We start from the raw sequence: 57,671 nt of genomic DNA, 5'->3' as shown, positions 1-57,671 counted from the left end.
TGCTTTACGGTGTATTCCAGGTCCGATCGCCAGCGCCGCCGGTTATCGCGCTTGTGGGTCTGCTAGGCATGCTCATCGGCGAGCAGATCACCCCCATAGCGATGAAGTTCATGCGAGGGGAAGGCGTGACAGAATTCGTCCAGGAAGACTGCGTCCGGCACGTATTCGGGCGACTCCCAAGCCATGATAAAATTTATCCCGATTGTCCGGAAAGCAAAAGTTGACGGGCACCACCCGACGACGGCTCGGTTGTCGGAGCCGTCACGATTGCAGCCCCTTGCCACTCGCTACTCACCAGCCATTGGAGGCACGCCATGCCCAAATCTGATCTCATCATTTACAATGCTCGCATATCTACGTTGGATCGGGAGAATCCGCTGGCAGAAGCAGTTGCGATTCGCGACGGACACTTCCTCGTCGTTGGCTCGGAACAGGAAGTGCGCGAAGCTTCTCCAGATGCCCAAGAACTCGACGCGGGCGGACGCCGTTTGATTCCTGGGCTGATCGACAGTCACACCCATGTGATCCGCGGCGGGTTAAATTATAATATGGAACTTCGCTGGGATGGCGTCCCCAGTCTATCGGAAGCGATGACGATGTTGCGCCGCCAAGTCCAGAATACACCACCTCCACAATGGGTTCGAGTCATTGGCGGTTTTACGGAACATCAATTTGCTGAAAAACGGCTCCCTACCATCGCAGAGATCAACGCTGCCGCTCCGGACACACCGGTATTCATTTTGCACCTATATGACCGCGCTTTGCTGAACGCTGCAGCCCTGCGCGCGGTAGGATATACGAAAGACACACCCAACCCGCCCGGAGGCGAGATCGTCCGCGATGCATCAGGGGAACCTACCGGCCTGCTAATAGCGCAACCCAATGCGACGATCCTCTATGCGACACTGGCTCGAGGGCCAAAACTTCCGCCCGAATACCAGCTCAATTCATCACGCCATTTTATGCGCGAACTTAACGCGCTTGGAATCACTAGCGTGATTGACGCCGGCGGCGGGTTCCAAAATTATCCCGACGATTACGAAATAATTGAAAAGCTGCATGCGGACGGCCAACTTTCCGTTCGAATTAGTTACAATCTATTCACTCAAAAACCCAAGGAGGAGATGGCCGATTTTTCTGGATGGGTAAAACAGGTGTCACCCGGGCGAGGCGATGATACTTACCGGCACAATGGCGCGGGTGAGATGTTAGTCTATTCCGCCGCCGATTTTGAAGACTTCCGTCAGCCGCGACCCGATATGCCGCCGGGCATGGAGGAAGATTTGGAACCAGTCATTCGTCTACTGGCAGAGAACCGTTGGCCATGGCGTCTACACGCAACATATGACCAGACAATCGATCGGGCCCTTGATGTTTATGAAAAGGTCAATCGAGACATTCCCCTGACCGGAATTAACTGGTTTTTTGACCATGCCGAAACGATCAGCGATCGCAACATTGACCGGATTGCAGCGCTTGGCGGTGGAATTGCGGTTCAGCATCGGATGGCATTTCAGGGCGAAGATTTTACCACGCGCTATGGTGCGCGTGCCGCCGAACGAACGCCGCCAATTGCGCGGATGATCGCGGCGGGAATTCCTGTAGGCGCGGGTACGGATGCCACTCGTGTCGCCAGTTATAACCCTTGGGTATCGCTATCCTGGTTAGTGACTGGAAAAACCGTGGGTGGATTGCGAATATATCCCGGTGCCAACCGCGTTAGCCGCGAAAAGGCACTGCGTATGTGGACACACGAAAATACCTGGTTTTCAAGCGAAGTGGGTAAGAAGGGCCAGATTCGTGCAGGCCAACTCGCCGACCTGTCGCTTCTTTCCGACGATTATTTTTCCGTCCCCGAAGACGAGATTGTCCATTTGCGCTCGGTTCTGACTATGTTGGGTGGTGCAGTGGTACACGGCGAAGGCAATTATTCTCGGCTGGCTCCGGACTTGCCGCCAGCGATGCCAGACTGGTCGCCCGTCGCCCATTTCGGCGGTCATTACCGCAAGTCAGAGGTCTCGGAAAAACTTGCATCTGCATGTGGTTGCTCTGCAGCATGCGGCGTACATGGCCACGATCATGCCGCTGCATTGGGCAGATCTGTTCCAACGGCAGATGTTCAGACATTTTGGGGCGCATTAGGTTGCGGCTGTTGGGCCGTGTGACCATGACTGGCAAAGACACTCATGGAGGAATCTGGTCTGATCCGGTTATCGTCTCCGCAATATTAAACCAGCCGATAACATTGTTTCTTGCGAGACTGCTTTTGGTTGGCGCATATTTGATCGGCGGATTTACAAATTTGATGGATTGGCCAACTGCGGTGGCCGAGCAGGCACATTTTGGGATCCCTCTTCCTGCTATAGCGGCAGCATTGACCATCTTTATCGAATTGGCTGGATCGACAATGGTGCTGACCAATCGTCTAGCATGGCTGGGAGCGGCCATGCTCGGGACTTTTACGGTGCTTGCAGCCTTTATCGCCAATCCGTTCTGGATGTTGCACGGACAGGAACAATTTGCTGCGAGCAATGCCTTCTTTGAACATATTGGCTTAGCCGGCGCATTCTTACTGGCCGCCATCCTGGCTGCGCGTCTTGATCATGCGGCTACGTAGCTCACGCATGTTCTCGGCTTTATAAGTTTTGTCTCAAGGTTGCGGAGAAAGACCTGTGCGCTTTTTTTCCTATCGGCTCGGCCCTTTTAGAAACCGATTTCCGCACCGAAACAAGGTGATCTAATGAAGAATGCTGCTCAAACTACTCCGCCATTGGCGCAACTGCTCTTGATTCTGTCGTTCACGACCGGACTCGTGGATGCGATCAGCGTGCTTGGGCTTGGGAAGGTGTTTACGGCCAATATGACCGGGAATATCGTCTTTCTGGGCTTCGCCGTTGCTGATGCGCCGGGATTTTCTGTTGCCCCTTATCTGTTGGCAATTGCCTGCTTCCTGATTGGCGCGGTTGCTGCTGGTCTTGCCGGTTCGCGGCTGAAGCCCGGTCCCTTACGCCGCTGGTTGAACCTCTCTGCGGTTATAGAAGCAGCGCTGCTATGGATAGCAGCAGCTGTCGCGATCGGCTTCGATGTTGCTGCGCAAGAAACCAAAATCCAACTTTATGCAATTATAGCTTTGACTGCTATCGCTATGGGTTATCGCAATGGTACGATCCGGCAACTCAAAATCCCCGACCTTACAACAACAGTATTAACGCTGACGCTGACCGGGCTTGCCGCAGATTCTAGGATCGCCGGCGGATCAAACCCGAACTGGTTACGCCGTTGCGCGGCTGTCCTGTGCATTTTTGCTGGGGCTGCAACTGGCGCAACTCTGGTTCTAATATACGGCCTAGCGATACCGTTGGCGCTGACTGGTATGATTATTTTGTGCAGTACGCTGCTGTTTTCGGTCCATCCTAAAAGCGGGCAAAGCGGGTTCACCGAACCCCGTGGCTGAAACCGCGCTACTCAAGCATCAAACAGATCAAAATTACCGAGTTCGCTGACCATAAGTCCATCGCGGAAAGACACAGGCTGCGATTATGTTTGGTCTCGACTAAAAATATCTGGATTAAACAATAGCTGTGCACGGGACTGAGGCATCTTGGCTTAGAAATTAATTCCAAGGCGCAGGAGTTCCCGCAGATGTCCCAGACCCTCTCTCGTCCCGAACAAGATATGTCGTCTTCCAAACCACCTGAATATGGACGCAGAAAGGTCCTCGTTGGGGTTGGTCGCATTACGGCCTTGGTCGCAGCAACAGCAGCTTTTCAACCCACCGAACTATTCTCCAACACCCTCTCGCCCAGCCCAGCAAAAGGAGCATTTCGCATGACAAACCAGTCTATTGTAACCACCGACGGCGTCTCGATTTTTTATAAAGATTGGGGCCCAACAAATGCGCAGCCAATTGTGTTTCATCACGGCTGGCCATTATCAGCCGATGATTGGGACGCTCAGATGCTCTATTTCTTAGGCAAAGGATATCGTGTGATTGCCCACGATCGTCGCGGACATGGTCGTTCCACTCAAACATGGGAGGGAAATGATATGGATCATTATGCGGCGGATACGGCTGCATTGACCGATCATTTGCGATTGAAAAACGCAATTCATGTAGGGCATTCTACCGGAGGTGGAGAAGTTATCCGCTACGTAGCCCAAGCAAAGCCCGGCCGTGTTGCCAAAGCAGCATTATTGGGCGCTGTCCCCCCAATAATGTTGAAAACAGCTGTAAATCCAGGTGGATTGCCGATGGAGCTATTCGATGGCTTTAGAAGCGCTTTGGCGGAGAACCGCGCTCAGTTCTTTATGGATATACCCAGCGGTCCGTTTTACGGATTCAACCGGCCAAACGCAAAAATATCGCAAGGCCTTATTGAAAATTGGTGGCGCCAAGGCATGATGGGCGGATCAAAAGCCCACTATGATTGCATCAAGGCGTTTTCAGAAACTGATTTCACCGAAGATTTGAAAGCGGTCAAAGTTCCCGTTTTAATCATGCATGGCGAAGATGATCAGATTGTCCCGATTGCCAACTCTGCTCTACTCGCGATTAAATTAGTCTCCGACGGCACATTGAAGACGTACCCCGACTTCCCGCATGGAATGGCCTCGACAAATCCGGATGTGATTAACCGCGATCTGCTCGCGTTTTTCAGAAAGTGACCATTGCGTATGTTGCCCGTCAGCAAGCAATAAGGAGATTGCGTTTTAAAGATTGGTCGGATTGAACGGCAGGTTTTTGCAGCTTATTTCACTCACCGGATCGACCGACATGGGAGACGGCTCACAGTTGATCCCGTCTGATCCGGAACGGAATCTTTTCAGCATTTCAAACGCCCCGGCCAATGCCGAGCAATTGATTGCATCATATTCCCCCTGCCCGCATTATCGTTCTTGCCAACGACCAACCCGAGCAAAGCGGTCATTTTTCACAAAACCTGTGGGAAAGAGGGAAGAATATGCTCCGCAATGAGCTGCAGGAGCGCATCCCGCTTATCAACAGCAACATAGTGTATTGCAAAGCGATAATGTCGACAGAACTATTAGCGGGAAGCGAAGATGACTATCCAGGCCGCACCTTGTCGCGATTTTTGCGGCCCTGACGAACAGGCCTCGATATTCATTGCTCACCCGCACGTTTGCGCTTGGCCGATCGAGCGTAGAGATGCTCGAACTTCCCTATATATAGGCACAGGCCGTTCAACGCCCCATCGCAACCCTCATAATTCTTCCACAGTTCGGATCAATGACGCGTGCTGAAACCCCCATTCAACACGACATCAGGATTGATCCCATTATGCGCATTATCAGGAATACGACTTGTGCTTTTGCCATTGCAACATCGTTGGCCAGCGTTCCCGCTTATGCCGACACGACCATCAACAGCGAAACGACCGACCCGATATTGACGTCGATAGATGGCGATATCATCATAACCGACGGCGGCGTTATCGCGATCGATTCAGGCGTGGCCATTACGGTGGACAGCGACAATGACGTCACCATCGAAGGGCTGGATGAAGATGATTCAAGCGTCGTTGTGGGCGAAATCAACGTCGGAGATGCGGATGATGCGATAGGAATTTTGGTCCAGACCGGTACCGATGCCAATATCTCGAATGTCGGAACGATCACGGTACTGGAAGATTTCGTATCCGAAGATGACGATGCCAACGCGATTGCCGACGGCCCGATTGCCTCTGCCAGCAATCGCTATGGCATCTACGTCGCTGGCGGCGGAACCGCGAGCGGATCGCTGGACAACAGCGGGACCATTACCGTGGAAGGCCTGAATTCCGGGGGAATCGTGGTCGATTCCAGCTATGATGGTTCGATTATCAACACCGGTACGATCACGGTAATCGGCGATAACGGCTATGGCATCAAAGTGAACGACGTTTCGGAGGATGTTACCGTTCGCGGCAGTGTCCAGGTTGTCGGCGACGGGTCGGTAGCCTTTTCTTCGCAGGGAGATATTGACGGCACACTGACCTTTCAGGGAACAGTTCGGCAATTGAGCAGCTATACAAACGACGATAGCGTGACGACGTCGCTGTCCCGGACCGATCTCCGATCCGGTGCAGCTGCGGTCGAGATTACCGGCAATGTGGGTGGCGGTATTCTAGTCGCTGTCGCGCCCGATGACGATGATGACGACAATGATGACGAGGATAATGACGGCATCGAAGACACGCTGGAAGGCACCGGTTACATCGCGTCCACCGGCAATGGTCCGGCGATGCTGATCGGCGGGGCGAGTGATAGTGTTATAGGGAGCGTCGCTGACAATGCTGACGGCTATTCCCTTGTGATCGACGGATCGATTGTCAGCACGGCAAATTACAGTTCCACCGATTCCTTCGGCCTGGTCATTGGCGGGCAAGGTGGCGCTGTTGACGTCACCGGCGGCATCGAACTGGCCGGAACGTTAAAGGCTACAAGTTACGATTCGACCGCAACCGCTCTTCTGATCAATGAAGACTCTACCGTTGATCGCATCGCCGTCTCCGGCACCCTGTCAGCAACGCTCACTTCTACCGGAGAAGGAGAGGTCTATGCGATCAGGGACTTGTCCGGATCGCTGACATCGATCGAAAACTCCGGTTTCATAACGACTTCGGCGTCCAGCGAAGACATTCAGCAAGCGATCGCCGCATCCAGCAACACAACCGGCCTGACGATCATCCAGTATCTCAACGACGAGGACGCGGAAACCAAAGCGGACATCGAAGCGGATCTCGACGACGACGAAACGGATGACACGATTTATACCGCGATCATCGGCGATATCGTGACCGGATCGGGTAATGACCTGATCAGTGCCAGCGCCGGCGTGATTATCGGCGACACCTATTTTAACGCAGGCAATGATACGCTCACCCTGTCGGATGATGCAGCCTATACGGGCGATGTATATTTCGGCACCGGCACCGGGCTAATGACCTTATCCGATGAAGCAACTTTTGTCGGCGACATCGACGGAGCCGGCCAATCCGTTCTTGTGACCCTGAACGACAGCGCAGTTTATACCGGAACCGTCCAGAACGGATCGGGCGTATCTGTCGTCGTCGATGGAGGAACATTCCGTGTCGGCGATGCAAAAACATCCACATTCGACAGCCTGACCGTGGGCTCCGGCGGTACGCTTGGCGTCTATATTGACGGCGAAGAGGGCACCAGTTCGCTATATGAAGTGAACAGCGCGACATTTGAAACGGGAGCGAAAATTGCCACGACAATTTCCTCGCTCGAAAATGCCGACGGAACCTATGTCGTGTTGACCGCATCGCAGATTAACGGCACCCCCGACTTCGATTCCGCGACAACAGAACTGCCCTTCATCTTTGCTGGCGAGACCAGCCTGTCCGGCAATGATCTGGTTCTGGAAATCCGCAGAAAGGCAGCGGAAGAACTGGGGCTGACCGGTACCGGGACCTCCGCATATGACGCGATCCTCACCGCCAGTGCGACAGACGACACGCTGGCGACAAGCTTTCTGCAAATCGAGGATGCCGCGACATTGCAAAGCCAGGTGGATCAGTTTTTACCGGACCACTCCGGCGGCATCTTTGACTTTGCCACCCGCGGGTCGCGGCTGGCCGCCCTGCATATCATGGACGATTCCTCAATCTATGACGTAAGCAATGTTGGCGCATGGATAGAGCCGATCTATTGGGGAAATAAAAAAGATGCCGGCGATGCCGCTTCCTATAAAACCAGCGGCTGGGGCGTATCCATGGGTCTCGAGCGTTGGTCGAAAATAGGAAATCTCGGACTGTCCTATGCCTATACCAGCGGTGATATCGAAAATAACGGCGGTACCGGCATCGTTGACGCTTCGCAGCATGAACTTGGCGCGTTCTGGAGGATGGATAGCGGTCCGCTTTATGCCTTCGGCCGGATATCAGCCTCCTATCTTTCGCTATCCAGCACCCGCTCAATAACCGCAACCGCGGATGACACCGACTATACCGGCACCACAACGGCTGACTGGAATGGCTGGATGGTTTCCGGAACCAGCGGTGTTTCCTATGATCTGGATGTCGGAAGTCGTCTGACCTTCCGCCCCAAGGCTACGCTCGACTATTATCGGTTGCATGAAAGCGGATATGACGAAACCGGCGGTGGCGATGCACTGAACCTCTATGTGGACGGCCGGACCAGCGACTCGGTTACAGCCGCCACGACAGTCGCCGCTGTCTATCGACTGGGCCGTAAACGAAAAGATTCCACGCCCCTGACGTTTGAACTGGAAGGGGGACGCCGGCACCATCTGGCCGGATCGCTCGGCACGACCACCGCCAGTTTCCTCGATGGTGAGGATTTCACCCTGACGCCGGACGGTCTCGACAGCAGCTGGCTGGGCGAAGCGCGCATATTGGCGGGCGGGATGGACTTTACCTGGCAATTGTCCGCGAGAGCCGAAAAAACGGCGGAGAGCGTCGGCTATTCCGCCCGCGCCTCGCTGAGCCTGGCGTTTTAGGAGCCCTCGCCTAAATCCTTGCGGTTGCGCATTCGCGACGCTGGATGCCTGCTACTCCACGATGCCTGTCTCTGCCTGATCTTCCGGCATCCGGTCTTCTCGAGGGCCGGAATGTTATGAGGACAGGCCGAGACGGCTCCGGCTTGGCGGGTATATTTTTGGGACATGCCTGTTAGCGGGACGAGCCTTTGGCCCGCACTCCTGTCTCCCCTCCTCTGCCCGGTCTCTCCGAAACAGACCGGATCAATAATCCTTGCTCACCCGCACGTTGGCGCTTTGCCGGCCCAGCGTCGAGATGCTCGACAGGATCGACAGCCAGCGGGTGATCTGGAACTCCAGCTGGGTCGCGCTATAGCCCTTGCCGTCGGTGATCAGCTCGACATAAGCGCGGCGGGTTATATATTTGCCCGCTGCGATCGAGGTGCCCGCGCCGGTGGTGGTATCGGACGGCAATATCCGCAAGCGATCCAGCCCGACCGCCTTGCGCAACTGGTTGATCGGATCGAGGCCGCCGCCGCTGTTGAGCGAGGCCACTGCGGCGGCCAGCTGCACGGCTTCGGGGGCAGACAGGGCGGAAATCGACGCGCCGAAAAGGACCCGCGACAACAGCTCGTCCTGGGGCAAAGCCGGGATGCTGGTAAAGGCGATTTCGGGCTGGTTGCCGGTGCCGGTCACGTTGATCGTAGCATTCAGACCGGTCAGATTGGCTTCCGCCTCGATATCCAATATCGGATTGACCGGCTGGTTGCCGACAAAGCGGATCCGTCCCCGCTCGAGCCGGAAACGCCGGCCGGCGAAGGTATAATTGCCCTGCACCAGATTGGCAGTACCGACGATGGCGAAATTATCGACCGGCCCCGTTATTTTCAGATTGGCACTCCATTCACTATCCAGCCCCAGGCCTTCGACCCGCAGCCGGTTGGGAACATCCGCCGTCAGCGCAAAACGCCACGGACGACTGCGAATTAACACCGGCCGCTCATCGGCACGACGATTGATCTCGCGGGTTTTGATATCCGGCAGGTTGGCGGTTGCGCTCGCCCGACCGAAGCGGAAATAGCTGCGGTTGAGAATTACGTCACCCGAGATCAGACCTCCGTCAACCGAGCTGCGTATCTTGATCGGCCCGGTCACCGTAGCGGCGAAATCGTCCCGTGCGATCAGTGCCGCCTGCTGGGCATTGACGTCCATCACGATGCCGATGCCTTCACCGGGCGCGACGGCAAAATCGAAACTGCCACTGCCACTGACCGTTCCGCCACCGGTGGTAACGCCGGTCAATTCGGGCAGCACCAGACGGGAGCCGTCAAACCGGCCGACTGTCTTGATGTTGGAAATAACCGTACCGGTCAGCGGGCTTTCCAGCCGGGCATTGCTGGTCCGCACCAGTCCCTTGATCTGCGGATTGGCAAGGCTGCCGCTGACATCGGCGCTGGCCGCAACCGGTCCGGTCAGGTCAAAGGTCTCGACGCCGGTCAGCCGCCAGATACTTTCCGCACCGCCGCTGAACCGGGCCTGGGCGAATAGCGGCTTGTTCAACAACTCGCTCTGCCAGTTGCCGCCGCCGAGACCGGTCACCCGTCCCTGGAACCGTCCGATGGTTTTTCCTGCCGGAGACTTGATGATCCCCCGCGCCGCTGCGTTGCGCTGGCTAACCGCGATATTCAGGCCAAGGTCGACCGGTTCGGATGTCAATATAAGGCCCGACCGGGTCAGCCCCTTGATTGTTAGCTTGGCCTCGCCGACCGGCACTTGCGAACCCGACTGGGTCAATTTGACGGTGCCATTGACGGTGCCGCCCAGCCCAAGATCTGCGTAAGCGATATCGACCAGCGACAGCGGCATTTTCGTCAGCGCCATGACCAGATGTGAATTTCCGGTGCCCCATCGTCCGGACATACGGGCGCTGCCGCTACCGTAGCTGATGGTCGTCGGGGAAATCGTCCAGCCGTCGCCGACCCGGCGGAGCTCAAGTTTCTCCGTCAGGCGAAGTCTGCGTCCTTCGAATTTCCCGTCGCCGGTGATCTGGTAACGATCCGGCGTGATATCCGCTTTTGCCTGAAATTCGAACGTGCTGCCCCGGGTCCCGGCCATGGTAAAGGTCGCCGCGCCAATGCCGTCGGTCAGCTTTGCGTTGGCAGCGATGCGGCCGATCATCAGCTCGCCACGGCTGATCCCCTGCGCACGCAAGGTCGCGTCGATATTCGACTTGCCATCGATCAGCACAATATCCGCGTCAAGCACGGCGGTGCGGATGAAAATCGGCGGGTTGCCATCGAACCGGGCATTTTCCGCCTTGAGATTGGCGCGGATCAACTGTCGTCCGTCGCCGGGGCGGAACAGCACATCGCCGTTCACGCCGCCGCCGCTGACGGCGAGCGTTCCGGCGAAGCCCTGGGCGGTGGATCGAATCGTGCCGGTCGCCAGCGTTTCAGACACCAGCAGACGATCAACACGCACTGCCGTATCCTGACCCGCTTTGATCAGGATATTGCCGGTGCTACTAAATGGTCCCAGCGTCGATCCACCGGATGCGACATAGGCAAAGCCGGCGTTCACGGGATCAAGATTAAGGCTGACCTTCGACAGACCGGCGGCGGGCAGCGGGCTGTCGAGCAGCAAGGCGATCTTCGGCCGGGCCAGCGGTCCGTCGAGCTTCAGATCGAAGCGACCATAGCTGTCCTGTTTGCCGGAGCCCTGGAAGGCAAAGGTTGCCGCACTGGTCTGCTTGCCGGAACCCCGGAAAGAAATCTTGGGAGCCTTTACGGCGAGATCGGAAAATCGCAGTCGACCGTCCGCACCGAGGGCAAGGCCAGTTTGCAGCTCCGGCAGTCCGCCCGCCAGTTCGCGGAGGAAGGCAATATCGAAGCGGCGCAGTTTCGCGTTGACCTCGCCATCAAGCGACAAGCCGGATGGCGCGGGCCCCAGATTGATTTGCGCGACGATATCGGCCAGCCCGACCCCCTGTACCGCAAAGCCGGGTGCATTGGCATCTATATTGACCGCGAAATCGCCGGTCGAGGGACGTAGTTCAAGATCCAATGTGCCTTTTGCGACGTTGGTCGCGACACGGGCGCGCTCGGCGAACAGTAAATCTTTTTCATAACGCAGCAATGCGTTCGCGCTAAATCCGGAGAGCAGTTGTTTCAGCAATTCGCCATTGCCGATCACCGTGCCAACGGACAGCTTGACCGGAATGTCCCAGCCGCCGGTATCGCGCTGCCCCTCGCCCTCGCCGCGCACATTGGTCAACAGGGTCTTGCCCAGGGCCAGTTGCGGCGCAGTCAACAGATACTGATACCGCAGTTCGGAAAACTTGCCGTTCAGCAACGCCTTCAGCTCGAAATCCTGCGCTTTCATATTGGCCGCCAGCGCGGAAGGATCGATCAGCCTCGTCTCGAGCCGCATCGCGTCGAGACTGTTCCGCCCGAGATCAATCCCGCCCTTTGCGGTAAAGGACAGAGCGGCGGAGCGAGCATCGAGATCCAGGGTCACGAGACGGTCCGCAAGGCTCGCGCTGCCCTTGATCGCCAGATCGGGCGACGCCAGTTTCTGTGCAATGCCTTCGGGCATGAGCGCGGCGGTCAGCGTGCCATCGTAGGCAAACACGCCTTCCTTGGCTTCAAGCGCGATCTGCGTCAGCGATTCACCATTGCCGAGCGCGTTGAACTCGCCATTCCATTTCTGCCAGCTACCATCGCCTTTCAGGGTAATAGCCAGATCCTGATCCCGTCCAAGAATAGCGGCCAGCACGCCGCCTGACGGCGCGATCACTTCCGCATCGATATCGAGCTTTTTGCGATCCGGTTCCACATTCAGGGCGAGCGCCAATTTGTCACCACTGCGCGTGGTTGCAGCATCCAGATGCACCATCGCGCGACCCGCCCGGATATCGGCCGAACCGGACAGATCAGCATATTGTTCTGACCCGGCTACGGCTTCCCCGATGGCGAGATTGTCGACGCGAAAGGCGCCGACATATATGTCAAAGTCCGGCAGCAGCGGCTGGTCTTCTCCGCTATCGATCAACTTCGGCAAGCGGTCGATCCTGGCCTTGCTAATGACCGCTGCCGAGATATTCAGTTCATTGAATATCCATGCCAGCGGGTTCCAGTCGACCGCCACCGCTCCGGCGGAAAAAAACCGTCCTTCGGGATCGCTCAGTTCAAGCCCCTGCATTATGGCTTCGCCGTAAATTGATCCATCTATCTCCGCGATCCCGATGCGGAGACCGCTGTCCGGCTCCAGCGCTTCCACCTGATCGATAATGTAGCGATGGCCGGAATCGCTATCCAGCCAGAGCGCCGCGCCGATCAGGCCAAGGATGGCCAGCACGGCCAATCCGATCAGGCTGCGCATCGGCCAGCGCCATGTCATCAGACCGGACCGGGGCTTTTCGGTACCATCGGTCATCTAGAATGCCTGACCAAGCGATACATAGACCGCGATCCGGGAATCACCCGATCGCGGATTTATCGGGGTGCCGACATCGATCCGGATTGGGCCGAAGTCGCTATAATAGCGGATGCCGAGACCGGCACCATATTGCATGCCGGAAATATCCGGCGTGCTGCTGGAGTAAACATTGCCGGCGTCGATGAACGGCACGAGGCCAAAATTGCCCCCGAACAAGCCGGTCCGGACGCGTGCCTCGAGCGAAAATTCGACCAGCGAACGACCGCCGACCGGATCATCATTGACATCAAGCGGCCCGACCGTTTGATAGCTGTAACCCCGCACCGAGCCGCCGCCGCCGGAATAAAGCCGGCGGGACGGTGCGATGCTGTTGGTACCGGCACCGGCAATCGTTCCCAGACGCGCGCGTCCGGCCAGCACAATTTTATCCGAAACCGGGAAATAGGCGCTACCATCGACCTGGCTGCGCACATAGAAGAAGCTGCCGCCCTGCAGCGAAGCTTCGGGAGCGATACGGGCACTCAGGCGGAAGCCGCGGGTCGGATCGAGCAGGTCGTCGCTGGCGTCGAATGTGACCAGTCCCGGCAGCGAAGCGATAAAATAGGTTTCCGCGTCGGACGGATCAATATCTCCGGTAACGTCCTGTTCCCGCGACGCGAGCACTTCGACACCCGCCGACCAGCTCCAGCGTTTTTGATAGATGAGATTGCTCTGCCGCTCGATATTCGCTGCGACCGAAAATGTCTCAGCATCATAGGCTGCGCTATCGACAATGCTCAAGGCGGTAAGCCCGTTCAATATATTGTCACGTCGTCGATAATTGTTGCGGCGATAGGCGATGCTACCCGATTGTTCTTGTGTCGCCAGCACGCCGGTAACCCGGATCAGCCCTTCCGGCGGAAAAAGATTCCGGTGCTCCCAGCTGACTTCCGACCGAATCCCTTCACCGGTGTCATAACCGATTTCACCGGCAATGGTCCGCAGCGGGGCCGGAGTCAGAGCAACAGCGATATCCACCGCTCCCGGATCTTCGGACTCCATCGGATCGATAGTGAGTGTCGAGATCAGCCCGGTCGCGATCAGCGCTCTGCGCAAGTCTTCGAGATCCGACGCCTGATAAATATCGCCGGGATCGAAACGGGCGATCATCTGCACATGATCGGCATCGAACAGATCGGTCGGCGCCAGCACAATGGAACCGAAATTATATTTGCCGCCGGGAACGACGGTCATGGCAAGATCACCAAGCCGTTCGGCATGGTCTATTTCCAGCTCCGGCTCGCCGGTCTTCGCGAACGCATAGCCATTTTCCGCCATGGCGAGATTGAGCCGGCCCTTGGCGTCCATGATCCGGTCACTATTAATGACATCGCCGGACTGCAACCCGAAGCTTTCCCGGAATGTATCGGGATCTGGCGCGACCGCCATTTCGATCCCGGGCAAGGCAATAGCATCCAGTTCATATTGCGGGCCGGGCTGTACGTTGATCACCACGGTCAACCGTTCCGCACCATCAGCCACGAACCGGGTCTGCACCACGGCATCATAATAGCCTTCGATCCGCATCAGCCGTTCGACCAGCTCTTCGTCGCTTTGCGCGCGCCGCCTTATCTGGGCGAAATTGGCCTCGTCATCCTGATATTCTTCCAGAACCGACAAGGCGTCGAAGCGGGTAGTAAAGGCTTCGCCGATAGTCTCGGGCAAGCCTTTGAAGCTGACCCGATAGGCGGTTTCCGCCAGCGCGTCGGTCGGTCGGAATTCATTCTGTCGCAAATCGTCGGCCAGAAGCTCTTCGCTTGCCGGCTGTTCCTGATCGTCAATCACGTCTGTCGCCGTCAGCGCCGTTGCGCCTTCCTGTACGGCTTCTTCTTGGGCTTCCTGTTCGATTTCGTCGAAGACCGGATCCGCGACCTGATCCAGATCGGGCCATTCGACCCCGAAATCCGGGAATTCTGTCAGTGCCTGATCCGGGTCGAGCGGCTCGTCAATATCAGGCTGATCCGGCAGACTGACGACCGACTGGTCATCCGTTTGGGCAAAGACCGGCCGGATGGGAGAACCCATAGCCAAAATAACCAGCATGCCGAGGCAGCTACGAAAAGCGATCAGACCCATTGCCAACTCTTTAGCCGGTGATGAATCGTGAAGCCAACGAATAAGGCTGCCTTTGCGGCAAGCGTTTCTTTTTGCGGGATATTCCATCTAGCCACCATGAGACTGCCAATTTCATAGCCTATTTTAATCTTTCATTAACCAAGATACCCCATATTTTCAGGTCAACAGGGACCGGTCGCTTCCGATCGATCAACCATTGTTCAACAGGATCGCTGGAAATGTCTAATATGCGTAAGATTTTGATCGAAACCGCCATGATCACCGGTGTATTAATGGCAGGATTGACCGCATCTCAGGCGGCAAATGCAACGCCGCTTTCGGTCGCTGTCCAGTCCGCTGCAACAGACCCGCGAGCCGATGTCAAAATTGACAGCAAGATAATGGTAGAACGGACCGAAGCGTCTGAATCCGGTGAAACCGTGACCACATTGGTTGATCCGGCCACCGTCAAAGTCATTCCCGGCGACACATTGCTGTTCATCAACACCTATCGCAACACCGGCAAGAATGCGGTGACCGGATTTGTCGTCAACAACCCGGTCCATTCCGCCGTAGCCTTGATCGAAGTTCTTGAAGACTGGGCTCTGCTATCGGTCGATGGCGGCAAGAATTTCGGAAAATTGCCCGACCTGACCGTCACCGAAACGGTCGCTGCTGCAACGGAAGAGCAAGCCGGCGAAACCGCTGCACCGGTGCAGACGACCCGTCCGGCAGTCGCATCCGATGTCACCCATATCCGCTGGGTTCTGCCTTCACCGATTGCAGCCGGCGCTTCCGGTGAACTGCGCTTTCGCGGCGTGGTCAAATAACGCCAGGCCGGTACTTCACGAATTCTCGCACTCCCACAATATATCACTGACTTCGATAAGTCGCGCTAGTCGCGTCAGTTCCGCAGCTAGCCTGTTCCTAAGGGTGGCAGACCAGCGCGCTCCGGGTTCAGGCCAGAATTGCGTCACCCTCAAATGACCTGCCGAGCGGTCTGCCTTGATCTCGATCCTGCCGACAAAGCGATCCCGCTCCAATATCGGGTAGACATAATAGCCCCATTTACGCTGCGCCGCCGGCACAAACATCTCGTTGCGATAGTGGAAGCCGAATAGCGTCAGCAAGCGGTTACGGTCGCGCACGGCTGGATCGAATGGATTGATGATCCGCAGACGCGGGGATGGCTCGGGCGCGTTCGACAGACGCGTTTCGATATCCGGCGGGGCCAGCGCCTTGATCCACTGCCCCTCATGGTTCTCTATCTCAACCGCGACCGTGTCCCCTGTGGATTGCGCCCAGATGCGGGTTTCCTTGGCATCCACGGCACCCCAGAAACGCTGGATTTCTCCAAGCGAACCAAAGGCCAGCCGGTCGAGCGCATTGCGGCACAGCCAGTCGACCTGCCCTGCGTCATCATGGGTCGCTTCGCGATGATGCGAGGGGATTACCCGCTCGCTGAGGTCATAATATTTGGTGAAATTGAGACGATGGGAGGTCGCCAGTTCGCCGGCATACCAGAGCTGGTCCATCACCCTTTTGTGCGGGGGTCGATCCCACATCTGCTTCTTGCCTTTGACCTTGGTGTCAAAGGCCTGTGTGGACAGCGGTCCTTCTGCCGCAATCCGGGTCTTTATTTCCTCTACGCTGATTTCCTGCGCCGCCTTTTTAAAGGAAGCGTGGCCCGCGACCTTGTCCCCCAGACGCCGGAACTGGCGCTGCCACATCGGATAAAATTCCATCGGCAGGATCGAGGCGTCATGGGTGAAATGCTCGAACACCGCCCTGTCCTCGCCCAGCAACCTGTCGAGCATCGGTTCGCGGTAATTCTGGTTGCGGCACCACAGGATATGATGATGGGCGCGGGTGACATTCTGGATCGTGTCGAGCTGGACATAGCCGAGGCGGCGGATCATCTGCGGCAGGTCCAGCGGCCCGGTCGGCGTTTCGGACAGGCCCTGCGCCTGCAACCAGAGCCAGCGCGCCTGCCGGTTGCTGATCCGCAGCGCCATCGCGATCAGACCGCGGTGGTTTCGATATGCGCGACTTTCCGGTCGCGCCTCGTCGCCAATATGCAACCAATGACAATCATGGCTGCGCCCGCGACCGTGGTCAGCGTAATCGGTTCGCGAAAGAACAGCCAGCCGAAGATCGCCGCCCAGATGAAGGCGCTATATTCGAGGTTGATCAAATTTTGCGCTTCTGCCCGCGCATAGCCCCAGGCGATGAAGAGCGAGGAGATGATAGAGAATATGGCGGCCGCCCCGATATAGGGCAGCGACTGCACATCCGGAACAACCGCGAAAAAGGGGGCGAGCAGAAGGAAGGACGCACCGACGACGAGATTTTGGGAAAAGCTGATCTCGATTGGGCCCGCCAGCAACGCCTGTTGCCGCTGGATTACCAGATTGCCGGCATAAAGCACCGCCGACACCAGAATCGCGCCAATGCCGAGCAGCGCTTCTTTTTCAAATGTGCCGCTCGCCCTGCCCCATGCGATCACCAGCACGCCGGCAAAGCCCAGAGCCGAAGCATAGATAGCGTTGCGGTGGATGGTCTCGCCCAGGAAAACCGCCGCGAGATAGAGCGCGATGATCGGCGCGATGAAGGACAGCGCGATGGCTTCGGCCAGCGGCACCCGCGCCAGGCCCCAGAAGAACAGATAGGACATGAAGACCACGATGATGCCGCGCTGAAGGTGGACTTTGCGTGCTGCCTTGCCCGGCATTTTCGGGCCGCGCGCGAAGAAGACCACCGAAACAATCACGAAAGCTAGCAGCACCCGCCAGAGGATAGCATTGTAGGCGCCCAGTTCGATCGACAGGCTTTTCATCACCACATCCATCATCGCGAAGGTGAGCAAGCCGAACAGGACCGACCCAGCTGGCAGCAGGATCGGACCATTTTCTGGCGGGCTATCGGCGGATATTAGATCGGGCATATTATATTCCATCAGCCAGAGGCTGTCGAAGGCCGTTGTTCTGCTATCGCCCGGCACGCTTCGGCAAGCTCAGCACGAACGGAATTTCTCAAGACGCGCTGCTTATCGCCGGATCACCGAAAATGGCAAGCGGGATCAGAGGCCCATTTGCCGGACCGCCAGATCGCGCATGATTTCTTCCGAGCCGCCGCCGATCGCCATGACCTTGACCTCACGATAGAAACGCTCGACCGGATTGCCGCGCAAATAGCCGGCACCGCCGAGAATCTGCATCGCTTCGCTGGCACAAAATTCGAGATCCTTGGTGGCGCTGAACTTGGCTTTGCAAATTTGCGCGACCGGCATTTCCCCCTGATCGGCGAGCCAGCAAATCTGGTTCAGCCAGCCATCAAGACGGTCAACGCGCGCCGACATGTCGGCGATCTTGTGGCGGATCACCTGATGTTTGATCATCGGCTTGCCGAAAGTCTCGCGCTGCTGGGCATAGTCGATCGAATATTCGAGAAGCACCCGCATCATGCCGAGAGACTGGGCAACCATGCCGAGCCGCTCGTGGTTGAAATTGTGCATGATCTGGATGAAACCGCGCCCTTCGTCGCCGAGCATATTCTCCGCCGGGACGCGCACTTCGTCAAAATAGAGCGAGGCCTGATCAGACGCCCACCAGCCCATTTTCTTGTCTAGCGCGGTGCGTGAAAAGCCCTCCGCATCTGCATCGACGAGAAATAGCGAGATACCGTTTAGGCCTTCGCCACCGGTGCGCGCGCCGATGACATAATGGTCAGCCGTCATGCCGCCGGTGATGAAAGTCTTGGCCCCGTTGATCACCCAGTGATTGCCGTCCTGCCGGGCCGTGGTCTGCATATTGGCGACGTCCGACCCGCCGCCGGGTTCGGTGATGCCGAGACTGGAGCCTTTTTTGCCGAGCACGATATCTTTCAATATGCGGTCTTTGATATCCTGCGAAGCCAGTTTGTGAATCGGACCGATGGAAATGCTGCGGCCGCCGAGCGCTGCCAGCGTGCCGCCATTGTGGGCGCGCGCTGCTTCCTCGGCCCAAGCAGCACGCATGAAAATGTCGTCGCTGCCGAGGCCGCCATATTTTTCATCGACACCAAAACCCCAGACGCCCAGCGCGCCGACTTTCTCGTGCATCTCCCAGGGAATTTCACCCGCTTCGTCCCACTCGTTGGCAAAAGGCTGCAATTCGGTCTCGGCAAAGCGGCGGCATGTTTCGCGGAACTGGCGGCGCTCGTCACTGTCAAAGGGGCGTAGCATCTGTCTCTCTCCCAGAGATTTAATCGTCTGATTAAACTTCTATCGCTTCCAGTGCGGAACGCAAGGGGGATGGCAGAGAAACCGGTCGTCTTGTGGCGCGATCGACATAGACATGGGTGAAGCTGCCGGCCGCCGAAGCGACGTCCTCATCACCGCGAAACAGGCCGACACCATAAGTGACGCTACTGTTGCCCAGCCGCTCGACGCGAATCCGTGCCATGACATCGTCCGGAAAGGCAATTGGCGCGAAATAGTCGCAGCTGGTGTTGACCACCAGACCGATGGTCTCGCCGCCGGTGATATCAAGCGCGCCCTGCTCCACTAGATAGCGGTTTACCGCGGTGTCGAACCAGAAATAATAGATCGCATTATTCACATGACCATATGGATCATTGTCGTTCCAGCGGGTGGTGATCAAGCTGCCGGTGCGATAGTCGCTCCTTACCGGTGGTTCAGCCCTCGGGCTTTTACCAGGCGGCATCATAGATCCTTTGCGCGTCGGCCAATGTCACTTCCTTGGGATTATTGACCAGCAGCCGGACCTGCAACATCGCCGCTTCAGCCAGTTCGGTCGTCGCGTCCTTTGCGATACCGATGTCGCGCAATTTGCGCGGTGCCTTTACCTTGACCGCCAAGCCTTCAAGAAAGTCGATCAATTGCTGTGCCCGGGCTTCGCCGCTGTTCTCGCTGCCACGCGGGATGTTCAGGGCATCGGCGAGCTCGGCATAAAGCGGCGCGGCGGCCTCGAGATTGAACTGCATAACATAAGGCATGACCAGCGCGTTGGAGAGGCCGTGCGGAATATGATAAATGCCGCCGAGCGGATAGGCGAGCGCGTGGATCGCGCCGACGGGACTATTGGCGAAAGCCTGCCCCGCGAGCATCGAGCCGCGCAGCATCGCTTCGCGCGCCTGCATGTTTTTCCCGTCGAAGCAGGCTGTTTCGATATTGGCGGTGAGCAGCTTCAAGGCCTCGATCGCGAACATATCGGAGACAGGATTCTTGCCATTGCGGCTGGTGTAGGATTCAATCGCATGGACCATCGCATCGATTCCGGTCGCGGCGGTCACATTGGCGGGAAGGCCGAGAGTCAACGCCGGATCGAGCAAGGCGACATCGGCAACTAGATGCGGCGAGATGATACCGGCCTTGGTGGTTTCGCCGGTGGTCAAGATCGAAATGGCAGTAACTTCCGATCCGGTACCGGAGGTGGTCGGGATCAAAATGGTCGGCAGGCCTTTGCGTTCCAGCAAACCGATGCCGTAAATATCCGCAAGCGGCTGGGCCCCGTCGACCGCAAGAGCAGCAACCACCTTTGCGGTATCAAGCGAACTGCCGCCGCCCAGCCCGACAACGATATCAACGTCCGCTGATTTAGCGGCTTCGATGGCCTGCAACACGATCTTTTCTGGCGGATCGGCAATAACGGAGTCAAATATTTCGACCTCGAGGCCGGCTGCACGCAAGGTCTGTTCAACCGGTGCGATCAGGCCCGCGTCGACAATGCCCTTGTCGGTGACAATCATCGGTCTGGATGCACGCAAGGCAGCGATTTGTCCCGGCAGTTCAGCGAGGCAGCCTTCGCCAAAGTGGAGCACGGGGACGGTCTGGAATATATAGTTTTTCATAGCCTTGGTCTTTCGCACCTATGGTTCTGCCGCGCAATAAAAAGGGGCCGGAAATTCCAGCCCCTGATTGCTTGGTGACCAAAAGCCACCGGATTTAAATCACTTCTAGAATTTACCGCGAAGCGTCAGGCCATACATGCGCGGTTCCTGAACAAAGGCCGAGCGTGATGCTGCAGCGCCCGATCCACGAAGTACGGTGTTGAATGTCACACCGCGTGTTGCTTCGTTGGTCAGATTGGTAACCCACGCTTCGATACCCCATGCATCATTGATATCACCGATACCGGCGCGCATGTTGATCTTGATATTGCCGTCCTGCACATCAAACGGAGCCAATGGCGCCGCATCGACAGCAGCCTGAACGCTGCCCGCTGTTGCGATATCCGTCGCACTCGGGACGACAATTGCCTGAGTGGAAGTCCGGCGATCGCTTTCCATGCGAACCTGACCATTCACGAAGAACTTCATGCTGCTACCCAGATCGCGATCATAGGTTGCGCCCATGATACCGACCCATTTCGGAGCATTGGTCAACGAATTGCCACAGAGCGACAATACGTTGGCTGACGTTTGCGTCCCGGCACAATCACCCGGATAGCGCGCGTCTGTATAAGTCAGGCCACCGTTGATGGTGAAATGCTTGCTCGGACGGGCCAGCATTTCCAGTTCGACACCGGTGGATTTCGCCATCGGGACGTTGAACGTGGTAAACTGGGCACCGGTGAATTCCAGCACCTGGAAGTTGCTGAATTCTTCGTGGAAACCGGCAATATTCACCGTCAACGCATTGTCGAGGAACTTGCCCTTGAAACCGACTTCATAGGCATCGACTTCTTCCGAAAGGAAGCTCGGATCGCTGCCACCGACGGCGGCTGTGGAGTCGAGATTGAAGCCGCCCGATTTATACCCGTGCGTAAAGCTGGCATATACCGTGATCGGAGAAGCAAATTCATAGCTTACCTTACCGGTGTAAATCAGCTCTTTATCGCTAAATGTACCGGCAAACGAACGCGGAAGCGGGACAGCGATTGCCTGAGGCAGATCTGCTGGCGCTGTGAACGCGAAACAGCCGGTTCCGAACAGGCCGTTAGCCAGGGCAGAACCGCCCGCCAATGGCGGAGCCGGCGCAGCGCCAACAGGCGTAACACCCAACAGGTTGCTCAGGATTGCAGGGCAGAGCGCATTGGTCACCGAAGGCTGGGTAAAGCCACCGTCCTTGCTTTCATCCGAATAACGCAGACCGACCGTGAATTTCAGTCCCTCTGCCACTTCCAATGTATTGTGGGTAAAGATCGACCAGCTTTTGCTGCTTTGCGTATAGGCATTTGTTGCCCGTACGGTTGCAGCATCGACACCGCCAGAGAAGAGCGCAAGCGGGGCCGGACCGGCAGCACCACCAAATAAAGCACCAACCAGCGCATCATAATCTTCGCCGAGGCCAAAATTGACGACCTGACTAATGTCTTCATCGGAATAATATCCGCCGACCAGCCAGCTAAGCGCACCATCAAGAGCATCGCCCTGTACCCGCAGTTCGTGCGTCATCGTGTCAATGGATGTACCGCCGCCAGGTAGAATGTTGAAGACGTCCAGACCGGAAAAGTCCGAATCATAAGACTCTGTTGCACGGAACTCGCGATAGGAGCCGATGTAGACCAGATCAGCAGATTCACCGACGGGCACTTCTACCTCAGCGGTTACGCCCCACTGGTCATTGCTGTTCGTCGACTGATAGCTTTGTGTCGCGATGCGATTGTCGACCGCGCGCTGCATCGTTGTCGTGTCAAACGGGTTTACCGCAACATCCGGCGCAGCCATGCCGCCCCGGGCACCAAGACCGACCAGACCGAAAAATCCGGCTGTTTCGACAGGAGACTGATATAATTCTACCGCTGCACAGCAACTGGCAGTGCTTTTGGAATAATCAGCAATCAGACGTCCGCTGATACCACCTTCGGTTTCGAAACCGAGCTGGCCGCGGATCAGATATTGATCGGTATTGTTGGATTCACCGTTTGTCGCTCCGGTGGAGTCGACGCTGGTGATATAACCGTCACGCTTGCGGTAAGCACCGGTAACGCGAAGCGCCAACGTATCTTCAATGAGCGGGGCGTTGATCGCGCCCTGAATGCTCATATGGTCAAAATTGCCATAGGTCGCGTTCACAAAACCGCCAAAATCATTGAGGTCCGGACGTTTATTGGTGATGTTCAAGGCACCCGCAGACGTATTCCGGCCGAACAAAGTGCCCTGCGGTCCGCGCAGAATTTCGACGCGTTCCACGTCAACAAATTCACCAAGCGCAACGCCGGGGCGCGATTGATAGACACCGTCAACAAAAATACCGACAGCCGATTCAAAACCGATGTTGTTGGAAGTGGTACCGACGCCGCGAATACGAAGCACAACCGTTCCGGACGCTGTTTGCGCGTTGGAAGTCGAGAAGCTTGGCGATACGCTGCCGATATTCTGTACGTTCACCACGCCCTGCTGCTCGAGCTGAACAGAGCTGACGGCGGTCACGGCGATAGGAATGTCCTGAACGTCCTGTGCGCGGCGGGTTGCCGTCACGATGATCACATCATCATCGAATGTTTCCACTTCCTGCGCGGTGTCCTGCGCAAAAGCGGGGGTGGTCATAGCGGTGGTGCAAAGCGCCGCCATGAGAAGTCTATTGAAGCTTTTCATTTATACTCTCCCGTTGGACTAGCTGTCGTCATCGCCATTTTCCTGGGGGGCTGGCTTGTTTTTACGAAAACTGTCCCTGCAGTCGTCCTTTAACGAAACAATTAAATCAAGAGCCCCACACAGAAACGAACTGGAATAAATCCTAGCGTTGTAAAAATGTGACACAGGCCTGTGACTGGCAGGCCACATTTGAAAAGTTCGCAAAGGATATTGAGCAAGGCGCGCTGCAATCGGGAATATAACGGATCAGGGGTGATAGAATTTCCGGGATCACGTCGTCGGCGCGAGTGATTCAAGCGGCCACAAAAAAAGGGGGTCGGAAAATCCGCCCCCCTCAAAATCCGGCAAGATGACCTCAGGTCACCGCCGATAGTCCTTCGTTAGAACTTGCCGCGAAGCGTCAGTCCGTAGCTGCGAGGCTCCTGAACGAAAGCCGAACGCGAACCGGAACGCAACACCGTGTTGAACGTCACGCCACGGGTCACTTCATTGGTCAGGTTGGTCACGAACGCTTCGATGCCCCAAACATCATCCTGGCTACCGATACCGGCCCGCAGGTTGATCTTGATATTACCATCCTGCTGATCGAACGGAACCGGGATCATTGCTGCCAGATTGGCAGGATCCACGGCCTGCGTTGAAGTGCGTTGATCGCCTTCCAGCCGCACTTGTGCATTCAGGAAGTATTTCAGGTTGGTACCAATATCATTGGTATAGGTAGCGCCCATAATACCAACGATATCCGGTGCATTGGTCAGCGAATTTCCGCAAAGCGCAAGAACGTTCAACGAGGTTTGCGTACCGGCACAATCATCCGGATAGTTTGCATCGATGATCGTCATGGCAGCGTTGACGGTGAAATGCTCGCTCGGACGGATTGTCGTTTCGATTTCGACACCCTGTGTTTCCGCTTTTGGAACATTGAAGGTCTGGAACTGGGCACCGGTAAATTCCAGTACCTGGAAGTTCGAGAATTCCTCGCGGAATGCCGCCAGGTTCAACGTAATCGCATTATCCAGGAATTTGGCTTTCACACCAATTTCATAGGCGTCGACTTCTTCGGACAGGAAGCGCGGATCGGCACCGCCAGCCGCAGCGGTCGAATCGAGGTTGAAACCACCCGATTTATAACCGTGGGTAAAGCTGGCATAGACATTGATCGGATCGGCAAAAGCATAAGCCACTTTACCGGTATAGATCAGTTCCTTGTCGCTGAACTTGCTGTTGAAGGTGCGCGGCGTCGGCAATGCTGCTGCATATGCCGCGTCAGCCGGTGCGGTAAAGGCGAAACAACCCAGACCGAAAAACGCATTTTGCAGAGCGGCGGGTAGGCCGCTCAAAGCACCACCGGGAGAAAGTTGGCCAACAATCGCCGGGCAGACCGGGTTGTTGTTTGCTCCGCTGGTATAGCTGCCGTCTTTGCTCTCATCCGAATAGCGCAGACCCAATGTCAGCTCCAGTCCGTCAGCGACTTCCAGCGTATTATGCGTGAAGATCGACCAGCTTTTGCTGTTTTGCGAATATTGATTGTTATTGGTGACGACGTCAGGATTAAAGCCGGTGAGATTCTGAAGCGGAGTGGCACCGAAGAAAATCGGGCTCGCCGGGTTGAGGCTCGCCCCACCGGTTGCACCGCCGAGGATGGCTCCAACGAGCTGATCATAGTCTGCACCGAGCGCAAAAGACACATTCTGGGAAATATCTTCCGTGGAATAATAGCCGCCAACGAGCCAGTTCAGAGCGCCGCCAAGAGCTTCACCCTGGATACGCAATTCGTGGGTCATGGTTTCGATCGAAGTACGGTTATCGGTGACATTGAAGACATCGAGCGCCGAAAAATCGGAGTCATAGGCTTCAGCTGCATCATATTCGCGATAAGAACCGATATAGATCAGGTCCGCACTATCCCCGAGAGGCACTTCGATTTCGCCGGTGATGCCCCATTGGTCAAAGCGTGTCTGCGGCGCGAAATTGGCAGTTGCAATGCGATTGCTTGCTGCGGCTTCGGCGCTGGTCGTATCGGTAGAACTGACCGCAACAACCGGCGCTGCCATGCCGCCGCGGGCACCCAGGCCAACGGCTGCAAACAGGCCAGCGGTTTCGATCGGAGATTGCAGAACTTCAACCGCGGCACAGCAACCGGCCGTGCTCTTGGAATAATCGGCGATCAGACGTCCGCTAATGCCGCCCTCGGTTTCGAAGCCGAGCTGTCCGCGTACGAGATATTGGTCAATACCGTTCGATTCACCAATTTCGGTGCCGCTACCGTCGACCACAGTCACATAGCCATCACGTTCCCGATAAGCACCGGTCACGCGCAGAGCCAGCGTGTCTTCAACGATAGGCACGTTCACTGCGCCCTGGATGCTCATCAAGTCACGATTGCCATAAGTGGCATTGGCGAAGCCGCCAAAATCGTTCAGGTCAGGCCGAACATTCGTAATGTTCAAGGCGCCGGCAGAGGTATTGCGACCGAAGAGCGTGCCCTGTGGGCCACGCAACACTTCGACGCGTTCAACGTCGACAAATTCGGAAAGCGCAACACCCGGGCGGGATTGATAGGCACCATCGACAAAGATTCCGACAGCCGATTCAAAACCGATATTGTTTGATGTCGTGCCGACACCGCGAATTCGCAAAACCACCGAACCCGACGCCAGCTGGGCGTTCGAGGCGGAGAAGCTGGAAGACACATTTGTGATCTGGCCAACGCTGACAACGCCCTGACGTTCGAGCTGGACCGGGCTAACTGCGGTCACGGCGAGAGGAATAGCCTGCACGTCCTGTGCACGGCGGGTTGCGGTCACGATAATGACATTATCGTCAAAAACTTCTGTTTCCTGGGCTTCGTCTTGAGCGAAAGCGGGGGTGGTCATGGCGGAGGTGCAAAGCGCTGCCATGAGGAATTTATTGAAGGTTTTCATATATCTACTCCCATTGAACTGACTGTTGTGATTGCCGTTTACCGAGGGGGATGGCTATTTCACGACAGCTGTGGACGCGCCAGTCGTTTAATTGAGCCATTAAATCAAGCGGAGACAGGCGGAAGCTGGCCGATTTCGCACCCAACGTTGCAAAAAAGATACATATATCCGTGGCCGACGGGTCACAGTTGCAAATTTCGCAATGAATATCGCGAGGCGCAAACGGGGAGATGATGAATGCCAGCCCGCTTTCGGGGATACGCATCCTGGCCGCGAGCGGTTTGAGCGGTCCAAAAGAAGGGGCCAGACAACCCGGCCCCTCATGATCCGTTGTTATGACATCAACTTAACGCCAATAGTGCGGCGCTAGAATTTGCCGCGCAGAGTCAGACCGTAGCTGCGCGGATCCTGCACGAAGACCGATTGCGAACCGGACCGCAAGATTGTCGCGAAGGTCACGCCGCGAGTCACCTCGTTGGTCAAATTGGTCACGAAAGCCTCGATACCCCAGGCTTCGTCCTGGCTGCCGATGCCCGCACGCAGGTTGATCTTGATATTGCTGTCCTGCACAACAAACGGAAGCGCGGTCAAGTTGATGGGATCGACGGCCTGGGTCGAAGTGCGGCGATCGCCTTCGAACCGGACTTGCCCGTTGAGGAAATATGCCAGGTTCATCCCTATGTCATTGGTATAGGTGGCGCCGGCAATGCCGACAAAGTCCGGAGCATTGGTCAGCGAATTGCCACACAGGGCGAGCACATTGACCGTGGTCTGCGTCCCGGCACAATCACCCGGATAATAAGCATCGGTGTAGGTCAGCGCGGCATTGACCGTGAAATGATCGCTCGGCCGAAGCATCGTTTCGATTTCAAGCCCCTGGGTTACCGCTTTGGCAACATTGAAGGTACGGAATTGCACGCCGGTATATTCGACAATCTGGAAGTTCGAGAATTGCTCACGGAAGACCGCCAGATTCAGCGTCACGGCATTGTCGAGAAACTTGGCCTTCAAACCTATTTCATAAGAATCCACTTCTTCGGAAAGGAAGCGCGGATCAGTGCCACCGACAGCCGCCGTCGAATCGAGATTGAAGCCGCCCGACTTGTAGCCATGGGTGAAACTGGCATAGATGTTGACCGGATCGGCAAAGGCATATGCCACTTTACCAGTGTAGATCAGTTCCGAATCGCCGAACGTGCTGTTGAAGCTGCGCGGGGTTGGCAAAAGCGCCGCATAGGGCGCATCCGCCGGAGCGGTGAAGGCAAAGCAGCCCAGTCCGAAAAACGCATTTTGCAGAGCGGCGGGCAAGCCACTCAAACCGCCGCCGGGTGATATCGCTCCGACAATAGCCGGACAGACCGCATTATTGGTACCGCCGCTGGCGAAGCTGCCGTCCTTGCTTTCGTCCGAATAGCGCAGCCCTACGGTCAGTTCGAGACCGTCGGTCACTTCCAGAACATTGTGGGTGAAGACGGACCAGCTTTTGCTGTTCTGCGCATATTGGTTGATGTTGCTGACTGTCGCCGGATTTACGCCAGTGATATTCTGCAATGGCGTTGTTCCGAAGAAAATCGGGCTGAGCGGGTTGAGGCTGGCACCGCCGGTGGCTCCGGCGAGAATGGCTCCAACAAGCTGGTCATAATCTGCACCCAGTGCAAAAGACAATTGCTGACTTATATCTTCCTCGGAATAATAACCGCCGACGAGCCATTTCAGAGCGCCGCCGAACAAGTCGCCCTGGACGCGCAATTCGTGAGTCATGGTTTCGATGGACGTGCGGTTGTCGGTGACGTTGAACACGTCGAGCGCGGAGAAGTCATTATCATAGGCTTCCGTCGCATCATATTCGCGATAGGAGCCGATGTAGATCAGGTTGGTGCTGTCGCCCAGTGGAACTTCCACCTCGCCGGTGATGCCCCACTGGTCAAAGCGCGTCTGCGGGGCGAAGTTGGCGGTTGCAATCCGGTTATCCGCGGCGATTTCTGCAGTGGTCGTGTCAAACGGATTAAGCGCGACAACGGGACCGGCCATGCCCCCACGGGCACCCAGTCCGACGGCTGCCAGCAGGCCGGAGGTCTCGAGCGGCGATTGCAGGACTTCTACCGCTGCGCAGCAGCCAGCGGTACTTTTGGAATGGTCGGCGATCAGCCGCCCTCTTATGCCTCCGTCGGTTTCGAAGCCGAGCTGACCCCGAACAAGATACTGGTCGGTGCCGTTGGAATCACCAATCTTGGTGCCGGTACCATCGACTACGGTCACATAGCCGTCACGCTCCCGATAGGCACCTGTCACACGCAGGGCCAGCTTGTCTTCGACGATTGGCACGTTCACCGCGCCTTGCACACCCATCAGATCGCGATTGCCGTAAGTGGCATTGGCGAAACCGCCAAATTCACTCAGGTTCGGGCGCTTGTTGGTAATGTTCAGAGCGCCAGCGGAAGTATTCCGTCCAAAGAGCGTACCCTGCGGGCCGCGGAGAATTTCAACGCGTTCAACATCGACAAATTCCGAAAGCGCCACACCGGGACGGGATTGATAGGCGCCATCAATAAAAATACCGACGGCCGATTCAAAACCGATATTGTTGGACGTCGTACCGACACCGCGAATCCGCAGCACCACCGAACCGGATGCCAGTTGGGCATTGGATACCGAGAAGCTGGATGACACATTGGTGATCTGACTAACGCTCACAACGCCCTGACGTTCGAGCTGGACCGGGCCGACTGCGGTAACAGCGAGGGGAATATCCTGCACGTCCTGCGCACGGCGGGTCGCGGTAACGATGATAACATTGTCGTCGAACGATTCAGCTTCCTGAGCGCTATCCTGCGCGAAGGCCGGACTTGTTATGGCAGTGGTGCAGAGCGCAACCGCGAGCATTCTACCAATATTGTTCACAAAAAATTCTCCAGTTTGGGGGTACCGTCATTTCGGCCTGTTTGCGTCGAGTGAAAGCGAGGCATGACACCGTTAAGGCAAATAGGTTACCAGACCTTTACCCTTAACATTCAAGCAACCATGACGCGCCGCCGCTTGGGTGACCAGCTCGTCCGGCTGCAGAATTGTCAGCGTGACCTTGCTTCAGGACAGATGGCATTTTCCAATGTCGATTAACGCATAACCACAAAATATGACGCTCAAGATGACCTGCTTTGGGCGCATGAAGCGACTGCCGGCACAATCCTTGCTGCCGAAATCACTCTTGGCGTCCCCCGCCATCGCCGCTAGGGGGGAGGCATAACATTAGATCAAGGACAACCGATGCCCCAACTCATCCTGCTTCGCCACGGCCAGTCGCTCTGGAATCTTGAAAACCGCTTTACCGGTTGGTGGGATGTCGATGTTACCGAAAAGGGCATCGAGGAAGCCAAGGCAGCCGGGCAACTGATGAAGGAACGGGGCATCGACCCGAACATCTGCTTCACCAGCGTCCAGACGCGGGCGATCAAGACACTCAATCTAGCGCTCGAGGAAATGGGTCGCCTGTGGCTGCCGGTCGAGAAAAACTATCGCCTTAACGAACGCCATTACGGCGGCCTGACCGGCCTCAACAAGCAGGAAACCCGCGACAAGCACGGCGACGAACAGGTCCATATCTGGCGGCGCAGCTTTGATACACCGCCACCACCCATGGCGTCGGACAGCCCCTATCAAATGTCCAACGACCCACGCTACAAGGGTATCGAAGTTCCGGCGACCGAAAGCCTGAAAGACACGATTGCGCGGGTATTGCCTTATTGGAAGAGCCGGATCGCTCCGGAATTGCAAAATGGCAGAAAGGTTCTGATCTCGGCCCATGGCAACAGCCTGCGCGCTCTGGTCAAGCATCTGTCCAAGATTCCGGACGACGAAATTACCAGCCTGGAAATCCCGACCGGTCAACCGATTGTCTATGAACTGGACGACGATCTGAACGAAATCGAACGCTATTATCTGGCGGACCGATAGACAGCGTTGACTATGCCGGCTTGTCTTTCGCCCGGTACATCGCGGCGTCGGCGCGGGACATAAGGCCTTCGACCGTATCTTTCGGGCCGACGAAACAATAGCCGATGGTTGCACCAAAAGGTAAGGGCTGGCCGGCATAGGTGCAGTTTGTTTTGCCAAATTGGTCGATGAGAAACGCTATTTTTTTCTCGACCTCATCGGCATCCAGATTGTCGAGCAAAAGACCGAATTCATCCCCGCCGATGCGCGCTGCCACGTCCGACGCGCGGATGTGCAGCCGCAATATCTCAGCCAGACGCGCCAGCACGATATCCCCCGCCCCATGTCCATGACTATCATTGATCTTTTTCAGATTATCGACATCAAGAAATAATACAGCACAATTATCACCATATCGCTGGCATCGTCCGACCCGGCTTTCAAGGCTCTGAACAAAAAACCGCCGGTTTGACAGTCCGGTCAATACGTCATGATAAGCATGCTGTTCCATTTCCGCGAGCTCATCCTTTAGGGCGCCTATTTCACGCTGAAGGACAACGCAACTTCCACAATCCTCTTCATTGCTTGAACTGTTCTGCTGCATATCATCCTCCATTCTTGTTCTTTTGCGCGCCTATATTTTTATCTAGTTGATAAAACAAGATAATTATTCTTTTCAAGTGTAAACAATTGTGAATTTTCGGCTGGAGAACCGAGCATCAAACAGCCAGATAGCAATTTGTCGCCGCGAAATTTCAAACCACAAATAAGTGGCATTGCGTCTGCGCGATTTCATGACTAAACCGCATTGCTTCCGTAGCATTTGTCAGGGACAAAAATGGTCGAAGCACCTCCTCCGGTTGGAATCATCATGGGCAGCCAGTCCGACTGGGCGACGATGAAACTCGCGAGCGACATTCTGCACCAGCTCGAGATACCCCATGAACATAAAATCGTGTCGGCGCACAGGACGCCCGGCAGGCTTTATGATTATGCGACATCCGCGGTGGATCGCGGATTGAAAGTGATCATCGCCGGCGCTGGCGGCGCGGCACATTTGCCCGGCATGGTGGCCTCGATGACTCGCCTGCCCGTACTGGGCGTGCCAATCCAGTCGAAGGCGCTGAGCGGCATGGACAGCCTGCTTTCGATCGCACAAATGCCTGCGGGCATCCCGGTTGGTACATTGGCGATCGGCGACGCCGGCGCGAAAAACGCGGCACTTCTGGCAGCAGCCATTCTTGCCAACGAAGACCCTGCCCTGGCCGAACGACTGGATGCCTGGCGCGCTGCGCAGACGGCATCCGTCGCCGACCAACCCGAATAAAGAGAGCCCATGCAGACACTTCCCCCAGGATCAACCATCGGCATATTGGGCGGCGGCCAGCTTGGCCGGATGCTGAGCGTTGCCGCGGCACAGCTGGGCTATCGCTGCCATATCTATGCGCCCAACGCCGACAGCGTGGCCGCCGAAGTGTCGGCAGAATTCACATGCGCGGAGGATGATGATATCGCCTCGCTGACCGGCTTTGCCGAGAGCTGCGACGTGATCACATTCGAATTTGAAAATGTTCCGGTCGATCCGCTGCACCGAATCGCATCCTCCGCGCCGTTGCATCCGCCGATTGCCGCGCTGGACATTGCACAGAACCGCATCGCCGAGAAAGTTTTTGCCCGCGACCATGGCGGGACCACGGCGCCATTTGCCGAAGTCACCGACCGGGCGACCCTCGACAAGGCAATTGCCGAGGTAGGCGCGCCGGCAATTCTCAAGACCATCCGTATGGGCTATGACGGCAAGGGCCAGTCGCGGATCCGTCCGGGCGACGATCTCGACCAGCATTGGGAAACCGTGGCGCATCAGCCTTGCGTGGCCGAGGGTTTTGTCACCTTCGACCATGAATTTTCGGTGATATTGGTGCGTGGGCAGGATGGCGAGGTCCGTTTCTGGAACACGCCGCACAATATCCATGAAGACGGTATATTGGCGCTCTCCGTCGCGCCCGCCCCTGCCGCGATATTGGAACAGCAGGACGACGCCCGCGTGCTCGCCGCGAAAATGGCCGAGGCGATGGACTATGTCGGCGTGCTCACGTGCGAATTTTTTGCCACCAAGGACGGACCCGTTTTCAATGAGATGGCCCCGCGGGTCCACAACAGCGGCCACTGGACGATCGAGGGTGCCATCACCAGCCAGTTTGAAAATCATATCAGGGCTATCTGCGGACTGCCGCTCGGAGACACCAGCCTTGCCGCGAAAAAAGTCGAGATGCACAATCTGATCGGTGCGCAGGCGGACGACTGGCAGGCCCTGCTATCCGATGGCGCAAACCACCTCCATCTCTATGGCAAGGGCGCGAGCCGGCCGGGGCGGAAAATGGGTCATGTCACCAAATTGCATTTCTAATTTGCAGTCTGCCGGAACTGCGCTAGGCGTCGCTCATGAACCATCCTGAAATCATCCTCTTCCTTGCCCGCGCCGACAATGGCGTGATCGGCGACGGCGACACCATTCCGTGGCGCCTGCCAGAGGACCAGAGACGGTTCAAAACAATGACTATGGGCAAGCCGATGATCATGGGCCGCAAGACCTTTGACAGCCTGCCCGGCATGTTGCCCGGACGGCGTCATATCGTACTCACCAGAGACAAGGATTGGGAAGCCGATGATGCGGAGACTGCGGAAAGCATCGAAAGCGCCCTGAAAATAGCCAATTCTCCGCATATCGCGGTGATCGGCGGAGCCGAAATCTACAAGGCCTTTCTCGACCGCGCGCACCGGATTGAACTGACCGAAGTGCATCTCAAGCCCAAGGGCGATATCAAGATGCCGGCCTTTGATGAAAGCATCTGGGAAGAGACGATGCGCGAGGATCATGAGCCGAAAAATGACAAGCCCGGTTACAGCTTCGTCACTCTGAAAAGGAAAATCGGATGAGGAAATTCCTGCTGGCGCTTTTGGGCCTCGGCGGGATCGCCCTCGCCGCCTTCCTGATTTTCGCGCCGGCATGGTTCGACAAGCAAACCAATATGGTCGACGGCAAGCCGCTACCGGAAATCAGAGCCGAGGCGCAGAAGCTGCATGACAGCCTCATGATCGTCGATCTGCATGGCGACACCCTGTTGTGGAAGCGCAAGATTACCGACAGCAGCGACTATGGTCATATCGATCTCGAACGGCTGGAAGCAGGCAATGTCGGGCTGCAGATTTTCTCCAGCGTGACCAAGACCCCCAAGGGCCAGAATTACGACAGCAACAGCGGCGATACCGACAATATCACCCTGCTCGCGATTACCCAGCTGCAACCGGTGCGAACATGGTTTTCCTTGCTCGAGCGTCAGCTTTATCACGCTCAGAAACTGGACAAGGCGGTTGCCGTGTCGGGCGGCCGTCTGGCGTCGATCAGCAAGCCCGAGCATTTTGACCGGCTCGACAAATCCATTGGCGTGCTGTTTTCCGCCGAGGGTCTGCAGACGCTGGAAGGCGATCGCGCCAATCTGAAGAAACTCTACGCCTCGGGCATGCGCATGGCGGGGATGGTGCATTTTTTCGACAATGAGCTGGCCGGATCGATGCACGGAATTGAAAAAGGCGGCCTGACCGATTTCGGACGGACGATCATCCGCGACATGGAGTCGATGGGGATGATCGTCGATATTGCCCATAGCAGCCACGCCACCGTTGCCGACATATTGAAAATGGCGAGGCGGCCAGTGGTCTCCAGCCATGGTGGCGTGCAAGCGGTGTGCGGAGTCAATCGCAACCTGACTGATATGGAAATCAAAGGTGTGGCCGCGACCGGTGGCGTCGTTGGTCTTGGTTACTGGGACGGCGCAATGTGCGACACCGACCCGGCGACTGTGGCCAAGGCGGTCAAGCATGTCCGCGATCTGGTCGGGATAGAATATGTTGCGCTGGGCAGCGATTTTGACGGTGCAGTAACCACGCGCTTTGACACGAGCGGGATCGTTCAGATCACCCAGGCGTTGATGGATGCCGGTTTCACCGAAGCGGAAATCCGCGCGGTGATGGGGCTGAATGCCTTGCGGGTGATCAAGGCGGGACTGGTGCCTTTGTCGCAAAGCGTTGCTCCAGCGAAGACCGATAGCGATGCCCGCACTTCCGTGGCGGGTTAGGTGCCAGCCGAAGCTGGCATAACGAATTTGTTGAATGAAACGCAAAATCCCGCAATAGCGATTCGATGATCAGACTGAACGGAAAAGAGCGGATTGAAGGCGACCTGCGCGGCGCGATTATCGCGCTGGGCAATTTTGACGGATTCCATTTCGGACATCAGGCGGTCGCCGGCAAGGCACTGAGCTGGGCCCGGGACGAAGGCCGTCCGGCGATTATCGCGACGTTCGATCCGCATCCGGTGCGTTTCTTCAAACCCGGCCTGCCCCCCTTTCGCCTGACATCGCTGGCCCAGCGCCAGCGACTGTTCGCCGATGCCGGAGCCAGCGCGATGCTGGTGTTCGAATTTGACGCCGGGCTGGCCGGAACGACGGCAGAGGATTTTGTCGCCAAGCTGCTGGTCGAACGTTTTGGCGCGGCCGGCGTGGTCACCGGCGCGGATTTCACTTTCGGCAAAGGCGCAAAAGGCAATATCGATGTGCTGCGCGAAGTCGGAGCGGCGCACGGACTGAAAAACGAAGCGGTCAGCGCGATCAGCGACAGCGATGATGTCATCTCCTCCAGCCGCATCCGCGCGGCGCTGAAAGAGGGCCATTGCGAGGAAGCGAACCGGCTCCTCACCCGTCCTTTCGCGATCCGGGGCGAGGTCATTCACGGCGACAAGAACGGCCGGATATTGGGCTATCCCACCGCCAATATCGATATCGGCGAATATCTGCGCCCGAAATATGGCATCTATGCCGTGAAGGGCCTGTTGCCGGATGGCCGGGTGCTCAAGGGCGCGGCTAATCTCGGTATTCGCCCGAGCTTCGATCCGCCGAAAGAATTGCTCGAGCCTTTTTTCTTTGATTTCAGCGAAGACCTCTACGGCCAGACGATCGAGATCGAACTGCACCATTTCCTGCGCGGCGAGCGGAAGTTCGATGATCTCGATGCGCTGAAAGTGCAGATGGAGAAAGATTGCGACAAGGCGCGCGAATTGCTGGCTTGAGGATTACAGCATTAAGGTGATTTTGCCCGCCGTTCGTGGTGAGCCTGTCGAACCACCTCTCACCTCTACAGCAGCCGGCGCGCTGCGCTCGCTCTGCGGGTCGACAGGCTCGGGACAAATGGTTGGGTCACCGGTGTAAAACCATGCTTGCACAGACCCGCAACCTCCCCTAATCCCCGCGATCATGACCGATCCCAAAGCAGATTATAAAGACACGGTTTTCCTGCCGAAAACCGATTTCCCCATGAAAGCCGGCCTTGCGCAAAAGGAACCGGCGATTTTGGAGCGCTGGCAAAAGATTGGTCTCTATGAAAAGCTGCGCGAAGCCCGCGCCGGTCGCGAGAAATTCATCCTTCACGATGGTCCGCCTTATGCCAATGGCAATATCCATATCGGCCACAGCCTCAACAAGACGCTGAAGGATCTGGTCGTCCGCTCGCAGAGCCTGCTCGGCAAGGACGCGCCTTATGTGCCCGGCTGGGATTGTCATGGCCTGCCGATCGAGTGGAAGATCGAGGAACAATATCGCAAGAAAAAGCTGAACAAGGACGAGGTTCCGGCCAGCGAATTCCGCGCCGAATGCCGGACCTATGCCGACCAATGGGTTGGTGTGCAGCGCGAGGAGTTCAAGCGGCTCGGCGTGATGGGACAATGGGACAAGCCCTATCTGACGATGGACTATGACGCCGAAGCGGCGATTGTCACCGAATTGCTGAAATTCGCCGAAGCGGGCCAGCTTTATCGCGGCGCCAAGCCGGTGATGTGGTCGCCGGTGGAGAAGACTGCTTTGGCCGAGGCCGAGGTGGAATATGAGGATATTGTCTCGACGCAGATTGATGTGGCGTTCGAGATTGTTGACGCGCCGAATGCGCCGGAACTGGTTGGCGCGCATGCGGTGATCTGGACGACGACGCCGTGGACGATACCGGTTAATCAGGCGCTCGCTTATGGGGCTAAGCTTACTTATGATGTTGTAGAATTTGAAGGCAAAAACTACCTTCTGGCAAATGGCTGCCAAGCGAAATCAATGGAAAGATGGGGCTACGACCCTGAATCTGGCGCAGGGAAATTAGTATCTTCAATTAGCGGTGACAAACTAGCCGGAGCCACTGCAAAACACCCGATGGCCGACAAATTCCCGGACAGCGAATTCTACACCAAGCCGCGCCCGTTCCTCGATGGTTCGCATTTTGTCACCACCGATGCCGGTACCGGGCTGGTCCATATGTCGCCTGACCATGGCGAGGATGATTTCGATCTGTGCAAGGCCAATGGCATCAATCCGGTGTTCGCGGTCGATGCCGATGGCGTCTATCGCGACGACTGGGAATGGCTGCCGCGTGGCGACGAACGCGCTGGCGGGGTGATCAACAAGAATTTCAACGGCCCGCAGGGCCCGATCTGTTCGGACCTGCGCGACGCGGGTGCGTTGTTGTCGGCCAGCGCCGATTTCAAGCACAGCTATCCGCACAGCTGGCGCTCGAAAGCCAAGATTATCTATCGCTGCACGCCGCAATGGTTTGTGCCGATGGATGCGCCGATTGACCGCGACGTGGCGCGTTGCGCTGATGAAGCGGCCATTCGCGCGGCTCAGGGCGATGGCGAGAGCCTCCGCGACATCGCGCTCGACGAAATCCGCGAGCATGTGCGCTTCGTGCCGGAACGTGGCCGTCGCCGTCTGGAATCGATGGTCGAGGGCCGGCCTGACTGGGTGCTGTCGCGCCAGCGCGCCTGGGGTGTGCCGATTGCGCTTTATGTGAACCGCAAGAGCGGCGACTATCTCAACGATCCAGCGGTCAACGCGCGGATCATCGCGGCGTTCAAGGCTGGCGGTGCCGATGCCTGGTTCAACGCCGACCATCAGGATTTCCTCGGCAACGACCATCTGCTCGATGAGTATGAAGTGATCACCGATATTCTCGACGTCTGGTTCGACAGCGGCTGCACCCACGCCTTTGTGCTGGAAAGCGGCAAATGGCCCGACCTGCTCCGCTCCGATGGCAAGCGTCCGGCGGACCTCTATCTCGAAGGCAGCGACCAGCATCGCGGCTGGTTCCAGTCGAGCCTGCTCGAAAGCTGCGGCACGCGCGGCCACGCGCCTTATGAAGCCGTGCTGACCCACGGGATGACGCTCGACAAAACCGGCAAGAAAATGTCGAAGTCGCTCGGCAACACGCTTGATCCGAAGAAGATCATCGACGTTCAGGGCGCGGATATCCTGCGGCTGTGGGCGGCGAGCGTCGATTATACCGAGGATCACCGGATCGGTGACGAAATCCTGAAAGGGATTTCGGACAGCTACCGCAAATTGCGCAACACCTTCCGCTATATGCTCGGCGGACTTGGCGACTTTTCCGATGCCGAGCGCGTCGCGGTGTCCGATATGCCGGAGCTGGAACGCTATATCCTGCACCGGCTGGCCGAGGTCGATGCGGAGCTGAAACAGCACGTCAACGACTTCGCTTTTGGTCCTTATATGCGGACATTGAACGCATTCGCGCAGGAAGACCTCAGCGCCTTCTTCTTCGATATCCGCAAGGATTGCCTCTATTGCGATGCGCCGGATGATCCGAAGCGCATGGCCTATCGGACGGTGATGGATATCTTGTTCCACGCCCTCACCCGCTATATCGCGCCGGTGCTGGTGTTTACCGCAGAAGAAATCTGGCAGAGCCGTTTTCCCGATGAAGCGGACAGTATCCATCTCAAGGAATGGCCTGATTTTAAGGCGCTCACTACAGGTCATCCCAGCGAAGGCTGGGACCCAAATCAATCGACGAGCGGTTTGGACCCCAGCCTTCGCTGGGGCGACAGTGAGGTTCAAAAGTGGGACCTCGTCCGCGATGCGCGCGAAAAAGTCACCGAAGCCATCGAACCGCTGCGGCGGGAGAAGACCATCCGGTCGAGCCTCGAGGCCGAAGTTGCCTATCCGATGACCGATTTGCCGATCAGCACGGCAGAATTTGCCGAACTGGCGATTGTCGCGAAGGTCACCGATGGCGCGGAAATCGCTGTCACCAAAACGGATAACCACAAATGCGGCCGCTGCTGGCGACTGCTTCCCGAAGTGGACGAAGACGGCATGCTTTGTGACCGATGCACGGAGGTGTTGGCGTGAACCGCTCTCCGTTCGTCTCGAGCGTAGTCGAGAGACGCTTTACGCAATATCCATGTGTCTCGACTTCGCTCGACACGAACGGGGGCTGATATGACCGACCCAATCACGAAATACCGCCGTATCGGCCTGATCCTCGCTTTTCTGATCTTCTTCATCGATCAGGCGAGCAAATTTGTCGTGATGCAACTGTTGCAGTTGCCGGTCCGCGGCACGATCGAGCTGATCCCGTTTTTCAACCTGACCTGGGCGGAAAATTACGGCGTTTCGATGGGCTTTCTCACCGCTTCGACCGATTTTCAGCGCTGGGCGCTGGTCACGCTGACCGGCCTGATCGGGATTGCCGTGTTCATCTGGATGAACAAGGAAAAGGCGAAATGGGACATTATCGCGCTCGGCATGGTGCTGGGCGGTGCGATGGGCAATATCGTCGACCGCGCGCGGCTCGGCTATGTCGCCGATTTTGCCGATCTGCACATCGGCGAATTCCGGCCTTTCCTTATTTTCAACCTCGCCGATGCCTCTATCAGCATCGGGGTCGTTATCCTGCTTGCGCGCGCGCTGCTTATCCGCGAAAAGAAGACCGATACAAAAGACGATGTTCAGCTTGACGAAAGTTGACCTGTGACAGGAGCGCGCTATCAGGCTCCGTAAGAGATTTTTAAGGGATAATATCATGCGTAAATCCACCGTCGCCATCAGCCTTGTTTCGCTGGCCAGCTTGACCGCCTGCGGCTCCAGCGGGCTGTTTGACCGTGAGCGGCCGGATGAATTCGCAGTTTCGCGCCAGCCACCGCTGGTAATTCCGCCCGATTTCACGATGACCCCGCCTCAGCCGGGTGAGCCTCGTCCCCAGACCGGTGGTTTGCAGCAACAGACTCTGGAAGCCCTGTTCGGCGGTCCACAAGCGCGCAGCATCACCGAATCGGCGATTGTCGGTCAGGCCGGTCCCTCCGATGCCGGGATTCGCACATCGGTCGGTGATCCCGAAACGTTCACCGTCGACAAGGGCAGCGTAACCCGCGACATCATCGCCGCACCCGAAGGTGACGGACAGAATGCACAGGCTGCTACACCGAATTAACCGTTGATCTGCCCCGGAAGGGGTAGGATATTTCAAGCGAATTCGATCGATAAAGCCTTCTCCCTTGCGGGAGAGGGGCCAATATCCCATGCCGTAAATGGTTCACGTGGATATTAATCCGGAATAGCAATAACCTTGGTTCTGCTATTGGCGCCGCGAACAATATTCAACGATGTTTTGGGAAAACCGAGCGCTTTCGCCAGCAGCTTCAATACGGCCGCATTCGCCTTTCCGTCTTCAGGCGTGGCGGTAACGCGGACCAATAATATACTGGCCGGCCCGGCTTCTCTCGGCATGGCAATGCTGTTTTCTCCGGCATTGGGCATGACTTTCACGGTCAGCTCACCGCCGCTGGCCAGCGCCAATATCTCTTCACGAGGCGGAAAATGGTTCTTTTTTGCCATAGGCTTCTGCGGTCAGTTTCAAATCGCCAACTCGGCCTGCTGATCCCGCCGGATTGGCACGGGGTCCGGGCTAGAATCGACTAGCGCGCCGCATTCCGCTCGCCGTCTATTGCCGGTATACTATCTTTTGCCTTTGCGCTTTTTCCGTTTCGCATAACGTTCGTCGCGGGCGGCCTTTTTCTCGGTTTCCGTCAATCCCAGTGCGAGCTTCGGCTTTGCCTTTTCTTTCGCGGCTTTCCGGTCTGCCTTCATTTGCTCGAATGCAGCGCGCTTCTCTTCGCGGGCAATCGCCTGTTTTTCCTCACGCGCAAGCGCGGCTGCCTTGCGTTCGGCAATGACTTCGGGACTTAGAGGAGCCTTGGCCTTCATTTTTTTGAGTGCGGCCTGCTTGGCTTTGGCTGCCATTTGAGTGCGTTCTTGAAAAGTCGGTTCTGAAAATGGCGGCATCTGAGTTCATTATTCCTTGATTGGGTGATGTGGCTTAAACATCGATGTTTCGCGAAAAGCGTGGCAAGCCGTACAATCTTTAAAGCAATCGGGCAAGTTTTAGCAACCGCGCCGGATTTTCGACTATCAGCCATGACGGTCAAAGCCCCGCTGAGCTGCCGGACCTCACAATTTGCCTTATCCCCGTGATCGACAAGATTTAGGTCGCAAGTTTGATAGAACAGGCTAATATTCGTGCCGTGTGTATCGTTGCATTTGCCTGGAAAGCCCATCCCAGATGGCCATTGATTGCCATCGGGAATCGCGATGAACTGCATGCCCGTCCAGCCGATGGCGCGCACCGTTGGGAAAAACCGGATCATCTATTGGCTGGCAGGGATAAGCTCGCCGGTGGAACCTGGCTCGGTATTTCCGAACAGGGACGTTTGGCGGTGGTCACCAATTTATACGGCTTCGGCCCGCCGGATCCAGACCGGGCATCGCGCGGCGATTTGCTGAAGGACTATCTGTCGGGCAGCGGTCCCTATGCGGATATCGGCGCTGCAGACTATGCAAATTTCAAGCCGTTCAACCTGATCACCGTGACACCGGACGAGGCGCTGATGCACAGCAACCGGCCCGACAAGACGGTAAAGATGCTGGGTCACGGCATTCACGGATTATCGAACGGCCCCGTCGACCAACCGTGGCAAAAGTCGCCCCATCTCAACCAATCATTGGCAAAGTGGATTGCAACAGGGTCCGATGATCCGGCTTTGCTGTTTGACGGTCTGCTCGACCGGCACAGTTACGAACCGAAAGAGCCTTCCCGGCCTTCGCCGCAAGCGGGACCGGAGCCGCGCAACTCCGCCATATTCATATTGAACCCGGTGTACGGGACCCGTTGCAGCACCGTCGTGGCGATTGACCACAGCGGCAAGGGAGTTTTCCTTGAGCGCCGGTTCGCGGCATCGGGCTCCGTTGTCGGGGAAAGCCGCCTGTCCTTTTCCTGGCCCGCTGCGTAATGATCTGCGGATTATCTGATCGCTGGCAGGGCCGGGACCTGGTTATTCCTACCACATAAAAAGACGTTAGCCGGCGGGCTTCGCCAGATGGCGTCTCGCCTTAAGTTTCAGAAGATTTACCGTCAAGTACATCATGATACATTTTAAAGCTGACAAATCCCAGGGACAGTTTCCTCCAGACCAGCGCGAAGTTAGGGCGCGGAAGCTGATTCATGTCGAACTGGAACGGGAATTTGGCCCTGCCTTTCCCGCCATCGTCACCAATTTATCCGGGAACGGAATGGGGGGCCACACCGAAGGGCACCTCAGCCCGTTTGAAGTGATCACCATCATAAAAAAGGGCTATGGCCGAATTTCCGGCGAAGTCCGGTGGACCGAAGGCGAGAATTTCGGAATTTTATTTGCCGAACCCGTCGATATCGACCTGTTCGATTTCTCCGAGCAAAACAAACAGGAACAACTCGTTCCAAAGGCCAGCGAAGATGAAGTCTGGCGCGGCTTTGAAGCACCCAGGTCGATCAGACGACCCGGCGTAACCAACCAATATTCGGATAGCTAACGCCCGATCGGCTGGTCACTCCAGGTCACAAATCCCTAATGGCGAAAATGCCGCATACCGGTGAACAGCATCGCCAGACCCGCTTCGTCCGCAGCCGTGATCACTTCATCATCACGGATTGATCCACCCGGTTGAATGACCGCCGTTGCGCCCGCTTCGACTGCGGTCAGCAGCCCGTCAGCGAAGGGGAAGAAAGCATCCGAGGCGACCGACGAACCGATCGTGCGGGTTTCGCTCCAGCCCGCTTTTTCCGCTGCATCCTTGGCTTTCCACGCAGCAATACGCGCCGATTCCATCCGGTTCATCTGGCCTGCGCCGACACCGGCGGTCGAGCCGCCCTTGGCATAGACAATCGCGTTGGATTTGACATGTTTGGCAACCGTCCAGGCGAACAGGCAATCGGCCATTTCCTGCTCGGTTGGCTGACGCTTGGTGACGCATTTCAGGTCAGCCTGGGCGATCTGGCCATTGTCCCGGGACTGCAGCAGGAAGCCGCCGGCAATGGATTTGAACCCCATGCCGCTGCGCTTTGGATCCGGCAATTCACCGGTGAGCAACAGGCGCAGGTTCTTCTTCTTGGCAAAGATTTCTTTGGCCTCGTCATTTGCGCTTGGTGCGCAGACGACTTCAGTAAAAATACCGGTCATCGCTTCGGCGGCCGGGCCATCGAGTGGCCGGTTGACCGCGATGATGCCGCCGAATGCCGAGACGCTGTCGCAGGCAAGCGCCGCTTTATAAGCGTCGAGGATATTGTCTGCGCTGGCGACGCCGCAAGGATTGGCGTGCTTGACGATCACCACTGTAGGCGGACCGTCGCGAAATTCGCTGACCAGTTCGAGCGCTGCATCCGCGTCGTTATAATTATTATAGCTCAGCGCCTTGCCCTGTAGTTGCTCTGCCTGCGCGATACCGCTCGCGGATGGGCCGTCGGGCAGATAAAGCGCAGCACTCTGGTGCGGATTTTCGCCATAGCGCAACTCGACCGGACGGCTCATCGTGATCGGCAGCGTATCAGGGAACGTCTTGCCCTGATCGGCAAAACCGAACCATTGCGCGATCATGCTGTCATAGCTGGCGGTCGCGGCAAAAGCCTTGGCAGCCATATTCTTGCGGAAGTCTATCGACGTCCCGCCGTCGTTCTGCTGCAGTTCCGCCAGCAATGTCGCATAGTCGGAAGGATCGGTGACGATGGTGACGAAATCGTGATTCTTAGCCGCGCTGCGCACCATGGAGGGTCCGCCGATATCGATATTCTCGATAATCTCGTCGCGTTCCGCGCCTTTGGCAACGGTCTGGGCAAAGGGGTAGAGATTGACGATCACCAGATCAATTCCGGCGATATCATGTTCTTCCATCGAAGCGACATGTCCGGCATCATCGCGCCGGGCAAGCAGGCCGCCATGGACCTTGGGGTGGAGGGTCTTGACCCGGCCATCCATCATTTCGGGGAAATTGGTAACGTCGGAAATATCCGCGACCTCGAGGCCAGCTTCGCGCAGAGCCTTGGCCGTGCCGCCGGTCGAGATAAGCGCAACGCCCATCGCCGCAAGCTGCTTGCCGAGATCGGCGAGGCCGCTCTTGTCCGAAACCGACAAAAGCGCGCGTTTGATTTTGATATTTTCCGTCATTTCTACCCCATATGTTTGAGCAGCCAGCCGGTGGCGCCGCCACCCCTGCCCACTGCTCCGGTGATCACCATCTGTCTGACCTCATGGCCTATGCCCATGCCGTCGACCCAGACGCTCTCCTCCAGTTGAATTTCTCCGCTGGTCGAGCGGAATTGCCATAAATTTCCATCTTTCAGACGCAAGAGCACGCCCTTGCCTTCCGAAATAAGATCGCTTTCGATATCCGGCCCGAGATGGAATCGCAGGGCATATTGGATATCGTCCTTGCGGCGCCTACGCTTCTTGCCATCGGGGATCAACATATCCTCGCCGCGTAATTCCAGACCGTCGGAGCGCTGCAGCAACAGCCGTTTGTGGATCAGACCAAAGCGCCGGGCATAGCCGTCATGGCTGGCCTCGAGCCGGGTCGCGTTTTCGACATCGCGGCGGAACAGCTCGACTTCGCTGACCCCGCGGCCAAGCTTGCCATCGGCCAGTATCGAGGTGCTGTTGCTGTCGGCGATGCACAATGTGCTGTGCGCAGCGGTGGTCCGCAGGCCGCGTGCCAGCGCTGCCGGTATCGTCGCGCCGACCAGCCCTGCCCCACCGCAGTTGCTGATGATCCGGCAATCGCCGTTGGAAAATTCAAAAGCCAGCGTTGAGGCGCAACCGGCCACCGCCATCCGCGCAATTGGTGGCGGAGCGGCGTCGAGGATCAGCACCGAACGTCCGGATGACACGCGCTGATAGCCCCATTCGCGTGCTTGCCGCAGCGGTCTGGCGCGCACGCCGCTGGCTTCGACCACTTGTGCGATCTGTTCCGCTGACGTCGCGCCGCTGCCCTGCCAATTGCCCAGCGTTCCGTCAAAATGGGTGAGCGCGGTGAGCGGCGGCACCGCTTTGTTCAGCGCGTCCTCGAGAAACAGCGGAGCGTCTTCCTTGCGCGCGATATAAACCTGTTTGAGCATCGATAGCAGGATCACCGCGTCCATCTGGTTGAGCGGCGAACGCGACACGGTTCCGCCATCGGCAAAGAAAAATTCGCCCATCGCCTTTTCGAGACCCGCTTCGCCAACGATCTGGCGCACGCGACCTTCGGGCAGCAGCAGGGAGGCCGCAACAACCCCGCTCCACGCCACCAAACGACCGAGACTGGAGTGCGCCTTGTCCGCAGTCCGGTCGAGATGGCGGGCGGTGCGGGCGATATTGTTGAGCAGCTTCGAACGGTAGATCAGATCACGGGAGGAGAGGATCAGCGGCGCATGGCTGGCCCAGATCAGCAACCGCCAGCCGCAATTGTCCGGTCGCCACGCAGGCTGCCGGATAACGCCGCCATTGGCATCGAGCCACTGGTTCATCAGCTTTTCCGCCACCGGAACCGCCTGATCGCGAGACGCGGCGGTGTCGAGATCGCGGAGCCACTGGAAACGGTGAACATAATCCTCAAACTGCGGGGGCAGTTTGAGCTCGGCAAAATCTATATTTTCGTGCTTTTTCTTGAGACCGCGGAACAGGAAATATCCGGCACGGACCGCCATGCCCTGCACCCGGTCGCCTTCGACCGGATCGACCGGCACCGCGAGCAGCCGCAAGGGCAATTTTCCGGACAGTCGCAGCCGGTGCAGCGGCATCCGCCAGGTCATCCGGTAGTAGAGCATCGTCGCCTGTTCGGCGAGCGACTGGCCGCGATCGCGGTCGTGGCGCAAAGTCAGACTGCGGCCTTCGCCTGCCGCTTCACTTTCGTCATGGGTGGCCGGATCGTCCGGATCGCTATCGCCGAGGTCAAGCCGGTCAGGCTTGTCGGTGATCATTCACCCCTCAGGCCGCTGATATTGGCTGCATATTGATCCGGCCCGCCTCTGAAGGTCGCGGTGCCAGCGACCAGTGTATCGGCACCGGCGGCAATCGCCTTCGGCGCGGTGGTAAGATCGATACCGCCGTCCACTTCCAGCCTGATATCCTTGCCGGTGTCGGTGATCCGCTTGCGGATCGCCTCGATCTTACGCAACTGGCTGTCGATAAAACTCTGCCCGCCAAAGCCCGGGTTGACGCTCATCACCAGGATCAGGTCAAGATCGTCGATCAGATAGTCGAGTATGTCGAGTGGAGTTGCCGGATTGAGCACTAGCCCGGCCTGTTTGCCGAGCGAGTGGATGGTCTGCACCGTGCGGTGCGGATGCGCGCCTGCTTCCGGGTGGAAGGAGATGATATCCGCGCCTGCCTCGGCAAAGGCCTCGAGAAACTGGTCGACCGGCGAAATCATCAGATGGACATCGAACGGCTTGGCGCTGTGCGGCCGCAGCGCTTTGACCACCGCGGGACCGATGGTGATATTGGGGACGAAATGGCCATCCATCACGTCGACATGGATCCAGTCACAACCGGCTTTGTCGATGGCCTGCACCTCTTCACCCAGACGGGCAAAATCGGCAGAAAGGATAGATGGGGCAATACGGATGCTGTCGGACATGGATCTTCCTTAATCTGCGCCAGCCTCTATAATTTTTGGCCAGTGCAAGCAAGGCGCGTTTCTGACCATGCCACAGTCGCTTGTGGACAGATTGGGGACAGGTTCACAATATATAGAAAATCATGCTTTCCGGCGCAGACGCGCGATGAAGAAACCGTCCACATGCCCCTGTTCGGCCAGTGTCGTCGGCAGCGTGCGAACGCAACCGGATTCGGCTGGCGCCAGACCGGTCGGCAGCTCGTCGGCACTGACCGGATCGATCGCAAACTGGTCGTGCCGTTCAAGAAATGCCTCGATCTGCTCTTCGCCTTCCTCGGGCTCCAGCGAACAGACCGCATAGACCAGAGTTCCGCCGGGTTTAACCCAGCGAGCAGTCCGGTCGAGCAAGGCGCGTTGCACCTCGGCCCGGTCGGCGATCTGGCGCGCGCCGATACAATGGAGCACATCGGGGTGGCGCCGAAAAATGCCGGTGGCGCTGCATGGCGCGTCGAGCAGGACGGCATCGGCGGGTTCCGCCGGCTCCCAGTCCATCAGGTCGGCGATCACTTCTTCGGCCTGCAGATTTGTCCGTTTCAGATTGTCCTGAAACCGCTCCATTCTTTTAACATTATTATCGACCGAGATGACTTTCCAGCCAGCGCTGGCCAGCTGCATGGTCTTGCCGCCGGGGGCAGCGCAGAGGTCAAATATCGTCCGGCCCTCGCCGTCGCCAAACAATCGCGCGGGGATTGAAGCGGCCAGATCCTGCACCCAGAAACGACCTACTTCAAATCCGTCGAGGCCAGTGATTGGAAGATTTGGAAGTATCCTGAGATGTTTCGGGGCCAGTTTCTCGCCTTCCAGCGCACCGACGTCGTTAGACTGGAAGCTGAGGTCGAGCGGCGCGGGCTTGGCCCACGCTTTGCTCGCCGCATTGGCGACATCCTCGCCCCAATTATTGGTCCATCGATCCAGCGTTTCGCCTGGAATTTCCGGAAATTCGGGGAGTTTCAGCTCGCCGGATTCAACACCGCGCATCACGGTCGAAAATACGCCGTGCACCAGCCGGCGGGGACCGCCGTGGACCAGCGGCAAAGCGGTGGAAATCGCGGCATGTTGCGGCGTGTCCAGGATCAGCACCTGCGCTAGGGCAATGCGCAGCGCCATCCGCGGCTTGGCATCGTCGGCCAGCCGGTTACGAGTCGCGCTGTCAATCATCGCATCGAGCGCGGTCATCCAGCGCAGGACATTGGCGGCGATATTATGGGCCAGCGACTTGTCGGACGGATTGGACAATTTCCCCGTCGCAGCGGACATCGCCTGATCCAGCGTCTCGCCCCGCCGGCAAACGGCGTCGAGCAGGCGAATGGCGGACTGGCGCGTAGCGAGGCCGGGGATTTTATTATTGGGTTCGTTCATTTTTCGATTCCGCACTGGCTTGCCGCTCAAATCAGCGGCGCGCGCAAACCGGATGGTTCGCGCTGCCTGACCGCATAGACGCTCCCGCGTTTCGATCAAGCTTTTGGATTGGGTCCACCATATGCAAAACAGGCGGACATTTCATATATACTGGCCGTCGATCGACCTGTGGCGCAATGGATAATGGCGAGTATTAACCTCGATGCCTCGTCCAGGCAGAAGAACAGCTTTGGCCGCACCTGACCTAATCGAGCCTCATCTACCAATTGAGTGTAAGCCGCGCGTATCAACACATAGGCCTTATTTCAAAAGTCGCTGCATCAACATCATTAACGGTGAACCCTTGTGTCGATACGCAGGTCCCCGCGGCCACAAAGTTCACAGACTTGACTCTGGTATGCTTTGTATTGCATTGGCGGACACTTGGGGTCGCGCTCACTATTCATCAAATATTAGAATGAGATACAATATGAAAAAGACTTTCCTTTTTGCTGCTGTAAGCAGCGCCGCGCTTCTGGTTTCAGCATGCGGTGACAATGCAGCCGACGTCGCTGAAGGTGATACAGTCGTGTCTACCGACGAAACCACTGAAGTTGCGACCACCGAAGAATGCACGCAGGACACCATGATGGCCAAGGCGCAAGAACTGGGCACGAAGATGCAAGGCCTGGCCGGCGATCCGGAAGCAATGCAGAAAATGACCAGCAAGATGCAGGAAGTTCAAGAGAAGATGCAGGCAGGTGCTGCCGACGGAAGCTTTGGAATTGCCGAAGCTTGCGCTGTCTATGACGAGATGCTCGCCGAGTAATCCAAATCAGGCAAATCAATTAGGCACGGCAGAGATTCATCTCTGCCGTGCCGACATGAGCGAATGAAACGGGCTGGATTTGATCCAGCCTTTTTTTATGCGTTCAGCGGGGGGTTCTGCAGATATTGGTGCCACAGACGCTTCTCAGATCGTATCCGGGTCATGCATAGCCAGGAAATCATCCCCCGCCAAAGGTTGGGGAAGCGCTAGAATATAGACCACCCGATCTTTTACAGCACCCTCCGCATGGAGCGTTCTTGCCGGGATTATGATCTTGTCACCTGCCACAACCGGGGTTTGCTTGCCGCTCTCTGCGTCCAGAAAGTCAGTCTCCCCTTCCATGATATAGGCGTGCACTTCATCCAGGTGCCAATGTACCGGCAGCGCATCGGACGGTCCCGAAACGAATGTGGTGGGCCAGGTCTCGTTTGCTTTTACATCGTCGAGAACATCTGCCCGCGTCTTGAAGAATTGAGGAGAGAAGTGAAGTGGCATTTGTGACTCCTTGTTTTGAAGCTCGTGACTTGACTCTATGCATGATTATTGGTGTAGTAAATGCACAATATAGAACGATAATCATGAGGTAATTGCACGAATGGATTTGATGTCGTTTCGGATTTTTGTCAATTCGGTGAAATTGGGGAGCTTTGCTGCGGTCGCTCGTCAGATGGAGCTTGATCCGTCTACAGTCTCACGATCCATCACCAATCTGGAAGCCGAACTGGGGTTTCGGTTGCTTCAGCGCACGACCCGTATGTTAGCGCCAACCGAAGCCGGATCGCTCTATTTTGAACGCATTCAGGGCCTGCTCGAGAATTTTGATATTGCCAGTCAGGAAGCTCAGGATCTGGTCAATCAACCGCAGGGTAATATACGTGTTGCAGCTTGTACGTCCTTCGGCCCCCGTATCCTGGCGCCACTTTTGCCCAAGCTGATGGAGCGATATCCTGATCTGACAATCGAGCTTCTGTTGGCCGATCACCAAGTCGATATCATCAAGGAAGAAATCGATCTTTCGATCAGATTTGGTCTCAAGCCGACAGGTGATTTTGTTTCCGCTCAACTTACACCCCGAAGGTTTCGCATTTGCGCGAGCCCGGATTTTGTCCAAAAACATGGACGCCCTTCGCACCCTGATGACATCAGCGGCCTGGACAGCATTGTGTTTCGCATGCCGGGACAGACCAGCACATGGCGTTATCGTGACAAGGATGGAAATGTGGGAAACGTTACAGTTACTGGCAAACTCATCACGTCTCACGGCCTGACCATGACCGCTGCTGCTGTTTCAGGAATTGGCATCGCCATCCTTCCTGACTGGTTGTGCGCGCCCGAGCTGGAAGACGGACGACTGATCAACCTGTTCCCGCAGTTTGATTGCACGCCTTCAGAGTTTGATACAGCTGCGTGGCTTACTTATCCCAGCCGTCGCTATCTACCCCTGAAGGTCCGTAAATTCATCGACTTTCTGAATGTTGAGATTGGCGGTTATGCTTGATCAAGATTGCTCGCGTCGAGAATAGCCAAAGCTAAAGTCAACTTTCGGATAGGGCGGGAGTGAATTCCAGAAAGCAATTTTTGATTGCGGGCTCTCGTTAGCACGTCCGCCCATCCATGCGTGTTCGGCTGTACGCCAACGGCAGTGGGATGTGTTGGCGAACAGTCCAGACACCCTATCGCGTCGGGTCCAGCGCGCTCGGTTTACGCAAACGGCTCATGTCGCCCAGTTCGTCCGGCCTGCTCGACCAGCCGCCGGGACCACCGCCCATACCGCCATTCTGCGCTATTGCCTGCAAAGCCGCAATCCGGTCTTCGGTAGCGGGGTGGGTGGAGAACATCTGGCGGACACCGGCGGGGACAATATAAAGCTGCGCTGCTGCCGGGTTACGCTCGGCAACCGGATTGGGGATGCGGGCAGCCTCGCCGGAAATCTTGGCTAGCGCGGACGCCAGCGAGAGGGGCTTGCCGCTGATCTGTGCGGCTGCGGCATCGGCACCAAATTCGCGGGTGCGACTGATCGCCATTTGCACGATCATCGCAGCAAAGGGCGCGATCAGCACCGCCATGATCCCGGCGATACCGCGATTGCTGCGGAAGAACATGCCGAAATTGGCGAGCATCGATACCGCGCCGGCAATCGTCGCGACCATGGTCATGATCAGCGTATCGCGGTTTTTCACATGGCCGAGTTCATGCGCCATTACCCCTTCGATCTCGTCATGGCTGAGCATATTGAGCAGGCCGGTGGTGGCCGCAACCGCTGAATGTTCGGGATCGCGGCCGGTGGCAAAGGCGTTCGGCTGGGGCTGATCGACGATATAGACTTTTGGCATCGGCAGCTGGGCGCGCTGGGCGAGATTTTTGACCATCTTGTAGAATTCGGGATGGCTGGACGCGTCAACCTCCACCGCATTGTGCATTTTTAACACGATCTTGTCGGCGTTCCAGTAGGTGAACAGGTTCATCCCCGCCGCGACCACCAAGGCGATAATCGCGCCCCCGCTGCCCCCCAGCGAATAGCCCAGGACCATGAATAATGCGGTCAGCGCCGCCAATAGCATGGTTGTCTTCATGAAGTTCATCGTCTGCACTCGCTTGATTATATTGGTCCTAGCTTCAATATAGGGTCAGAAGCGGGACGATTCAAATTGGCGGACAGGCAAAAATATGACCGATAGCGATAGAAAAGCCGGTGAGCGGCCAGCCCATGTAAAGGCGCCCGCACATCTTTCTCCGAACAAGCCTGTGCCCCAGCCTGATCCGCTCGATAAAGCGGAAGAGATTGCCGGGAGAAAAGGCCCGACCCGCTATGGCGACTGGGAGCATAAGGGCATCGCCGTCGACTTCTAGTGCGCTTCGGCTGGTGCTATTGCGGAAGGTCCATGAATTCTGCGATCGCGGTAGCAGCACGTTGCGACGGAGGGTTGCCGCCATTCATATCAAAGGAATAAGCAAAGGCCGCCGTCTGGATCTGGCGATATGCGTCCGATAGCGGGGAGACCGCGTCCAGCGCCGCACCGAGACCGGCAAGGTCATCCAGCACCGGACCGAATGTCCAATGTTCATAATTGGCATTGCCCTGCCATTTCGCGTCGTGCGAGTTGAGGAAAATCGCCGGACGGGGTTTCTCGATATATTCGTAAATCTGGCTGCTGACGTCGCCGAGATAGATATCGGCGGCGCTTGTATAGGTCATATCGACGCTGCGGCTGCTGCCCGTGTCGATATGGATATGGTCGAGCGCGGCGAAACGCGGATCAATGCGCTGGCGAAATCGCAATATGCGATGCTCGACCGAGGCTAACAGCTTGCGCTGGAACAGCATGACATGCGGCGCAAAGATCAGATTATAATCATTCTGACTGGCGAAATAGTCGAGAATCTGCTCGCCGAAGCGGAACCAGGACGAGAGCATCGGATCGAAATGCGGGTTGTAGAGGACAACGGGCCTGTCATTGTCGAACAGCTTCACCGGCGGCCGGTTCGCGAAAGCCTCGAATTTGGGATAGCCGACAACGCGGTGATTGTCGGGGCGGATGACGCCAGCCGCCAGCATCCGGTCACGGGTCTTCTCGCCGGGCAGCAACACATAGTCGAAGAGACCGATTTCCTGAGAGAAGCCGATCGACCGGTCGCCCGCCCCATGGGGAAAATAAATCAGCTTTGGCTGATCTGACTGGCCTTTTTTCTTGAGAAAAGTCGTGGTGGTCTCCGGCACCACCAATGCATCGAAATGGCGGAACAATTCGGTGCTTCGCTTCAAACCGTTCAACCGGCTGAGCGGTACCATATTGCCCAGCATCTGCTCGACTAGCCGGATCCCTCTATTCGCCCGGATCGACCTGAAAACTGGCGGCGGCAAGCCGGGGTCGAGAAATTGCCTGACCGCATCGGCTTGCCGGTCACTGGAGGTGATGACTTCGACCTGTGCGCCCGGCGCGCGCCTTTGCAGCGCGGAGATGATGGGCGCGGTATGGGCGACCTGATGCAATGCGTCATGATTGAAAAGAAAGCCGATACGCCGGGGATGCGTCGATGGATCGGAGCTCATTTCCTTTCCATCGGATGCCCAACCTCATTTGTGCTCAAGCCATTGACCATAATGATCCCTCCCCCTTTTACAGTTCTTTGACAGTTTTTTTACGAAAGTCCACGAAGTCTCGATCCGGGACGGCGAGCGAACAAACGGAACGGGCCGAATCCAAGGCCCGCTTTGCAAAAGCGCTCGCTGCGGCTAACAAGCCTCAGCACAACCGGTTTTCGCAGGAAGCGATGGACCATATAAGGACGCCCGTGACCGCTGTTACAAAATCCGAGAATTTCCCCAATGATGAGCAACCCCGCAAGAAGCCGCTGTGGACGACCATCATATTGGCGGGCCAGCGCCCCGAAGGCGATCCGATGGCCGCTTATTGCAACGTCAAATATAAGGCGCTGATCCCGATCAACGGCCAGACCATGCTCGAACGGGTGACGCGCGCGTTGCTGGCCTCTCCCGATGTCGGTAACATCGTCATCATGGCCCAGTCGCCCGAAGATCTGCAATCCGGACTAACTCCTGATCTGGCAGGGCATGACAGTATCTCCTATGTCGCGTCCAGCGATGGCATTGCGACCAGCGTCCACCATGTTATCGGTACCGATATCGCGCCATGGCCGGTGCTGGTGACCACCGCCGACAATGCGCTGTTGACCGCAGAGATTCTCGATTGCTTCTTCGAGAGGCATAGCGGGCAGGATGTCGCGGTCGCCGTGGTCGAACGCAAGACAATGCTGGCCGCCTACCCCGACGCCCGACGCACTTGGCTGAAATTCCGCGGCGGCGCCTATAGCGGCGCCAATCTGTTCGCGCTGCACAATGAAGCCGCGAAGCCGGCGGTGGCTTTCTGGTCTTCGGTCGAGAAAGACCGCAAGAAGGGCTGGAAAATATTCGCCCGTTTCGGTCCCTGGCTGCTGCTGCGGGCGCTCAGCCGGACGATCAGTTTCAAAGGCGCGATGTCAGACGCGGGCCGGCGCATGGCCCTGCGGGCAGAACCGATCATATTGCCGATAGCGGAAGCTGCGATCGATGTGGACAAGCCGGATGATCTGGAACTGGTGACCGGGATTTTGGAGCGGCGTGAGGGCTGAGGCCGCGTGCCCGCCATGCCGCTCTGTTAAAACAGCCGCCACGCTCTCAATATTGGTTGATCGATGCTCTCCGGGCGGGAACGCTATTGCATTAATATATCACTTGTATAATAATACCTTCTCATATGGAGGTTCAGATGGTTTATATTCTAGGTGGCTGGCAGACCGATTTTGCTCAAAATTGGGAGCGGCAAGGCGAAGACATTGCCTCTGTATTTTCTGACACGCTCGACAAGGGCCTGACGCAAGCGAAGCTGGACGCGAAAGATATCGAAACCGGCCATGTCGGCAATTTTGTTGCGGAACTTTTTGCCGGACAGGGAATGCTCGGCGGATTTTTCGGACAGGCGCACCCCGCGCTCGATGGCCTTCCCACCGCACGGCACGAAGCGGCCTGCGCATCGGGCAGCGTCGCCATTCTTGCCGCCATGTCGGAAATAGAAGCCGGCCGCTATGATCTGGCGTGCGTCATGGGACTGGAACAGATGCGCAACGTGCCGGGGCGCGTCGCAGCCGATCATCTTGGCGCCGCCGCGTGGCGTGGACAGGAATATCAGGATGCGGACTATGTCTGGCCGCGGTCCTTCTCCGATCTCGCCGAGGAATATGAAACACGCTATGGTCTGGAATATGAGCATTTGATGCGGATTTCCGAGATTAATTTCGGCAACGCCAAGCGCAATCCCAACGCCCAGACCCGAGGCTGGGCCTTCACCGAAAAAAGCTTCACCGGCGATGATGAGGCCAATCCCGTCATCGAAGGCCGCACTCGCAAGATGGATTGCGGACAGGTGACCGACGGCGCTGCCGTCGTGTTTCTCGCATCGGAAAAACGGGCGCAGCAATATGCCGACGAGCATGGCGTAACTCTGGAAAGCCTGCCTCGCATTTCTGGCTGGGGCCACCGGTCTGCGCCGATTTCCTATAAGCAGAAAATCCGCAACAGCGCCGACGCTCCTTATGTTTTCCCTCAGGTTAAGCGGGCCGTCGACGAAGCCCGCGCGCGCGCCGGGGTGGGCGGTATCGAAGCCATCGACATGGTAGAAACCCATGATTGCTTCGCCATGACCGAATATATGGCGATCGATCATCTCGGGATAACCGATCCCGGCGAAGCATGGAAAGCGATCGAGGACGGCAGCATCGAAATGGGCGGCCGGATCCCGGTCAATCCATCCGGCGGCCTCATCGGTCTCGGCCATCCGGTCGGCGCCACCGGCGTTCGCATGGTCCTCGACGCCGCCAATCAGGTTACCGAAAAAGCCGGCGATTGTCAGGTCGAAGGCGCGCGCAGGGCGCAGACGCTGAATATCGGCGGGTCCACGACCACCACCGTCAGCTTCGTAGTCGAGCGCGAAGCCGCGTGATCGGCCGCCGCGAGGTCATCATCATGACAGCCGGCGCGGCCCTGACCGCGTGCTCAAAAAATATCATAATATCCGGAGAGAGTGACATGTCGAGCCGATTTGAACAGTTTAAAACCGTAATCGAAGCCTGGAAAAACAAGGATATCGATGCGGTCATTGATGCAATGAGCGACGATATTGTCTGGCATTATGCCGCCGCTATCGCACCACCGGTCCGGGGCAAGAAGGAAGCACGGGCCTTTCTCGAACGCTTTGGCGGGGTGATCGGCGAGGTCAAATGGCGTATTTTCGAAACTGCCGAAACCGCAGACCGCCTGTTCGTCGAAGGCGTCGATGAATATGTTACCAAAGACGGCGTTGCCGTCGCGGCGCCTTATGCCGGTGTCATTGAATATTCCGGCGACAAGATCAGCGGCTGGCGCGATTATGTCGACTCGGGTGCCATGAGCCAGATGAAGGCGGGCAACCCCTATCCCGAGCAAGTTAAAGAACTCATCGCCCGGCCAGCCCGGTAGGTCAGGTTGCAATGACAGATTTCAGAACCGCGCCGTTCCGCGACGCGGAATTCATGCCCGTTGATCTTGATGTGGACCGACAGGACGACGGGACCATCGTCTTCAAATCGAACATCCCGCTGCCCGATCGGGAAACCAATGTCGCGCGGGCTTTTTTCCAGAGCGCCGAGAAAAACGCCGGTACGATTGCGCTGGCGCAGCGCGACGCGAAGGGGGAATGGGAGACGCTGGACTATGCCACGTTCGGCCAGCGGATTGCTTCGCTTGCGACATGGCTGATCGAGAATGTACCGGTTGGGCGCGCTGTCATGGTGCTGGCGGAAAATTCGATCGATTCGGCGATTGTCAAATTCGCCTGCTATGCCGCGCGGGTCATCCATACGCCGGTCAGTCCGGCCTTTGCTCTGGCATCCGATTATGCGCGGCTTTCACATGTCGCCAAAATGACCAACCCCGCCTGCATTTTTGCGCCGGCGACGGCAGCTTTTGTCAAAGCAGTCGAGACGGTTCTGGCGGATGATGTCCCGATACTGACCGATAATCCGGACGGATTTTCCCGTCCCGCTACTTCGCTCGGCAAGATTTACGACATTGCTGCTACCGATGCGGTGCAAAAATCTATCGACGCAATCAATCCCGATGATGTCGCCAGCTATATGATGACATCCGGTTCTACCGGCCTGCCCAAGGTCGTCCAACTCAGCATGACCGCACTGGCCGCCAATACCGCGCAGACGATTGCCGCGATCGGCAAGGCAGCGGGATGGGATGATGTCATGCTCGACTGGCTGCCGTGGCATCATGCTGCGGGCGCCTCGGTATTGCGATCCTGCCTGGTCGAAGGCGGCACGCTTTATATCGACGCGGGCAAGCCTGCTCCCGGATTGTTCGACACATCGATCCGGAATTTGCGCGAAATCTCCGTCTGCTATTTCAACAATGTGCCCTCTGGCTATGCGATGCTGGTTGCAGCGATGGAGGAAGATCTCGAACTCCGCGCCAGCTTCTTCAAAAAAATGCGACTGATGCTATACGGCGGCGCGGGCCTGCCGCAAAATGTCTATGACCGGCTGCAGGAAATGGCGGTCGCGGAGACGGGCCACCGGATACATATGACTACCGGCTATGGCATGACCGAAACCGTCTCGGGCTGTCTGACCATCTATTTCCCGACCCGGAAAGTCGGGATCGGCCTGCCCTGCCCCGACGTCACGGTGAAACTGGTGCCGACCGATGGCCGTTATGAAGTCCGTCTCCGCGGTAGAAATCTGATGAAGGGCTATCTCAACGAACCGGAAAAAAATGCTGAGGTTTTTGACGAACAGGGCTTTTATAAAACCGGTGATCTGGCGCGCCTGATCAACCCGGACAATCTCGACGAAGGCCTCGCCTTTGCCGGTCGTCTGGCGGAAGAATTCAAATTGTCCAACGGCACATGGGTCTATGGCGGCGAACTGAGGGACAGTCTGCTGAAAGCGCTGGCTCCCGATATCATGGAACTGGTGCTATGCGACGCCAACCGGCCCTATCTGACGATGATGATCTGGCCCGGCCCGAAAGCCGATGCCGACGTTGGGCAGCGCATCGCCCAGAAATTGAAGGAATTTAACGCCAATCGCAGCGGCAAGTCGGCGACGATCCAGCGCTTCGCCTTGCTCGCCACCGCGCCTGATCCGTCGGCACAGGAAGTGTCCGACAAAGGCAGCATCAACCGACGCGCTGTGATCGAAAACCGCGGAGATATTGTCGAGCAGCTCTATGCCGACTCCCCGCCAGCCTCGATATTTTGCGTCGACACAAGCAAATAAGGAAATCCCATGAATCTGGTAACCATGTTGGCGTTGAACGCCGCATTATTGCTCACTTTGTTTTTCGCGCTCTGGCTGATTTTTCAGAAAACCCGGGATGTCACGCCGATTGACAGCGTCTGGGCGCTGGGGATGGTGGCGCTGGCGATCAGCAGCTTTTTCCTCGGCGGCGCGTCGGACGATCGCAAATATCTGTTGCTCGGCCTGTGCGCCGTCTGGGGAATCCGGCTGGGCGGTTATATGTTGTGGCGCTGGCGTGATCATGGCCCCGACCGGCGCTATGAAGCGATCCTCGGCAAAGCCAAGACGCACAAAGGCTGGGGCTTTGGTCAGGCAACCGCGCGGCTCGTCATCGCTCCGCAGGCGCCGATGCTGTTCATCGTCTGTCTGCCGGTGCAGCTCGGGCAAGCCGGACCACCGGTCCCGCTCGGTATGCTCGCGAT

The 57,671-nt window shown here is 57.1% G+C and carries 46 protein-coding genes (2 of these 46 only partly in view); 26 read left to right on the top strand and 20 right to left on the bottom strand.

Annotation, left to right across the window (positions count from 1 at the left end):
- The 6 genes from AAC060_RS05390 to AAC060_RS05365 all read left to right on the top strand — a co-directional run.
- On the top strand, positions 1–224 hold the 3' portion of the coding sequence (locus tag AAC060_RS05390) for a DUF1427 family protein (protein ID WP_339823714.1). The gene continues 46 nt to the left of window position 1, outside the view; the window shows 224 of its 270 coding nt (coding positions 47–270); its start codon lies off the left edge, out of view; it ends in the stop codon at positions 222–224.
- 90 nt (positions 225–314) lie between these two features.
- Positions 315–2,165, top strand: coding sequence for an amidohydrolase (locus AAC060_RS05385; protein WP_339823712.1), 1,851 nt, complete (start codon positions 315–317; stop codon positions 2,163–2,165).
- A gap of 2 nt (positions 2,166–2,167) precedes the next feature.
- Positions 2,168–2,617 (top strand): DoxX family protein, encoded by a 450-nt coding sequence (locus AAC060_RS05380; RefSeq protein WP_339823709.1) that lies wholly within the window; start codon positions 2,168–2,170, stop codon positions 2,615–2,617.
- 123 nt (positions 2,618–2,740) lie between these two features.
- Positions 2,741–3,454: a YoaK family protein gene (locus tag AAC060_RS05375; protein WP_339823706.1), complete on the top strand. Its 714-nt coding sequence runs from the start codon at positions 2,741–2,743 to the stop codon at positions 3,452–3,454.
- Between the two features lie 374 nt (positions 3,455–3,828).
- Complete coding sequence (locus AAC060_RS05370) at positions 3,829–4,665, top strand: alpha/beta hydrolase (protein WP_339823813.1); 837 nt, start codon at positions 3,829–3,831, stop codon at positions 4,663–4,665.
- Between the two features lie 634 nt (positions 4,666–5,299).
- On the top strand, positions 5,300–8,485 hold the full coding sequence (locus AAC060_RS05365; protein WP_339823703.1) for an autotransporter domain-containing protein: 3,186 nt from the start codon (positions 5,300–5,302) through the stop codon (positions 8,483–8,485).
- A gap of 243 nt (positions 8,486–8,728) precedes the next feature.
- Here AAC060_RS05365 and AAC060_RS05360 read toward each other — a convergent pair whose 3' ends face one another.
- Positions 8,729–12,898 carry a translocation/assembly module TamB domain-containing protein gene (locus AAC060_RS05360; RefSeq protein WP_339823701.1) on the bottom strand — a complete coding sequence of 1,390 codons (4,170 nt, stop codon included), beginning with the start codon at positions 12,896–12,898 and terminating at the stop codon, positions 8,729–8,731.
- A complete protein-coding gene (locus AAC060_RS05355) occupies positions 12,899–15,016 on the bottom strand; it encodes a BamA/TamA family outer membrane protein (protein WP_339823698.1) in 2,118 nt (705 codons plus the stop codon). It abuts the gene before it with no gap.
- Between the two features lie 227 nt (positions 15,017–15,243).
- On the opposite strand from AAC060_RS05355, the gene AAC060_RS05350 reads away from it, so the two are divergent.
- A complete protein-coding gene (locus AAC060_RS05350; RefSeq protein ID WP_339823696.1) occupies positions 15,244–15,825 on the top strand; it encodes a hypothetical protein in 582 nt (193 codons plus the stop codon).
- Between the two features lie 15 nt (positions 15,826–15,840).
- Here the strand turns inward: AAC060_RS05350 and AAC060_RS05345 are convergent, their stop codons facing one another.
- The 8 genes from AAC060_RS05345 to AAC060_RS05310 all read right to left on the bottom strand — a co-directional run bounded on the left by AAC060_RS05345 (position 15,841) and on the right by AAC060_RS05310 (position 29,358).
- A complete protein-coding gene (locus tag AAC060_RS05345) occupies positions 15,841–17,076 on the bottom strand; it encodes a crosslink repair DNA glycosylase YcaQ family protein (protein WP_339823693.1) in 1,236 nt (411 codons plus the stop codon).
- On the bottom strand, positions 17,016–17,939 hold the full coding sequence (locus tag AAC060_RS05340) for a DMT family transporter (protein ID WP_339823691.1): 924 nt from the start codon (positions 17,937–17,939) through the stop codon (positions 17,016–17,018). The genes AAC060_RS05345 and AAC060_RS05340 overlap by 61 nt, the downstream gene beginning before the upstream one ends.
- A 135-nt stretch (positions 17,940–18,074) precedes the next feature.
- Positions 18,075–19,217, bottom strand: a complete 1,143-nt coding sequence (locus AAC060_RS05335; protein WP_339823690.1) for an acyl-CoA dehydrogenase family protein — start codon at positions 19,215–19,217, stop codon at positions 18,075–18,077.
- A 31-nt stretch (positions 19,218–19,248) separates the two neighbouring features.
- On the bottom strand, positions 19,249–19,701 hold the full coding sequence (locus tag AAC060_RS05330; protein ID WP_339823688.1) for a thioesterase family protein: 453 nt from the start codon (positions 19,699–19,701) through the stop codon (positions 19,249–19,251).
- A complete protein-coding gene (locus tag AAC060_RS05325; RefSeq protein WP_339823685.1) occupies positions 19,685–20,845 on the bottom strand; it encodes an iron-containing alcohol dehydrogenase in 1,161 nt (386 codons plus the stop codon). Before AAC060_RS05325 ends, AAC060_RS05330 begins: the two co-directional genes overlap by 17 nt.
- Before the next feature lie 105 nt (positions 20,846–20,950).
- Positions 20,951–23,533, bottom strand: a complete 2,583-nt coding sequence (locus AAC060_RS05320; RefSeq protein WP_339823683.1) for a TonB-dependent receptor — start codon at positions 23,531–23,533, stop codon at positions 20,951–20,953.
- A 380-nt stretch (positions 23,534–23,913) separates the two neighbouring features.
- Positions 23,914–26,457, bottom strand: coding sequence for a TonB-dependent receptor (locus AAC060_RS05315; RefSeq protein WP_339823681.1), 2,544 nt, complete (start codon positions 26,455–26,457; stop codon positions 23,914–23,916).
- A gap of 366 nt (positions 26,458–26,823) precedes the next feature.
- Positions 26,824–29,358: a TonB-dependent receptor gene (locus AAC060_RS05310; protein ID WP_339823679.1), complete on the bottom strand. Its 2,535-nt coding sequence runs from the start codon at positions 29,356–29,358 to the stop codon at positions 26,824–26,826.
- A 363-nt stretch (positions 29,359–29,721) separates the two neighbouring features.
- Between AAC060_RS05310 and gpmA the strand changes: the two genes are divergently transcribed.
- Positions 29,722–30,408 carry a 2,3-diphosphoglycerate-dependent phosphoglycerate mutase gene (gpmA, locus tag AAC060_RS05305; RefSeq protein ID WP_339823677.1) on the top strand — a complete coding sequence of 229 codons (687 nt, stop codon included), beginning with the start codon at positions 29,722–29,724 and terminating at the stop codon, positions 30,406–30,408.
- 10 nt (positions 30,409–30,418) lie between these two features.
- Here the strand turns inward: gpmA and AAC060_RS05300 are convergent, their stop codons facing one another.
- Positions 30,419–30,898: a GGDEF domain-containing protein gene (locus AAC060_RS05300; protein ID WP_339823675.1), complete on the bottom strand. Its 480-nt coding sequence runs from the start codon at positions 30,896–30,898 to the stop codon at positions 30,419–30,421.
- 327 nt (positions 30,899–31,225) lie between these two features.
- Here AAC060_RS05300 and purE point away from each other — a divergent pair, with 327 nt between their 5' ends.
- The 8 genes from purE to AAC060_RS05260 all read left to right on the top strand — a co-directional run bounded on the left by purE (position 31,226) and on the right by AAC060_RS05260 (position 39,711).
- Positions 31,226–31,714, top strand: coding sequence for a 5-(carboxyamino)imidazole ribonucleotide mutase (purE, locus tag AAC060_RS05295; protein ID WP_339823672.1), 489 nt, complete (start codon positions 31,226–31,228; stop codon positions 31,712–31,714).
- A 9-nt stretch (positions 31,715–31,723) separates the two neighbouring features.
- A complete protein-coding gene (locus AAC060_RS05290) occupies positions 31,724–32,794 on the top strand; it encodes a 5-(carboxyamino)imidazole ribonucleotide synthase (RefSeq protein WP_339823669.1) in 1,071 nt (356 codons plus the stop codon).
- Positions 32,795–32,829: 35 nt separating this feature from the next.
- On the top strand, positions 32,830–33,324 hold the full coding sequence (locus AAC060_RS05285; RefSeq protein ID WP_339823667.1) for a dihydrofolate reductase: 495 nt from the start codon (positions 32,830–32,832) through the stop codon (positions 33,322–33,324).
- Positions 33,321–34,523: a dipeptidase gene (locus AAC060_RS05280; protein ID WP_339823664.1), complete on the top strand. Its 1,203-nt coding sequence runs from the start codon at positions 33,321–33,323 to the stop codon at positions 34,521–34,523. Before AAC060_RS05285 ends, AAC060_RS05280 begins: the two co-directional genes overlap by 4 nt.
- A gap of 65 nt (positions 34,524–34,588) precedes the next feature.
- Positions 34,589–35,512: a bifunctional riboflavin kinase/FAD synthetase gene (locus AAC060_RS05275; protein ID WP_339823661.1), complete on the top strand. Its 924-nt coding sequence runs from the start codon at positions 34,589–34,591 to the stop codon at positions 35,510–35,512.
- A gap of 184 nt (positions 35,513–35,696) precedes the next feature.
- A complete protein-coding gene (gene ileS, locus AAC060_RS05270; protein ID WP_339823659.1) occupies positions 35,697–38,630 on the top strand; it encodes an isoleucine--tRNA ligase in 2,934 nt (977 codons plus the stop codon).
- A gap of 90 nt (positions 38,631–38,720) precedes the next feature.
- Positions 38,721–39,248: a signal peptidase II gene (gene lspA / locus AAC060_RS05265; RefSeq protein WP_339823657.1), complete on the top strand. Its 528-nt coding sequence runs from the start codon at positions 38,721–38,723 to the stop codon at positions 39,246–39,248.
- Between the two features lie 55 nt (positions 39,249–39,303).
- Positions 39,304–39,711 (top strand): DUF3035 domain-containing protein, encoded by a 408-nt coding sequence (locus AAC060_RS05260; protein WP_339823655.1) that lies wholly within the window; start codon positions 39,304–39,306, stop codon positions 39,709–39,711.
- 113 nt (positions 39,712–39,824) lie between these two features.
- Here AAC060_RS05260 and AAC060_RS05255 read toward each other — a convergent pair whose 3' ends face one another.
- Positions 39,825–40,115, bottom strand: a complete 291-nt coding sequence (locus AAC060_RS05255) for a DUF167 domain-containing protein (RefSeq protein WP_339823652.1) — start codon at positions 40,113–40,115, stop codon at positions 39,825–39,827.
- 120 nt (positions 40,116–40,235) lie between these two features.
- Entirely contained in the window at positions 40,236–40,562 is a 327-nt protein-coding gene (locus AAC060_RS05250; protein WP_339823649.1) for a DUF6481 family protein, read from the bottom strand.
- A 239-nt stretch (positions 40,563–40,801) separates the two neighbouring features.
- Between AAC060_RS05250 and AAC060_RS05245 the strand changes: the two genes are divergently transcribed.
- Both AAC060_RS05245 and AAC060_RS05240 read left to right on the top strand, forming a co-directional pair.
- On the top strand, positions 40,802–41,566 hold the full coding sequence (locus tag AAC060_RS05245; RefSeq protein ID WP_339823648.1) for an NRDE family protein: 765 nt from the start codon (positions 40,802–40,804) through the stop codon (positions 41,564–41,566).
- Positions 41,567–41,699: 133 nt separating this feature from the next.
- Positions 41,700–42,125 carry a hypothetical protein gene (locus tag AAC060_RS05240; protein ID WP_339823646.1) on the top strand — a complete coding sequence of 142 codons (426 nt, stop codon included), beginning with the start codon at positions 41,700–41,702 and terminating at the stop codon, positions 42,123–42,125.
- A gap of 35 nt (positions 42,126–42,160) precedes the next feature.
- Here AAC060_RS05240 and purH read toward each other — a convergent pair whose 3' ends face one another.
- From purH to AAC060_RS05220, 4 genes are all read right to left on the bottom strand, one after another.
- Positions 42,161–43,753, bottom strand: a complete 1,593-nt coding sequence (gene purH / locus AAC060_RS05235) for a bifunctional phosphoribosylaminoimidazolecarboxamide formyltransferase/IMP cyclohydrolase (protein ID WP_339823644.1) — start codon at positions 43,751–43,753, stop codon at positions 42,161–42,163.
- A 2-nt stretch (positions 43,754–43,755) separates the two neighbouring features.
- The gene (locus tag AAC060_RS05230) at positions 43,756–45,543 is read right to left on the bottom strand and encodes a heparinase II/III family protein (RefSeq protein ID WP_339823642.1); all 1,788 of its coding nucleotides are present in this window, start codon (positions 45,541–45,543) and stop codon (positions 43,756–43,758) included.
- Entirely contained in the window at positions 45,540–46,202 is a 663-nt protein-coding gene (gene rpe / locus AAC060_RS05225) for a ribulose-phosphate 3-epimerase (RefSeq protein WP_339823639.1), read from the bottom strand. The genes AAC060_RS05230 and rpe overlap by 4 nt, the downstream gene beginning before the upstream one ends.
- A 120-nt stretch (positions 46,203–46,322) precedes the next feature.
- The gene (locus AAC060_RS05220) at positions 46,323–47,600 is read right to left on the bottom strand and encodes an RsmB/NOP family class I SAM-dependent RNA methyltransferase (protein ID WP_339823636.1); all 1,278 of its coding nucleotides are present in this window, start codon (positions 47,598–47,600) and stop codon (positions 46,323–46,325) included.
- 469 nt (positions 47,601–48,069) lie between these two features.
- Between AAC060_RS05220 and AAC060_RS05215 the strand changes: the two genes are divergently transcribed.
- Positions 48,070–48,408, top strand: a complete 339-nt coding sequence (locus AAC060_RS05215) for a hypothetical protein (protein WP_339823633.1) — start codon at positions 48,070–48,072, stop codon at positions 48,406–48,408.
- Between the two features lie 144 nt (positions 48,409–48,552).
- Here the strand turns inward: AAC060_RS05215 and AAC060_RS05210 are convergent, their stop codons facing one another.
- Positions 48,553–48,903 carry a hypothetical protein gene (locus AAC060_RS05210; RefSeq protein ID WP_339823631.1) on the bottom strand — a complete coding sequence of 117 codons (351 nt, stop codon included), beginning with the start codon at positions 48,901–48,903 and terminating at the stop codon, positions 48,553–48,555.
- A 100-nt stretch (positions 48,904–49,003) separates the two neighbouring features.
- Here AAC060_RS05210 and AAC060_RS05205 point away from each other — a divergent pair, with 100 nt between their 5' ends.
- The gene (locus AAC060_RS05205; protein ID WP_339823628.1) at positions 49,004–49,906 is read left to right on the top strand and encodes a LysR substrate-binding domain-containing protein; all 903 of its coding nucleotides are present in this window, start codon (positions 49,004–49,006) and stop codon (positions 49,904–49,906) included.
- Between the two features lie 175 nt (positions 49,907–50,081).
- Here the strand turns inward: AAC060_RS05205 and AAC060_RS05200 are convergent, their stop codons facing one another.
- On the bottom strand, positions 50,082–50,990 hold the full coding sequence (locus tag AAC060_RS05200) for a M48 family metalloprotease (protein ID WP_339823625.1): 909 nt from the start codon (positions 50,988–50,990) through the stop codon (positions 50,082–50,084).
- Positions 50,991–51,075: 85 nt separating this feature from the next.
- On the opposite strand from AAC060_RS05200, the gene AAC060_RS05195 reads away from it, so the two are divergent.
- Positions 51,076–51,258 carry a DUF1674 domain-containing protein gene (locus AAC060_RS05195; protein ID WP_339823623.1) on the top strand — a complete coding sequence of 61 codons (183 nt, stop codon included), beginning with the start codon at positions 51,076–51,078 and terminating at the stop codon, positions 51,256–51,258.
- Between the two features lie 16 nt (positions 51,259–51,274).
- On the opposite strand, the gene AAC060_RS05190 is transcribed toward AAC060_RS05195, so the two are convergent.
- The gene (locus AAC060_RS05190) at positions 51,275–52,459 is read right to left on the bottom strand and encodes a hypothetical protein (RefSeq protein WP_339823621.1); all 1,185 of its coding nucleotides are present in this window, start codon (positions 52,457–52,459) and stop codon (positions 51,275–51,277) included.
- 242 nt (positions 52,460–52,701) lie between these two features.
- Here AAC060_RS05190 and AAC060_RS05185 point away from each other — a divergent pair, with 242 nt between their 5' ends.
- The 5 genes from AAC060_RS05185 to AAC060_RS05165 all read left to right on the top strand — a co-directional run.
- The gene (locus tag AAC060_RS05185) at positions 52,702–53,538 is read left to right on the top strand and encodes an NTP transferase domain-containing protein (RefSeq protein ID WP_339823619.1); all 837 of its coding nucleotides are present in this window, start codon (positions 52,702–52,704) and stop codon (positions 53,536–53,538) included.
- Between the two features lie 137 nt (positions 53,539–53,675).
- Entirely contained in the window at positions 53,676–54,905 is a 1,230-nt protein-coding gene (locus AAC060_RS05180; RefSeq protein WP_339823616.1) for an acetyl-CoA acetyltransferase, read from the top strand.
- An 86-nt stretch (positions 54,906–54,991) separates the two neighbouring features.
- On the top strand, positions 54,992–55,420 hold the full coding sequence (locus tag AAC060_RS05175; protein WP_339823614.1) for a limonene-1,2-epoxide hydrolase family protein: 429 nt from the start codon (positions 54,992–54,994) through the stop codon (positions 55,418–55,420).
- 11 nt (positions 55,421–55,431) lie between these two features.
- Complete coding sequence (locus AAC060_RS05170) at positions 55,432–57,228, top strand: AMP-binding protein (protein WP_339823613.1); 1,797 nt, start codon at positions 55,432–55,434, stop codon at positions 57,226–57,228.
- 9 nt (positions 57,229–57,237) lie between these two features.
- Positions 57,238–57,671, top strand: the 5' portion of a protein-coding gene (locus tag AAC060_RS05165; protein ID WP_339823610.1) for a DUF1295 domain-containing protein. 361 nt of this gene lie beyond the right edge of the window; 434 of the gene's 795 nt are visible here — the first part of the coding sequence; the start codon lies at positions 57,238–57,240; the stop codon falls past the right edge of the window.

It is taken from the genome of uncultured Parasphingorhabdus sp., from assembly GCF_963975555.1.
GTDB lineage: Bacteria > Pseudomonadota > Alphaproteobacteria > Sphingomonadales > Sphingomonadaceae > Parasphingorhabdus.
This window is presented reverse-complemented; position numbering and strand designations above follow the sequence as displayed.

What these genes read in the sequence shown, in the direction of transcription:
- AAC060_RS05200 (WP_339823625.1), bottom strand. Translation starts at nt 50,990, where the DNA reads ATGAACTTCATGAAGACAACCATGCTATTGGCGGCGCTGACCGCATTA.
- AAC060_RS05340 (WP_339823691.1), bottom strand. Translation starts at nt 17,939, where the DNA reads ATGCCCGATCTAATATCCGCCGATAGCCCGCCAGAAAATGGTCCGATC.
- AAC060_RS05290 (WP_339823669.1), top strand. Translation starts at nt 31,724, where the DNA reads ATGCAGACACTTCCCCCAGGATCAACCATCGGCATATTGGGCGGCGGC.
- AAC060_RS05375 (WP_339823706.1), top strand. Translation starts at nt 2,741, where the DNA reads ATGAAGAATGCTGCTCAAACTACTCCGCCATTGGCGCAACTGCTCTTG.
- AAC060_RS05335 (WP_339823690.1), bottom strand. Translation starts at nt 19,217, where the DNA reads ATGCTACGCCCCTTTGACAGTGACGAGCGCCGCCAGTTCCGCGAAACA.
- AAC060_RS05355 (WP_339823698.1), bottom strand. Translation starts at nt 15,016, where the DNA reads ATGGGTCTGATCGCTTTTCGTAGCTGCCTCGGCATGCTGGTTATTTTG.
- AAC060_RS05350 (WP_339823696.1), top strand. Translation starts at nt 15,244, where the DNA reads ATGCGTAAGATTTTGATCGAAACCGCCATGATCACCGGTGTATTAATG.
- AAC060_RS05285 (WP_339823667.1), top strand. Translation starts at nt 32,830, where the DNA reads ATGAACCATCCTGAAATCATCCTCTTCCTTGCCCGCGCCGACAATGGC.
- AAC060_RS05360 (WP_339823701.1), bottom strand. Translation starts at nt 12,898, where the DNA reads ATGACCGATGGTACCGAAAAGCCCCGGTCCGGTCTGATGACATGGCGC.
- purE (WP_339823672.1), top strand. Translation starts at nt 31,226, where the DNA reads ATGGTCGAAGCACCTCCTCCGGTTGGAATCATCATGGGCAGCCAGTCC.
- AAC060_RS05370 (WP_339823813.1), top strand. Translation starts at nt 3,829, where the DNA reads ATGACAAACCAGTCTATTGTAACCACCGACGGCGTCTCGATTTTTTAT.
- AAC060_RS05300 (WP_339823675.1), bottom strand. Translation starts at nt 30,898, where the DNA reads ATGGAACAGCATGCTTATCATGACGTATTGACCGGACTGTCAAACCGG.
- AAC060_RS05205 (WP_339823628.1), top strand. Translation starts at nt 49,004, where the DNA reads ATGGATTTGATGTCGTTTCGGATTTTTGTCAATTCGGTGAAATTGGGG.
- AAC060_RS05280 (WP_339823664.1), top strand. Translation starts at nt 33,321, where the DNA reads ATGAGGAAATTCCTGCTGGCGCTTTTGGGCCTCGGCGGGATCGCCCTC.
- AAC060_RS05385 (WP_339823712.1), top strand. Translation starts at nt 315, where the DNA reads ATGCCCAAATCTGATCTCATCATTTACAATGCTCGCATATCTACGTTG.
- AAC060_RS05325 (WP_339823685.1), bottom strand. Translation starts at nt 20,845, where the DNA reads ATGAAAAACTATATATTCCAGACCGTCCCCGTGCTCCACTTTGGCGAA.
- AAC060_RS05230 (WP_339823642.1), bottom strand. Translation starts at nt 45,543, where the DNA reads ATGATCACCGACAAGCCTGACCGGCTTGACCTCGGCGATAGCGATCCG.
- AAC060_RS05330 (WP_339823688.1), bottom strand. Translation starts at nt 19,701, where the DNA reads ATGATGCCGCCTGGTAAAAGCCCGAGGGCTGAACCACCGGTAAGGAGC.
- AAC060_RS05240 (WP_339823646.1), top strand. Translation starts at nt 41,700, where the DNA reads ATGATACATTTTAAAGCTGACAAATCCCAGGGACAGTTTCCTCCAGAC.
- AAC060_RS05380 (WP_339823709.1), top strand. Translation starts at nt 2,168, where the DNA reads ATGACTGGCAAAGACACTCATGGAGGAATCTGGTCTGATCCGGTTATC.
- AAC060_RS05215 (WP_339823633.1), top strand. Translation starts at nt 48,070, where the DNA reads ATGAAAAAGACTTTCCTTTTTGCTGCTGTAAGCAGCGCCGCGCTTCTG.
- AAC060_RS05250 (WP_339823649.1), bottom strand. Translation starts at nt 40,562, where the DNA reads ATGCCGCCATTTTCAGAACCGACTTTTCAAGAACGCACTCAAATGGCA.
- AAC060_RS05210 (WP_339823631.1), bottom strand. Translation starts at nt 48,903, where the DNA reads ATGCCACTTCACTTCTCTCCTCAATTCTTCAAGACGCGGGCAGATGTT.
- AAC060_RS05315 (WP_339823681.1), bottom strand. Translation starts at nt 26,457, where the DNA reads ATGAAAACCTTCAATAAATTCCTCATGGCAGCGCTTTGCACCTCCGCC.
- gpmA (WP_339823677.1), top strand. Translation starts at nt 29,722, where the DNA reads ATGCCCCAACTCATCCTGCTTCGCCACGGCCAGTCGCTCTGGAATCTT.
- AAC060_RS05175 (WP_339823614.1), top strand. Translation starts at nt 54,992, where the DNA reads ATGTCGAGCCGATTTGAACAGTTTAAAACCGTAATCGAAGCCTGGAAA.
- AAC060_RS05320 (WP_339823683.1), bottom strand. Translation starts at nt 23,533, where the DNA reads ATGAAAAGCTTCAATAGACTTCTCATGGCGGCGCTTTGCACCACCGCT.
- purH (WP_339823644.1), bottom strand. Translation starts at nt 43,753, where the DNA reads ATGACGGAAAATATCAAAATCAAACGCGCGCTTTTGTCGGTTTCGGAC.
- AAC060_RS05255 (WP_339823652.1), bottom strand. Translation starts at nt 40,115, where the DNA reads ATGGCAAAAAAGAACCATTTTCCGCCTCGTGAAGAGATATTGGCGCTG.
- AAC060_RS05275 (WP_339823661.1), top strand. Translation starts at nt 34,589, where the DNA reads ATGATCAGACTGAACGGAAAAGAGCGGATTGAAGGCGACCTGCGCGGC.
- lspA (WP_339823657.1), top strand. Translation starts at nt 38,721, where the DNA reads ATGACCGACCCAATCACGAAATACCGCCGTATCGGCCTGATCCTCGCT.
- ileS (WP_339823659.1), top strand. Translation starts at nt 35,697, where the DNA reads ATGACCGATCCCAAAGCAGATTATAAAGACACGGTTTTCCTGCCGAAA.
- AAC060_RS05190 (WP_339823621.1), bottom strand. Translation starts at nt 52,459, where the DNA reads ATGAGCTCCGATCCATCGACGCATCCCCGGCGTATCGGCTTTCTTTTC.
- AAC060_RS05170 (WP_339823613.1), top strand. Translation starts at nt 55,432, where the DNA reads ATGACAGATTTCAGAACCGCGCCGTTCCGCGACGCGGAATTCATGCCC.
- AAC060_RS05195 (WP_339823623.1), top strand. Translation starts at nt 51,076, where the DNA reads ATGACCGATAGCGATAGAAAAGCCGGTGAGCGGCCAGCCCATGTAAAG.
- AAC060_RS05365 (WP_339823703.1), top strand. Translation starts at nt 5,300, where the DNA reads ATGCGCATTATCAGGAATACGACTTGTGCTTTTGCCATTGCAACATCG.
- AAC060_RS05260 (WP_339823655.1), top strand. Translation starts at nt 39,304, where the DNA reads ATGCGTAAATCCACCGTCGCCATCAGCCTTGTTTCGCTGGCCAGCTTG.
- AAC060_RS05220 (WP_339823636.1), bottom strand. Translation starts at nt 47,600, where the DNA reads ATGAACGAACCCAATAATAAAATCCCCGGCCTCGCTACGCGCCAGTCC.
- rpe (WP_339823639.1), bottom strand. Translation starts at nt 46,202, where the DNA reads ATGTCCGACAGCATCCGTATTGCCCCATCTATCCTTTCTGCCGATTTT.
- AAC060_RS05180 (WP_339823616.1), top strand. Translation starts at nt 53,676, where the DNA reads ATGGTTTATATTCTAGGTGGCTGGCAGACCGATTTTGCTCAAAATTGG.